Consider the following 55,524-nt stretch of genomic DNA (forward strand, 5'->3'; position numbering starts at 1 on the left):
CGGGGCATATCCCGCTCCGCGGGATATGCCCCGGCAAGCCGGGGCATAGAGCGCGAATTGCGCAAGCGCAATTCGGATTCCGGCGCAAGCGCCGGAATGGAATTCCGCAAGCGGAATTCAAACAGGCGGGGCAATTCGCGCTTGCGCGAATTGTGGGCACCCGCGCTTGCGCGGGTGCCTGGGCTGGCAGCAAGGGAAGATGCATTGTGCGCGGGCCTGTGTAGGGCCTGGGGTTACCGCCCACTACCCCCGCAACGAAAGTGACGGGCCATCGGCCTGACGGGGTGCCGGCCCCCACCGAAGTGACGGGCTCCGCTGCGCTCCACCCTGACCCCTCCCCCACCCTTGAAACCGGCCTTTTACGTTCACCAATACCCCGCCAGCGTACACGTCGACCCGTTGCCGTGCAGCGGATTGCGTCACGCATCACCCGAGAGTGGGAACATTCAGCCCATGTGATGCATCACCAGGGCTTGCTGTGTAGTGTTTGGGCTCCGGGCGCGCCACCGCCTACCCCGGCCATAAACTCGCCTGCTGAATTCAATTCCTGCGGGCGTAAATACCTCAGCCACGGAACGGAAGCCCGATATGAGAATGCCGGAATTCGGCGTGCGGAGGTACATAAGCCGTCCGGCCGCCAGGCCGTACGACGGAGCCCACCACCAACACCAGCCACGTCTCCAGGCTTTCGAGCGTCATGGTCGGCACCGCCCGAGACTCAGAGCCGCTGCTGCTGTCCCGAGCCCGCACCGAGCCACGGTGCCGCACGCGAAGCGAGCTCAGCCACGGAGGCCGGCCCCCTCGAACCTGTGGTTGTCGCCAGCGACACGCCCGTGGCCGCCTGCTGCTTGTGCCGCGGGGGTCGCGGCGTGGCTGTGGGGGTTCAGGTGGCAGCCGGGGTCTAGTGACACATAAGAGCGTTCCGCGCTGAAACCTGCTCTGAACTGCGGCGATGCGGAACCGTTTGTTCTAGATCTCCAGAACAAACGGCTCCCGGGTGTTCTGGAGATCTAGAACAAAGTCATCTCGAACCTGACGGATCATCAGGTGACTGTGCGCCACAATTTGTTCTGCCCCTCCAGAACAAGCCGGTTTACCTAGTGCTACCGTGCAGGCCGAAACGTTGATCATCTCTGGAGGACTGTGCTGATGGACCAGCTGCCGATCGTCCGCCCCGGCGAGCGCGTGGTTGCGCGGTCGGACGGCAAGGGCGGCTTGATCCTGGGCGTGGAGAAGATCAAGGGCCGCGAGTTCGCCGCGAGCGCGGAGTGCAGCGGCTACGTGCTGGACGCCCGGCTGCTGATGGACGTCCTCGGCAGCCTGAAGATGCCCGGCTCCTGGTTCCAGGTCTGGTGCAAGCTCGTGGCGCTGCAGAACGCCAACCGCGCCGACGACCAGACCCGCGCCGCCGCCCGCGGCTTCGTAAAGACCAACCAGCGTGACCTCCAGGCCCGGTGCAACCTGTCGGCGGCCTCGGTGAACGAGGCGTCGCAGTTCTTCGCGCACGTCGGCTGGATGCGGACCGCCAAGCGCGGTGTCCTCCAGCTGAACCCGTGGCTCACGGTGGCCGGCACCTCCGGCGAGCAGGAGAAGTGGCAGGCGCTCTGGAACAGCGCGGAGGGCCCGGCCTGTCTCATCCCGCACGCCGACTACCCCACCGAGTGGCGCCAGGCGCGGGAGGCGGAGAAGAAGGCCGCGGAGTCCGCGCGCCGTAAGGAGAAGGTCGTCACGCTCCGGCAGCGGCGTCCGGTGCGCAAGGCGAGCGCATGACCTCGTGCGTCATATCCTCGTTGTACGTCGACCTGATCGGAAGTGGTGAGGCTCCGTGAGCAGCTCTTACGTCCCCAGCCCTCCCACAGAGGCTCCCGTCACGATCCCCCGTGACGTCCTGCGCCTCCTGGCCCTGGTCGACGTCTCCACCGCCGGCCGTCGCGTCCTGGACGAACTGCTGTACCTCAGCGACCCCGAGGACGGCACCGCCGCGATCAGCCAGAACGAGATGGCGCGCGAGCTGGGCGCCAGCAAGCCGACCGTGAACCGCGGCTTCAAGGAGCTCCGGGAGTGCGGACTGGCCTGGAGCCTCGAGGACGGCCTCTACCAGCTCCACCCGCTCCTCACCGGCGGCAAGGTCGCCTACCCCATGCCGATCCCGGAGATCCGGGCCGCCGAGCCCGAGCGCTTCACCGAGCAGCGACGCGCTCGCTTCGCCGCCCAGATGGCCAACCTCGCTGCGACCGGCTGACACCGAAGGCCCTCACAAGCCCTCCAGTGGCCCTTCCGGCCCCCTCGGAGACCCAAGGCGCTGCACCCCCCGGGTGCGGCGCCTTCGTACCCGCTCGCGATCAAGCCGGTAGCACTACGTAAACCGCCTTGTTCTGGGAGAGCAGAACAACCGCAGTCGCTCCGCCGCCCTCACACGCCGCGCGGACCGGGCGGCCGGTAGCACCAGGTGAACCGGCTTGTTCTGGAGCAGCAGAACAACCGGCGTCCCTCGGAGCGCTGGCGGCTGTATGCAGCAGTCGTGCATAGATCTCCTGCTGGAGATAGCAGATCTGCGATGTTATGCAGCGGTCGGGACGGCCCTCCGGCTCTGCTGCCTGCCCTGGAGTGGGGAGCACGGGCCGTCGCAGCAGCTGGCCGTGCTGCGCCCGTCGGAGACGGCCTGCTGCCCGTGCAGCAGCCTTGTCCCGCCCGGCCCATGCAAATGCTGCGCTGCACCCCGAACACGGCCCTGCTGCATCCGACGTCCACCACCAAGAGTACGAGCAGCAGTCGAGCAACGGCACCTACAGCACGGTGCCGTGCAGGGCGCGGCGGTCGCCGGACATCGCGTAGCGGCGGGCAGCGAGTCCGTGTTCGAGGGGCTCGCCGATCTGCTCGCACAGCAGCGCCAGGACGTCGGCGGCCTCGATGTGGGTTGGGTGCTCAGTTTCCGTCGTCGTTCATCAGCATGTAGAGGACAGTGACGACCAGGCCACCCACTGTTACGGGCTGTCCTGCTGCAGGATGGCGGTACGTGACGTAAGCCGCCATCGCCCCGGCGAGAAGCAGCACCATCATCCGGATATCACGAGGCCCACTCATGCCGTCGCCTCCGAACTGCTGGAGAAGGCGATAACCGTGTCCGATGAAGCGCTCAAGAAACAACGCAGCAGCAACTTGCTCATATCCGACCCTGGAGGGAGCAGTGCCACCGTGCGGGCCCGATGGCTGCCCCCTGGAGTTGGGTGAGCTTCTATCAGGTCAGATACGTCACGTGGCGGGTCGAAACGCAAGCACCAGGCCCGCCCGCGGGCAACCAGTGCAGGGTGTTCGTCGGTGGGCGCTCAACCTCTGGAATGGCGGACCCGTCCGGGAGCTGCCGAGCGACGACGACCCTATGTCGGACCACAGTCTGCCGGAGACCCGTACGGTCCGCAGGCAGTTTCACTAAACACCGTTGCCAGAACGCCGCACTCATCTACCGGTGGAAATGGGCCGCAACTCTGATAATTTCTGCATCTTCGGAGACCTCCAGGCGCTGCTTGCGCGGTACGGACAGCAGCGGGCGCGGGCCGCCGGGCATCAGTCCGCGGCGCCGGAGGGCCTTGTCCCGGCCGCGAACTTCCGATGCCGATGGACGGCTTTGGGCAGCGGCTGGGTGCACACGGGCGCAATGGGTGGATCGGCGGTGGCTACGATGCGCAGCGGCCCGGCCCCGGCCCCGGCAGCTGCAATGCCGGGGCCGGGCCGCTGCCAGGGGTGGCTACCCGAGCCAGACGATGTTCAGGACGGTCAGGCTGTGCAGGGGCCGGTTGATCCAGTACGTGACGGAGAGCTGGCCGACGGCCGCGTAGCGGACGTCCTCGCCCTCTTCGTCGTCGGTGTCGAACTGGCGGAAGCCGAACGGATCGGCGGCGGCCGCGGCGAGGATGTCCCACACGGTGTCCACCGCGTGCTCGGGCAGCGCGTCAAGGACCTTGGCGGCCTGGGCGGAGACGCGGACCGCGTACGGCGACGGGCTCACCCGCGACGTCGGCGGAGCTCCGCCAGATCGACGGCGTCGCTGTCGTCGTAGCCAGAGGCGACGAACGCGTCGACGGCCGGAGCGTGCGCGATGCGGCCCTGCCAGTCCTGAACGACCTCGTAGAGCCCAGCCAGGGAGAACGTGCGGCGGGATTCCTCGAGGGCGGCCGACCAGTCGCGCTCGAAGGCCGGCACCCAGCGGTCCGCGCGCTTGTCGGCGCGCAGCTGGGCGAGGAGTTCGGCCGGCGCCCCGGGCGCGGGGGCGTAGGCGGTGACGGGTGCGTGGTCGGGCTGCGCGCTCATCTGGTCCTCCCGGCGGGTCCTCCCCTCACCGTACGCGCGCCGGGTGGCCGTGGATGCGGTCATGGGCGGATCCCTCCTACCGGGTGCGCAGGGTGCGGGCGACGGCCTGGGCGTGCTCGCGCAGCGGATGGTCCTGCTTGTCCCAGGTGGCGGCCACGTAGTTGAGGAGTTCGGCCGTGGCGCGCTCCGAGTCGCTCGGGTCGCTGATCAGCAGCCGGTCGGCGGCGTAGGCGACGTCGGCGGCCGGGGTGGCGTGCTCTTGGTCGTCGACGGGGCGGTAGCCGGCGGTCAGGGTGAGGGTGTACTCGTTGCCGGTGCGGGTGAGCGCGGTGATGGTGTTGAGGTTGAGCGGCCCGAAGGACGGCTGTTCGAGGGCGGCACGGATGAAGTGCCGGTGGTTGCCGATCGCGGCGGCCACGGCGTCCCAGGCGTAGGCCACCCGCTCAGCGTCGGGGTCCGGCTCCACGGCGGCAAGGGACAGCTCGAAGCCGGTTCCGTCAGCGTCGCGGAACCAGACCGTCTCGTCACCGGGCGCGGCCGGGGCGACGAAGGTGATGTGCGGGCTGGAGCGCAGCGCGTCGGCGATGCGGACAGCGTCGTGGTCGGCATCGAGCAAAGGGCTCTTGTCGCGGTCGATGGGCGGGAATTCAGTGGTCACGCTTTTCGCTCCTAGCTAGTAATCCAGATCGAGGTAATCGATGTCGTTGATTTCTACGTCCGACAGTCCCATAGCGCGACCGCCGCCGTCCTGGAAATAGACCTCCTTAAACCCTTCGGCGATGATTCCGCGCATCTGCTGGTCGCTGGCCCCCGTGTCGCGGGCGTCGAACAGCTGCTGCGCGTACGCCGCGGGGAGGTGCACGGTGAGGCGGCGGAACCGTCCGTCGTCGGTCGATCCGGCGGACGACGTGTAGCCGAACCGGGCGCGGGTCTCCACGGTGATCCCGCCCGAGGCGGCGGCCTGCTTCTGCCGGCGCTTGCGCACCAGCGGCTGCCAGCGGGCCTTCACCGCGTCGTCGATCTTCGCGGCGACGTCGGCGCGGGCGTGCTTGCGGGCGCCGCGCCGGTAGCGGTTGACGGAGTCGGCGGTGACCCCGAGCTCCTGGGCGACGGCCTTGGCGCTGCCGAACTGCTTGATCAGGAACCCGACCTGCCCCTTGAGGGTCTTGGGCGGGTCCTTGGTGAACGCCTCGCGGTCGGCCCGCTCGATCGCGTCGTCGATGTCTCCCACCGGTTACTCCCCTTCGTCCAGGACGGCGTCGCCGCCCTTGATGTGGCGGGCCGGGTTCAGGCCCTTCTCCATCAGGTCGACCGCCCACAGCATCGACTGGACGCCCTCCAGCTTCGCCAGGCCGGGTGTGGGCCCGAGGCGGAAGGCGCCGGGCTGCGGCTTGCCCGAGGCGGCGTACGGGAGGAAGTCGAGCGGGGAGGTCCCCGGGCTCGGGTAGACGACGCAGTCGGAGAGCACGGCGAGCGGGAACAGCCCGGTCATCTTCGCCATGTTGTTGAGCTTGCGGTGCATGTTGACCCGGGCCTTGCTGATGACGGCGGCCCGGATGTCGGGGCGCCACGTCGGCCGGGCCAGGGCCGGCCACGTCTCGCCCTCCTTGTAGTGCTTGCCCTGCGGGCGCTCGCGGAGCTTGCCGACGCCGCCCTTGACCGTGGCCTTGATCGCGGACAGGACGGCGGCCAGGGCCGGGTCGTTCTGCTTGTGCTGTGCCATCGCGGCGAGGAACGCCGCGTCGTCCAGGTCCTTGGTGACACCCATGTCGGCGAGGGTGTCGACGTAGGCGTTCTTGAGCCGGTCGTGCCACGGGTCGAGGTACGCGCCGGTCTCGCGGCGCAGGTACGCCTCGATCGGGTGCACGTCGTGCCCGAGCTCCTGGGCGTAGGCCAGGGTGTGCGTCTGGTACCAGGCCGGGCCCGTCGGACGGGAACCGTCCGGCGTGAACGGCGAAGGCAGGCGCGGGTCCAGCTCGATGTGGCTGAGGTCGGCCAGCCAGCTCCCGGGGATCTTCGGGTTGAACTTCGGGGCGTGGAAGTGGTCCGGGGCGGAGAGGCCGACGACCAGGCGGGCCGCGGCGGCGAGGAACGCCGTGTTCAGGTCGAGGCCGACCGCGAACGGCAGCGTGCACTCCTCATCGGACAGCGTCTCCACCGACCGCACCCACTGGTACGCCTCCTCATTCAGGAACCCGCCCGTCCAGCCGCTGTTGACGACCACGGGGTGTTCCGGCGTGGCCTCCGGCGGCGCCGGGTCCATCGGCTCCGTGCCCAGGCTGCCCGCGTTGTGGCCGGACACCCAGTTGCCGGTCTCCGGGTCCTGCACGGCCTTGGTGGGCGGGCGCAGCGCCGTCATCAGCTCCAGGCCGGAGACGGCGGTGGAGCCGCGCGGGGTGATGACCCGCTGGGCGTACACGCCGAGGACGCGGGCGATGTCGGCCGGCTCCATCTCGGCAACTCCGGGCCAGGACCGCTCATCGAGGGCGTCCCAGGACAGGATCGCCAGCTGCACGCACTGCCGGTCGCGGCCCTGTGCCTTGCGGTAGATCCGCGCCCACGGGCCGAACCCGCGCTGGGTGAGCTGCCACTTGGCCTTCGCGACCTGCTTGACGACCGAGTGGTCCTCCGGGAGGCGCAGGGAACGGCGCTGCTCGTGGCCCTCCAGGCGCTCGGGCAGCCCGAGCTTCACGGCGGCGGCCGCGGTGAGCACGATCAGCGGGTCGGAGTCCTTGCCGTACCGGTTGAGCTTCGCGGCGCCGAGACCGGACTCGCGCAGCGTCCACTCCACCAGCTCCGGGACGGTGGTCGCCGGGCAGTCCAGCACGACGCCGCCCACGGCGTACGCGGAGCCGTCACCGTCCAGCACGGCGAGCGGGCCGTGCGGGAAGCGCGGGTCGACGGCGGGCGCGGCGGCCTTCTTCGCGGCCGGGCGCCGGGACGACGTCGTCGGGCGCGCTGCCGTACGGGCGGGACGCTCGGGCGCGGACGGGGCGGCCGGGGCCTGAACCGGTGCGGGGGTCTCTGCCTGCTCCGGAGCGGCCGGGCCGGTGAACGTCTCGGGCACCTCCGGCTGCGGCGCGACGGCCGGGGCCGGCGCGGCGGGGGCTCCGTGGGCGGGGTACTTCGCCGCCCATCCCTTGAGGAGCCGCTGGTACGCCTCCAGGCGCGGCGACTTCGGCTCGGAGCGGCCGTTCTCGTAGTTCTTGACCGTCTGCACGGTCGACTTCAGCGCGGTCGCGAGGCGGGCCTGGGTGATGCCGGCGGCCTCACGCAGCCGGGCGCGCTCCGCCGGTGGCGGGAGCTGAGGCTCCTCCTCCAGCAGCGCGTCGATGTTCGCGAACAGCTCCTCTTCGGATGCCATGTCGATCTCCTTTCGTGCCCTCACCCTAGCACTGTTTACCCTAGTCTTTAACCCACTTTTTTAACCCGTTCGGATTGATCGATGGCGCGGAAAATGGACGGCTCGAAGGGTCCGCCGCAGGCCCTGGCTCACACCTGACAGCCTCATCGCGCACCGCCTCCACCTGGGGAAACGCCGTGTGAGGCTCCCAGCCTGGTGTCACGCCGTCTGCTCCAGGCGGCGCGGCACGGCCACCGTGCGACCGGCCTTCTCGTCTCGGGCTCGGCGCAGCGCGGCGGCCTCGGTCGCGGCGGCCTGACGGCGGCGCTGGAGACGGGCCTGCTCGATCGGTGCCGGCGCATCGTCGGGGACGGCGTCGGGCTCGGGGAACGCCCGGCGAGACAGCTCGCGCATCGCCCGGGTCTGCCGCTCCACCGCTTCCGCGATGCCCGGATCCACCCGGGACGGCGGCGCGGCCTGGCGGTGCGCCTCGATCGCGCGCCGGTACCCGTCCGGCGGCGGCCGGCGCTCCACCGGAACGGCAGGCACGGCCGGGGCCGGGGCGGCGGCCGCCGTGGTGGTGGAGCCGGTCTGCACAGGTGCGGGCGCCAGGACATGCAGGGCGCGGACGTGTCCGCCCTGCACCCGCTCGTTGGCCGCCGCGATCAGCTTCGGTGCGCTCCAGCGCAGCTTCGTGCCGACGGCCGGGGCGTCGGGGACGACGTCCAGGCGGCCGGTCTCCGCGTCGAACGCGGTCGCCTGCACGCGCCCGGCGAGCTCGGGCACGGCCGCGGCGAGGATGTCGTCGAAGTCGGCGAGGACGGATCCGCCGGCGGCCGGGGCGACCATGCCGCGCTCGGTCATCATCATGCCGATCGCCGCACCGAGCCCGAGCGGCTCGCGGCCGTCGCGGCGTACGACGGTGGTGGTGCGCCGCTTCGGCTTCCTGATGGCGGCGCCGTTCTTCTTCGCTGCCTCCCGGGCCGCGATGAGGGCCTGGCGGGCGAGGTCGACGCCGCCCAGCTCGCCGGTCATGCGATCACCACCCCGGTGGCGTCGCCGTCCAGCGGGCGCGCGGCGAGGCCGGGCAGCCGCTCCGTCCACGACGCGGGCCTCTCGGGCCGGGTCACGGTCTGCTCGCGCAGCTGCTCCAGCCGCGCCGCCAGCAGGTACTCGGCTACGCGTTCGCGTGCCGTGTCGGCGGCCTTCGTCGCGGCGGCGACGGCGTCCGCACCGGTCGGGTTGTGCCGGAACCAGGGGCGGCCCTGCTCGGACCGGTATGCGCGTCGGGCCTCGGCTTCGGCCTCCGGGGTGCTGCCCAGCGCCGCCAGGGCGTCGTCCTGGTACTCGCCGACGGCCTGCTGCGCGGCCTGGAACGCGGTGAACGCGGACGCGTCCGCAGCCGCCTGCGGATCGGCCTCCAGGGTGGACACGTCGGTGATCTGGAGGAACTCCTGCCACGCGGCGGCGGTGCTGTCCTCGATGGCCGCGCGGGCCCCGGCGACGGCGGCCGCGACGCTGGCCGGGTCGCTCAGGTCGGCGGATCCGGCCGCTGCGAGGAGGCCGGCCTCACCGATCAGGGCCTCGGTCTGGCGGCGGTGGTCGCACGCTTCGCACAGCCCGGCCGCCCGGCCGCGCCCGCAGTCCTCGCACGCCAGCGCCTGGCGGGCCGCGTCGGCGGCGGCCGCGGCCTGCCGCTCGCGTTCCGCCTGCTCAGCAGCCGCCGCATGGGCCGCATCGCGCCGGGCCCGCTCCGCGCGGGCCTGCTCCTGGCGCCAGGCGAGGTCCTCCGCCTCGATGGCGGCCCGCTCGCGCAGCCTCTCCTCGAGGACGCGGCGGCGCTCGCCGCCGGCCAGGCCGGGCAGCTCCCGGTCGATGTCCGCGCCGATCCGGGCACGCCAGGCACGGCGCAGGTGGATGACGTTGCCGCAGTTCTCGCAGTCCTCGCCCGTGTCGAGCCGGACCCCGTCGTCGCACTTGCGGTGCGAGCACGCCTGCCGCTGGGGAAGCCCCCGCCGGATCAGCCACCCGTACGGGCCGGTGACCATCGCCTCGCCGCCGGTCTCCGCCAGGCGGTCAGTGAGCCGGTCGGCCAGCAGCCGCGGCGCACCCTCCGGCGCCACGCCCAGGCCCGCCAGGTGCGCCAGCTCCGCCTTCGCGGCGGCCTCCACCTGGTCCTGCTGCCAACCCGACAGCCGCTCCCACAGCCAGGAGACCGGCCCCAGCGCTACCCGCAGACGAAGATCAGCCGGAAGGGCCACCCGCCTCTGCTGCTGCGCCTTTTCCCACCCCGCGGCCTTCGGCCGGCCACCGGCACCAGCCCCGGCAGCGCGCTGCCCCACCCGCTCATCGACCGGGGACTCCTTCGGCTTTTCCCCGCGCAGCGGGCCGTCCTCGGCCACCGGCGACCCGCTCGCGGCAACGTCGGTCTCGCCGTCGACGGCCTGGCCCTCGCCCGCGCACACGCGCTCCGGCCGACGGCCTTCACCCCCACGGCCTTCGCCGGAAAAACCACAATCAAGCTGCGGAGAAACGACGGCAGTAACCCCAGAAGCGTGGTCTGCGTGGAGCTCTGCACCATCGGGACGCTCCTGATCCACCGCCTCCCCGACGCCCTCAGCACCGTCGATCCCAGGCGTACCAAGGGCACCAGCGGTCCCGGCCGGACCATGATCTCCGCACGCACCATCGGGACGCGCCGAAAACACCGACCCGGCCCCCGAAACAGCCTCCACAGAGGCCAGGCGACGGCCGTACGCGCGGGCGACCGGCAGCAGCATGACCCGGCCCCGGCCGCGCATCCGCGTCGACGTCTCCCGGTGCTGCCGCGCCACGACACCGGCCTCCGTCAGCCGGGCCAGCACCTTCCGCGCCCCCGACGGCGAGCAGCCCAGCAGCCGGGCCAGCGTCGCCGCCCCGCGCCCCTCGCGCTTCTTCACCGAGCCGCCGACCAGCTGCAGCCAGCCCGACGCCCGCGTGTTCAGCACCATCAGCAGCAGCCCGAGCCGGTCGGTCGCCGCGCCCTTGCCCGTCCGGCCGGCCAGCAGCCCCGGCGGCGTCGGCTCCTTGTCCTTCGGCGTCCAGCCGTGCCCGAACAGCGCCTCGCACAGGTGCAGCAGCGTCGCCAGCTCCGCCTTCGTCAGCGCCAGCGGGTGCCCCGCTCCCCCGCCGTGGTGCGCGCGCCACAGCGGCATGACCAGGCAGTCCAGCCCGGTCGGGTGCCCCTTCCCGTCCCTCACGACCTGCGTGTGCACCGCGTCCGAGCCGCGGAGCACGGGCAGCACCTTGTGGTGGACCGTCGACTCCTTCATGCCCATCCACCGGCCGAGCTCCGCGCCCCAGATCGAGGTCTGGAGGTCGTCGTCCTCGCCCTTCGGCGCCCGCGACTTCGCGTACAGCACCACGGCCGCCAGCTTCGGCGCGTCCTTCAACCCGGCGATCGACGGATCCGCCAGCAGCGCCTGGACCGCGTCGCGCAGCCGCAGCCGCATCGCCCGACCGAGGCGCAGCGGGTCCTCCGGGCCCTCACCGTCCGGGACCCCGGAGGCCGGCGCCGACCGCAGCGCGTTCCGCTGCCCGGGAAGCCAGGACCCGTCGACGGAGTTGTCGACGAAGTCCCGCGCAGGGTGGTCCAGCACGGCGGCCGACGCCGCTCCCGCGCTCACAGGGACATCCCCGAGGTCAGGCGGTCAGCCGACCGGGCGTAAACGGTGTGACAGTTGGGGGGTGTGATATACGTCACAATCCCGGTGGAGGGGACACCACAACCTGCGGTAATCACCCCAGAGGGGGTACTGACCTGGTCGTGGTCGACCTGACAAGTCGACCGGAGCTCGTGCACTATGGCGTTAACCGCCTTCCATATAGATCAACAAGGACCGACCTCCGTTGGAGATCGGACGGGTGGGGCGCCCCCTCCGTGAGGAGCGGGCACCGGACGAAGAACCAGAGGCGGGTCTCCCTTCCTTGACGTGATTCGAACGGGTGTTCCAAAGGCCCTTGCCGGGGCTGGCGGAACGGAGAAGCCACTTCGGTGGCGAAGCCGCTTCGGCGGTGCTGTGCAGAAGCCCCCTTGCCGGGGGGCCGCTGCGGTGGTGCGTGGTCCTTACGGACCGGGTACTGCGACTGATTGCTCAACCCAGCTCGATGAGCTGGAGCCCAGGACCGGCTGGAACCGGGGACTGGGCGGCCGACCTCTGGTCGGCGTGAAGGGCCGCGCGAGGCCAAAGTGGATTGCCGTCCACTCGTCTGGCGCGCGCGGCCGGTGGCGCTACGTCACCCCGACCCCCTTGATTCCGAGGCCGGTGTCGGCGTACGCGAAGGCGCACTCGATGGCGTGATCGCGGTGGAGGAACGGCGTAGCTGCGCGTGGAGTTCCGCACACGCGGGTAGTCTTCATCTCGCGATCACCTCCTTTCCAGGTGTCGCCCAACGAGGCATTGCCCCGTACGAGGCCCCGAGGACCATGCCCGGTCCCGGGGTTCTCGTCGTTATGGATCACTTCTGGGCACAGCCTAACCGCACGACCCGACAGAACTACGGGACGAATTCGGGAAGCGTCCGAGGTGCCCGGAATGCCGCGCCCGCCGGACGGGAAGCGCGAAGTGAATTGCCCGCCAGATGGGATGAGCACCGGTCACTCCTTCCTGGGTTGCAGTCAGGTCCTCTTTGGCTCCGCGGGATCAGCCTGCGAATTTTGAGGAGCCGGGATCGTTCAGCAGAGCGTTCGGGTGACGTACGACTGAGGCCGACCGCTGGCCCATCCATCCGGACAGGCGATGGGCTGGGGCTTCAGTACGGACGTGCTCGAACCCCTCGCGCAGGTAGAACCGTTGCAGCTCCAGGTTGTCGCGCCAGCAGTCCAGGCGAACCCAGGTCTTGTTCTGCGCGCGTGCCTGGCTGCCAGCCCAATCGAGGAGACGACCGCCAAGATTGCTGCCCTTTGCGGCCCGCGCGGTGATGAGTTTCGCTACGTAGATGGCGCGTTCGGGAGAGTCGCTCGGTCGCCAGAAATCCATGTCGGCCGGGGCGAGTGTCACTGTGGCGAGCACGCTGCCGTCGTCGACGACCCAGGTTCGGCCGGCCTCGATATCGGCCATCCATTTCGCCAAGGCTGGACCGCGGGTCCGAGGGTTCCTCCACTGATCAATCCCGGCGGCAGCGAGCCAGCCTTCCGCCTCGATGCGCAGCGCCATCAGGGCGTCAACATCTGCCGTAGTGGCGAGGCGCAGTGTCACCGGTTGATCTCCAGTTCGTAGATGATCCGGTTGCGGTCGCCCGGGGCAATCGTGACCATCACACGGACCGGAACGCCGTCGGCTCCGTAGCCAATTCGGACGTGCTGGCATACAGGAGTGCCCGGCAGGTTCTGCAGATCGAGACGCTCGATCTCGGTACTCGTGGGCATCCTGATGTCGAGCTCGTCGCGGATGCGGTGTTGCGGGTTGCCCGTGGCGGCGAGGATGCCGCCCCTCATGGTCACGTCGCGCTCCTCCATGAGGGGAGTGCCTTCGGCGATCGAGACGGGGAACCATGAATCGGCGAGTTGGCACGGCTCGCCGTCGACGAGACGAAGCCGTCGGCGGGCAACGACGGGTGTGCCCGGCTCCAAGTTGAGCCAGTTCGCGATGTCCTTCGGCGCCGGTTCGGTCGAAACCTGCGGAGTGCCTTGCTCGGGCTCCCTGCCCTGGGCTCGGACCTGGGCTTTCCAGTCGTCGGTGTTGGTCACCGGGTCGTCGCTTCTCTCCCCGCGTTCGTACTCGCCGGGATTCCAGAGCAGCGGGTTGTAGACCCGTACGAACGCGCCCGCGCCCTGACGGGCAACGACGTGGCCCGATTCCTTGAGCTGAGTGATGGCCCGGTACACAACGAGTTCGCTGGCGCCGAACTCCGCCGCGATCTGCTTCGTGCTGGGCAGCTTGTCACCCGGCTGCAGCGCGCCGGAGCCGATCCGGACGCGGAAGCTCTCCGCGATCGATCTGGCCGTAGCCGGCTTCTTATTCATGGCGGGAACCTTAGCGCAACTTCCGATAGGAAGTAATGGGTGGGGCCGATCAATCGGTCAGCGACCCATCGAACGGCCCCGAGCGGCGAGGTCGATCAGCTGGTCGGCACGCTGTAGCGCAGCACCCAGGCGTCCGGAGCCAGCGTGTGCACGGTCACCTCGACAGCGCGGCCTGCGCTGGTGCGACCGATGTGAATGATGCGGATCAGGAGAGTCCCGGCCTCGATGCCGAGCACGGACGCCTCAGCCTCGGTCGCCGGGTGCTGCTGGATCTCCTCGGTGACCTCGGTCTGCTCGAAGCCGGCCTCCGCCATACGCGAGATGATCCCGCCCTTGCCCGGATCGGGCTGCTCGATTCCGGCGGCTTCAGCGACATCGAGGGGGATGTACGAGTCGGCCAGCTGCACCAGGCGGTCGTCGCTGAACATCCGACGCTTGCGAGTCGCAGCCTCGGTGCCGGCCTCCACGCCGAGGACCGCAGCGACGGCCTCCGGGGTCACGTCGCGCTCCACGGTCGTCTCGACACGCGGGACGCCGCCCAGCTTCCTGATCTCGGTGTCGAAAGCTCCGCGCGAGGCTCCCTCCTCCCGGCGGGCACGCAGGTAGCGGGTCGAGGAGTCACGCACGATCTTGTCGCTCACGGTGATGAGTCCGTTCTTCGTCTGGTGGTGATAGGCAGTCACGCCGGATCGCCAGGTGCGTCCGGCGGGTCGATCGGCCAGGTGTAGCTCAGCGTCCATAGCGTCGTCGACACCACGTGCACGCAAGCCTCGACGACTCGCCCTTCCCCGCTGCGGGCCACATGCGTGATCTCGTACACCTGGCGTTCTACGGGGATAGCCAGGGCGTTGGCCTCCGCCGGACTGGGCGAGCGAACGTCGATGGTCTCAGTGATCGTCCGCTGGCCGTGACCCAGCTCTTCCAGGCGGGACTTCGAACCTCCTGCTCCAGTGTCCTGCTGTTCCAGCTGCGTTCCGAACGCGATGCTGCCCGGGAAGTAGCTGGTGGCCAACTGGACAACGATCTCGCCGGCGGACATGACCCGCGCCCGGATCAGCACCGTGTCTGGAGCTGAAGGATCGACATCGAGCAGCTCGGCAATGCGCGCCGGCGGGCTGCCGCGACTGATGTCGGTTTTGCTGACCGGCGCCATTCCCAAGCGCTCGATCTCGGCCGCGAAGGCACCGCGGGCCCCGTTCTGCTCCCGGGCGACACGCATGTACCGGCCGGTGCCGTCGCGGTGAATCTTCCCCAGGATGGGCGACACGATCGTGCCCAACTTCTGGACACCGATGGTCAACCCACGCTCGGTCAGGTCGCTGTAGGCCCGCTGGACCGTGGTCCGTGAGCCGCGACCGGCAGCGACAAGCTCGGTGATCTTCGGCAGCTTCGTGCCGGGTGGGTACGCACCCTCCGCGATCTCGTTCGCAAGCTCGTCCGCGAGCTGCTTCCACCGTGGCGTTGCCATGGCGCCTCCCTTCCTACGGTCTGACGACCCATCCAACCTTAATTCCGGTATTAACGCACGGGACTGCTTGACCCGCAGGAAAAAACCGGGATTATTCAACAGGTCGAATGTGGTGGCCCGCGCACGCAGGGTCACCGCGAAGCTCGACAAACTTCCTATCGGAAGCTGTTGACGGCGAGGCCCCTGCGGGTCTACCGTCTGGATCAGCTTCCGATAGGAAGTTGCAACAGCCGGGAGAACAAGCCCGGTTACTGCGGGGCTCTCGGGCCCCGCTCTCGCACCACGCATGACCAGTCGCCACTTCGGTGGCCTCGGGGAGTCTGAGGCAACTAACTCCTCCCCGTGTCCGTGACTGCTGTTTGAACTGTCGCAGCGCGTATGCGTTGTCGGTCCGTCAGGACGCCCGGATCTTCCGGTGGGTGCTGGCGTGGCCGAGAGGGCACCCGCGACGCCTTACCCGACCCGCCTGCTTCGTGAGGAGTTTCCCCATGACCGCATCCGTCCGTGAGCGTGAGGTCCAGACCGTCAGCCAGGAGCGCAAGCGCCGGACGCGGTCCCGCACGATCAGCCACCTTGACCCGATCGTCGTCTCCAAGCTCCCGGCGCACGAGTACGACCTCGATCCCGCCTGCATCTCCCTGGTGTGCCCGTCCTGCCGCACGTGGGTTCCGATCCGCGTCGCCGACACGGAGCGGGCCACGGCCAAGCTGGTCCCCCACCACACCGAGCAGGCCGGCACCGAAGACCCGGTCCGCTGCCCCGGCAGCCACCGCCTGGTCACGATCAACGTCACCGTCGCCACGTGGTCCCGCCGCCTGGAGGAGGGCATCTCGGAGACCAACGGCCGCCGCGCCGACCGCGTCATCCGCAAGCCCCAGCCGATGCCCACCCCGGCTGTCATGCAGATCGTCGGTGGCCTCGTCGACGACAAGACGGCCCGCAAGCTGCACGAGGCCCACGTCAAGAGCTGCACGACCTGCTCCGCCACCACCCCCCGGTGCACGGACGGCCGCCGGCTCGCCCACCTCGCCGCCCACACCCGGCGGACCGCACCCCTCCGCCGCCAGAGGCAGACGCGGCAGGAGGAGCAGGCCGACAAGCGCGCCTGGGCACTGCGTCTCCTGCACGACCAGCAGTGGGAGAAGGTGGCCGGCCCGGTCCACAAGACCGACCAGCAGCGCGTCCGCGACGTCCTGACCGCGCTGCGCAAAATGCTCAACGTCCCGACCAAGCCCGGCGCCCGGCCGCTCACCACGTGGGAGCGGGCCGACCTCCAGACCACGATCGCGGTCCTGGAACGGCAAGAGAAGGACCTCACCCACCGCTGGTAGGCGCTGGACGAACGACCACGGCCGGTCACCCCCCGACGAAACGGGGTGACCGGCCGTGGCTGCTCGTACAAGCAGTCACTCCCCAAATGGGGAGCGATCTCGACAGCCCATGGGATTGCAGCCCTCGGACTGTCCAGGACCTGACTGGAGGACCTGATGCCCAGCATGACACGCACCATCCCCGCCCCGTCGAACGGCCTCTACGACGACATGGAGGACGAGGACAACCGCCGCGGCCCGGAGCCGGATGAGGCCGACGCTTTCCACCGCCTGGTCCGCCACCTGGTTGCCGACGGCGACTCCCGCGCTGCGAAGGCCGGCCGCCGTGCCCGCCGCACCCTCGCGCAGATGGGGGCGGTCCGGTGAACGCCGTCACCAGCCTGACCGACGCGGAGCGCGATGAGCTCTCGCGTAAGAACAGCGAGCAGAACAAGCGGTCGGAGAGCAACCGCCGCTGACCGATCCCCCGGCATTGCCCGTCGTCCCCGCCCCTCACCAGGGCGGGGCCGGCGGAGAGCGTCGGGAGCTCACCCACGCTCCGGCCGTCAGGCCGCACACACGCGAACAGCCCCGGGGATGCACCCCCCGGGGCTGTCTCTTGCACGGACCTTCTGGGAGGCCCTGATGAACCACTCCATCGTAAACGCGGTCTACGCGCCCTCCGCCGACCTGCCGGTCAACACCAACTGGCGGGCCGCCTCCGCCTGCCGGAACGAGGACCCCGAGCTGTTCTTCCCGATCGGCAACACCGGCCCGGCACTGCTCCAGATCGAGGAAGCCAAGGCCGTCTGCCGCCGCTGCCCGGTCATGGAGCGCTGCCTGCAGTGGGCGCTGGAGAGCGGCCAGGAGCACGGCGTGTGGGGCGGCACCGACGAGGACGAGCGCCGCCGGATTCGGCGCCGCGCGGCCCGCAAGCGCACCGCCTGACGGGAGCGCCGGACAACTTCCGGCCCGCCCCGCAGCACCGCAGCACCACGGCTGTCCGCACGGCGGGCAGCCGGCCTTTTCGCATGTCTCCAGCCCGGGACAATCCCGGGATCGCCTTCCTCCCCGCAGGAGAGCCCCAATGGAAAGCAGCCACCAGCTCGACACCGCGACGACTCCCACCGGCGCCTCCCGGATGCCGGACGCGGAGTGCATGCACACCCCGAAGTGCCCGACGGCTGACAGCCCGGATCGCGAGGCCGCACAGGTCGTGTCCGCTCACCCGGAGCAGGGCTGGAGCCTGTTGTGCAACGCCCTGGTGCTCTTCGAGGACACCGGGGAGCTGCTGCCCGACGGCCAGATCATCGCCCCGCACCGGCCCCTCGCCACGGTCTGACGGCTGCCTGATCCGCCCGCACCGACCGCCGAACTCCGGCGGCCGGGTCGGGCGGTGACGGGGAGCCGGACAGCCCGGATCCGCCGGCCCCGCGCCGGTACACGCGATGCGAGGAGACCCCATGGCACAGCAGACGCAGCCCGCCGTACGACCGCAGACCCGCTACCTCAAGGGCGACCTGGTCCTGTTCCGGGACGTCGAGCGGTTCTGGCTCGGGCTGCCCGGCCACACGTTCATCGGCCGGGTCGAGCGGTCCTGGACGAACGTCCACAACGGCAAGCTCCTCTACGACCTGATGGAGCTCAACGCGAGCGGCAACCGCGCCCGCGGCGGGATCGACCCCGACTACATGCGACCGCTCCCGGCGACGGACGCGATGCGCGACATCGACACCGCGCCGCTGAGCGAGACGGACACCGGGGCGATGACCCCGGCCGCCGTCGCCTGGCTGCGCCAGCACCTCACGCAGCACGGCAGCGCGTTGCCCGTCCGGCGCTGACCGCCCCAGCACAACGGCCCTCCGGGACCCCGGCATTAGAGCTGCCGGGGTCCCGGAGGGCCTGGTGCGACCTTACCCACCGCCGCAGATCCACGGTGCCCCTTCTCGGAGGCGCCCGGAAGAGAGAGGACACCCCGTGGCCCCCAAGACCGCTACCCGCCGCAGGCGCCAGCCCGCGGCGAACACGAAGCCCCGAGGCACCGGGCGCGCCAAGGGACCGGCGACGCCGGCCGCCATTCCCGCCCAGGCCGCCGCCCCCGAGGAGACGGTGCCGCTGGTCTTCCCGGAGGCCGACCCGGTCCTGGCCGACGCCGCCGACCGTGCCGCCGACCTCCGGGACCTGGCCGTCGACGACGTGGCCCGCATCCTCGCTGACGGCCAGGTGCGTACCGACGAGCTGATGGAGGGCGCCCGCACCGAGGCCGCCTCGATCACCGAGGCCGCCACCGCGGAGCAGGCGCAGATCCTCGCCGACGCGATGAAGGAAGCCGACCGGGTCCGCACGGAGGCCGCCACCACGGCGGCCGCCGACGCCGACCAGGTCCGCGCCGCTGCCGAGACGGCGGCGGAGCAGCTGCTCGCCGACGCGCGCCGCCAGGCCGACACCGTCGCCGTGACGGCGGCCGGTGAGGCGGAGAAGGTCCTCGTCGACGCCAAGGCGACGGTGGAGCAGCTGCTCGCCGACGCGCGCCGTCAGGCGCAGGAGGTCGCCACTACGGCGGCTGCGCAGGCGGAGCAGACCCGCACCGAGGCCGCGCAGGCCGCCGCGAAGGTCCTCGCCGACGCGGAGACGCAGCGCACCGAGCTGCTGGCCGGTGCGGAGCGCACTGCGGCACAGACCCGCACCCGGGCCACCACCGACGCCGAACAGGTGCTGGAGCGGGCACGGGGCGAGGCCGACCGGATGCGCGAGAGCGCGGACGGCCAGGCGGCGCAGGTACGGGCCGGAGCCGAGAAGGTCGCCGCCGGCCTTCGTGCCGACGCCGACCGCGCCCTGGCCGACGCCCGCACCTCCGCTGAGGAGCTGCGGACGGCGGCCGACAAGGACGCCGCCCGGCTGCGCGAGCAGGCTGAAGCCGACGCGCAGTCGGCCCGGGAGGCAGTGGCGCAGGCCACGGCCGACCAGGCCGCCGCCGTCCAGGCCCGAGCCGAAGCGGACCGGATCCTCGAGGCGGCGACGCAGCGCACCGTGCAGCGGGCGCGGCGCCGGGAGATCCGGACCGAGTCGCGCGCTGCACGGCGCAAGGCCCGCGACGAGGCCCGGCCCGCCGGCGGGGTGCCGCCGCTGTCCGGCCAGGAGCTGGTGCTGGTCGTCGGGATCGTCCTGGCGGCCGCAGTCGTCTCCACGCTCGGGCTGCTCTCCTCCTACACCGCGCTGGAGACCAAGGCGGCGACGTGGGGCTGGGACTGGCCGTGGCTGCTGCCCGTCGGCATCGACGTCGCGATCCCGGCGTTCACCGGCGCCAACCTCATCCTGATCCGGATGGGCATGGAGCTCCGCTGGATCCGCTGGGTGCCCCGGGTGCTGACGGCGGTGACGGTCTACCTGAACTGGCAGGCGTCCTACACCCCCGGAGGCCGTATCGGGCACGCCGCCCTGACACTGCTCTGGGTCATCTTCTCCGAGATCGCCTCGCACGTGTACGGCACCCGGATCGGCGCGGTCACCGGCAAGAAGCGGATGGAGACGGTGCGCCGTAGCCGCTGGATCCTCGCTCCGATCCCGACCGCCCGGCTCCGCCGCCGGATGATCCTGTGGGAGATCACCTCCTACCAGCAGGCGCTCACCCGCCTCCAGGAGGAGACCTACATGCGAGCGCAGCTCAAGGAAGAGCACGGTCTGCTGTGGCGCTGGAAGGCCCCGTTGGACAAGCGGATGGCGCTCAAGCTCGGAGAGGCACCCGCCGCGCTCGCCGACACGCTCACCCCCGAGGACACGCTCACCGTCGAACGAGTGGAGGAGAGCGAGCACGCTCGCCCGGACATGAGCGCGCTCACCGACGAGGAGACGCGCGGTGAGCGCGAGCGCCCGGCGCTCACCTCCGGCGCTCACGAAGGTGAGCGCGACACGGACGATGACGACGCTCACCGAGCGGACGGCGCGCTCACGCGCAGCGCGAGTGACGCGCTCACCGAGCGCCGCCACGCTCGCATCCGTCTCCTCTACACCGAGCTCGGGCGCCGCCCCGAGTGGAAGGAGATCCGGGACGCGCTCACCGACGCGAAACTGTCCGACAGTCCGGTCTCCCGCCCGACCGCCCAGCGCCTGCGCGCTCAGGTCGAAGAGGCCACCCCGGGCGCGTAGGTGAGCGCCCGGTGAGCGCGAGGCGCTCACCGTCTGACGCCCGCGCTCGCATCCCGAGCGCGGGCCGGTGTGTGAGCGCGAGCGTCAGGCCGCTCGCCCACCCCTCCCCGAACTTCGACTGAGTTGAGAGGAACTCGACATGAGCAATCTTCAGTACGCGATCGGCATGATCCTCGTCCTGATCACCCTCGTCATGATCCTGGCCACGCCGTTCCTGCTGGTCCACTCCCGCAGCCCGTACGACCACGGCCCCACCTGCTGGTGGTGCCACCCCCGCCTGCTGCCGCGCAAGCGGCGCTGACCTGCTGGCCATGGTCACCACCGGCCCCGCTCACACCCGAGCGCGGACCGGTGACGGCCACGGCCGGCAGGCCGCTCGCCCGCACCGCGCCCCGAGCGCGGACACAGCGGGCCAGGCACCACCCGCCCCGCGCCAGACCGCATCCGTCTCCCCCGCACCGAGCTCGGGCGCCGCCCCGAGCAGCCGGAGACCCGCGACGCGGTTCAGGCGCACGAAGGCCCCCGCTGAAGCGTGATCAGCGGGGGGCCTCGGTCTTCTGCTCACGCAAGAAAGGAGCACAGCATGGCACCCACGACGACCGGGCCAGCCCCGAAGTCCGGGCGCTTCACCCGTACGACGACCCCGCCGGCGCCCGCGCTGGCACCCCCCACGGTGATCCCGCCGGCCCTGGAGATCTGGGCGCCCGACCCCCCGACCTGGAGCCAGCGCATGATCCCCAAGGGGATCCGGTCCGCGATGGCTGACCTGGGGCTTTGGCAGGAGCCGCGCCCCCTGAAGCCCTCGGTCCACCTGGTCCAGGTGATCGAAGTCCTCACCCGCTACGGCTGGTGCCAGAGCTTCGATTTCTCCCCCACCGGACGTATGTGCATCAGAGGTGCCCAGACCTTTCTGGAATCCACCGGGCACGTCACCACGATCGACCGGGGCAAGGCCGTGAATTACCTCCAGTCCCAGCTGGACCGCCAGGGCGTGAACATGCGGTTCTGGGAATGGAACGACCTTTCCAGCAACACCTTCCGGGGTGTGGAGGCCACCATCTCGGCGGCCTCCGACATGGCACGTAGGAACGGAGACTGAAATGACACCGGAAGAAGAGAGGGCATTCGAAGGAATTCAGGCCGGGATGACGGCCGGAATGACCTTCGGAAACAGCGCTCCGGACACTTCCCCGTACGCCGACGAAGGACCGTACGGAACCCCGGTCGGGCACAAGAAGGCTGGTCTGACCCGCCGGGGAAAGGTCGCCATCGCGGTGGCCGGGGTGGCGATCGTCGGCGGCGGGACCATCTGGTTCCAGGTCCATTCGGCGGCCGTCGCGAAGGACGAGAAGGAGGCCGCCGCCCTCCAGATCCAGATGAAGAAGCTGGAACTGGAGGAAATGAGGATCCGGAACGAGCAGGCCAGCACCGACAAGAAGGCCGCCACCGCCTCCGCCGAAAAGATCCAGGCAGCCGTCGACAAGTGCGTGAAGGACTCCTCCAGCCAGATCGGCAAGGGGTACGGATCGCCCACCAGGGGCGACGTCGTGGCGGACTGCAAGCAGCAGTACGAGACCACCGACGGGTCCGGCATGGAAGCGGCCGGCAACGCCCGGGACGCCAGCAACACGGGGGGCGACGGGATCAACTCCCCCGCCCTGCTGGGTCTGGTCGCCGGTGGCGCCCTGGCCATCGCGCTGTTCGCACGCAAGGGCAAGAAGGCCGACGCGTAGTCACGCACGGTGATTAATTACTCCTTCCCTCCTGGCGGAGAGCGCCGCAATCGGACTCACATGGTCCGGCTGATCGGCTGCTCTCCGCTGGGAGGTAAGGAGTAAGGAACCATCTCGACCACGGAGAGTGAGGAAAGCATGGCGACCGATACGGCGCCCCCGGTCCCCGCGGGACCCCCCGATCCGCCCGCTGCGCCGGCCGCCAGCACCGCGTCGGCACCCACCGGAGACACCGGCATCATGGCCGCCCTGATGGCCGCGGTGGAGCCGGCCCGGCCGGTCACCGCGACCGCCGGGGCCAGGCCGGAGGGTGACGACCCGGCCGCGAAGGCGGACGCCGACGGAGTGGTGGACCGCTCCTCCCCGGGCGTTACCAGCGAGCAGGTCAGGGCCCCGGAGGATTTGACCGGGGCCGGATCAGACGCGGCCGGTGCCCGGCACAAGGAGGGTGTTTTCAAAACGCTGATCCGGGCGGGAGCGACCCGCTGGGCTAAAGGCGGTGGGACCGCGAACAAGAGGTTGGACCTGGATAAAGCCAGGGCCGGTGCACACCAGGTGAAAGAGGCCCGGACCACCACGGTCATGAAATCCCCTGGACTTCCCACCCGAAACGGCTCCGGCGGGGCCGGTGGAGGGGGCAGCAATTCCGGCGGAAGCAGCGGCAGAAATTCGGGCCGCAATTCCACCGGGAACGGCTCCACGGGTACCGGACGCGGCGGAAGCAGTGGCACCACCGGAGGCGGCGGGCGCGGCTCGTCCGGCTCGAATGGGAGCGGCGGATCCGGCGGCGGGCGCGGCACCAGCGGAAACGGTGGCGGAAGTTCGTCGAAGGACACCAGCCCCAAGGAGCCGAAGAACTCCGGCGGTAAAGGGAAGGACGGCTCTTCGGGGAACGCGGGATCCGGCGGAAAGGCTGGCAAGGACGGAAAGCCCGGTGCCTCCGGAAACGGCGGCGGATCGACATCGGGCGGCTCGTCCGGCGGCAATTCCGGCACCTCGAAGGACAAGGCCGACAAGGGCAAGGACACGAAAGCCGACCTGACGAAGGGCGGCGGCAGCAGCCAGGGCTCGGGCGGCTCCTCCGGGAGCAGCGGCGGATCCGGTTCGAGCGGCGGCGCCGGGAAGAACGGTGCCGCCGGCAGGGACGGAGCCACCGCCGGCCACGGCTCGAACGGGACCGACGGGACCGACAGCCGGACCCCGCTCCAGCGGTCGCGGGAGACGGGACACGAAGACGGTTCCGCGGCCCGCAACGTCGTCGACCACGTGAAGGCGTACGCGAAGGGCACCAAGGACGGCTACCAGGACAAGAAGGAGGAGAACGGCCGGGAGCACGCCCGGCTGGACAAGGCGCACGCCGACCACAAGGCGAAGCAGCAGGACCCGAAGCAGAACGACCCCAAGCAGGACGACCCGAAGCAGCAGGGGACGACGGCCACTGGGCCCAACGGCCAGACGCTCGTCATCGCCCCGCCGGACGAAGGAGACGACGGAGTGAGCACGGACGTGAAGCCCCTCCTGGTTAAGGAGATCGACGCGAACACGCTGACCCTGGGCACGGACGGTGCCCGGGGGTCGATGAGCCGCAAGGAGCTCCGCAACTTCAAGCAGTACGAACGCAAGCTGGAGGCCAAGGAGAACCACCTGATCAAGGTGGCCGACGCGTGCAAGTCCCTCGAGGCCGCGGCGGAGGACGAGGCGAAGGACTGCCAGGAACTCGCCGACCAAGCCAAGGCCGTCGAAGGCGGCGAGAAGCTGGCCGCGAAGCTGACGAAGCTCGCCGACGCCGCGAAGGCCCAGGCGACGGAAGCCGCCGAACTGGCCAAGCGCGCGAAGCGGGCGGCGGAGATGTGCAAGGTCGTCATGACCAACATCGGCACCCGGTACGCGCCGCTCTACAAGGCCGTCGTCGACAGCGACGAGACGAAGCCGGCCGAACTGCGCTTCTACAACGACAAGGGCTCCTACGCGCCCGCCGCGTAGCACCAGGAGGGACAGAAGATCATGGCGGAACTGACGTACAAGGTCCTCGTCCGTAAGACGCAGGACAAGGAGAAGGCCCTGGCCCGCAACGCGGAGGGCGTCAAGAAGGCCGCGGACAACATCAAGGAACTGGCCGACGACACGGCCTCGGACGCGGACGCGCTGGGCGCCAAGAGCGTGGACCGCGACTCCCTGGCGGAGTGTCAGGAGCTGTCGAAAATCATCCGCGGGGTGTCGGACGGCGCGATCACCTACGCGTCGAAGACGGCCGACACCGCGAAGGCCGCGAAGGCCGCAGGCGACCAGGCCCGCACCACCCACGCCGGGTTCCAGGAGGCTTTCGACCGCTCCGACGTGACGGACCTGGAGAAGGTCAGCCGCGACTGGTTCGAGCAGGAATAGCAGCACCCAGCACCACCCACCATCGGCGCGGCCGGCCCCGGGGACCGAATCCCTGCGGGCCGGCCGCGCCTTTGCGGACCCCTCAGCACCCAGACAGGAGTAGCCCCCGATGTCCACCATCACCAAGACCGTGCCGAACGCGGAGCCTGCGGAGCGCGCCGCCGCGGCGCTCCAGATCGCCCTCCCCGTCGGGGTGGGCATCCTGGCCCCCTACCTGGACCCGAACGCCGCGGCCTACGCCGGGGCCGGTTTCCTGGCCGGTGCGACGTTCGCCGGCGCCAACTACATGAACCGCCTTGGCCGCTGGTCGGACCGGCTCCCCGGGATCGACATCGCGCGGGCCCACCGCGACACCATGGGGATCTCCACGATCACCACCGGCATGGGCCTGGCCCTGGGCCAGCTGGGCGGAGCTGAGGCGTCCGAAGCGCTGATGGCCGGCGCCTTCGAGCCGACCACCATCCCCGGGATCCTGTCGCTGGGCTGGTGGGCCGCAGTCGTCTTCACCGGCTGGCGTCTGCGCCGCGTCTTCGGCAGGCAGAAGATCGAGGTGGAGCAGGCACAGCCGACCGGGCAGGCCGCCCCCGCCAACGGCACCCCCGGCCCGGTGTCCCTGGCCGACAAGATGATCGCGGCCTGGGGGCGCGTGATCAGCGACCCGAAGAACGGCCGCCACCGCAACCAGGTCCTCTCCGACGTCGTGATCTACGCCGACCGCTGGGAGGGCCGGATCACCGCCGCCCTGGGCGACGCCGTGAACGTCTCCAAGGAGGCCGTGAGCAGCCTCTTCGGCCGCTCCGTCGACGACATCACCATGAAGTACGGCGCGCACTCCGGAGAGGCGTTCATCACCGTCTGGTACACCCAGCGCCCGGAGCTGGACCCCTCCACCCTCCAGGGCGCCTGGAAGCGCGTCCAGGCGCGGGTCCTGCCCAAGACCCACCTGGAGGAGGTCGGCGAGGACGTGAACACCGGCGGCCAGGTGGCGCGCGTCGTGGCCGACGACGACCTGGACGCACTCCCCCGCGTCGTCAACCTCGGGGAGCTGGCAGGCGCGCTGCGCCGCTCCATCGACCTCGTCTCCTACGAGCCGGGACGGCGCGACCCCAGGCGCGCGATCATCCGCATCATGGACCACAACCCGCTGGAGGCCGGGCACGAGTTCCAGGGCCTGGACTCCCTGGTAGCCACCCCGGGCGGCTGGGTCAACATCGGGAAGATCGTGAGCGGCTTCCCCGCGAAACTCCAGCTGTTCGACCCGAAGCTGGGCGCCCTGCACGTCGTGATCGCCGGTACCACCGGCTCAGGCAAGGGAGGCACGGGCCAGATGATCAGCCTGGCCTACCACGCCAACAAGATGGCCCAGATCTACGGCGACCCCAAGGGCGCCAGCAACCCCGCGATCCCGAAGATGGCCGCCTACAGCGGCCTGACCAAGTACGGCGCCCTGGGTGCCATGCGGCTGTCCTGGTGGGTCCTCCAGCACCGGATCGACGAGGCCGCCCGCCTGGACCTGAAGAACTTCGAGCCGTCCGCGATGCGCCCGTACTGCGCGACGATCCTGGACGAGGCCGCGCAGATGCTGGCCCCGGGAGCGGAGAACCGCAAGGAGGCCATCAAGATCGTCAAGGATGGTGCCTCGCTGACCCGCTCCATGGGCATGCCCTGGGTCCTGATCAACCAGACGGTCAACCTGGACCAGCTGGGCGGCGAGCAGGCCATCCGCGCCAACCTCATCGCCGGCGGAACCTGGATCATCCTGCGCACCGACAGCGACCAGGTGAACCTGGGCGACCTTCCCCCCGGCTTCGACGGGCTAGACCCCTCGTTGATCCCGCCCGTCTGGGTGGAAGAGGACGACGCGCTGGTCTACGACCCGACCATGGCGGAGTCCGACCCGCGCAGAACCTTCGGCCTGGGTTACGTCGCGGCGCCGGGCGGGCGCGCGGGCATGATGCGCATCGACACCCTGGAAGACGCCACCGAGCACATCCGGCCGGAGAACATCATGGCCCCGGTCGACGTGCCCTGGTGGGGCGACCAGGCGCGCATGGAGGAGCTGGCCATGACGCCCATCCCCGGCTTCGAGGAGAAGGACGGCGAAGGCGGCACCGGCGAGGCCGGCATGTCGTTCCCCGGTGTCGACCTCCCGAAAGCCAAGGAGCTCACCTCGGAGGAGAAGGTCCTGGCCGCCCTCCGTGACGAGTCCGACCCCATGTACGTCGACATGCTCGACCAGGGCGACGAGATCAACCCCGACGACATCGACTACGTGGAACGGGGCCAGCTGCAGGCCGCCTGCGGGGTCGCGGAATCGACCTTCGCGAACGTCCTGAACAAGCTGGAAAAGGCAGGAAAGATCCACCGGATCAAGGAAGGCAAGACCTCGAAGGTAGCCCTGGGCCCCCGGCCGGAAGAGACCGGCGAAGAGGCCGCCTGACCGCTGCCCCACAACGGCGCGCCCCCACACCGGGGGGCGCGCCGTTCCCGTCCGCGCTGCCACACACCACACCCTGCGGCACGACCACCCGCCGCTGACCTGACGCTCTGCCTGGCCCTCGCCCACCCCGCCTTCGGGGCCGGCGAGGACCGGACAGGCCGCCCGGCCGCACGCCTCACCCCTTCCGCCCCGTCGACGGCCCTCCCGCCGGCGGGGCGCAGCACTGCCCGCCATCAACCCTGTTGGAGGACATCTCGTGCTCATCCCCCGCCCGCGCCGCCGCATCGGCCGGCCCCGCCCGCAGCGCCCCGGCCCCCGCTACCCGCAGCGCCCCGCCCGGCTCCCCGGTACCTGGAGCCGGTGATGCCGCACCCTCGGAAGAAGCGGCGCCGCGAGCTCAAGAAGGTGCCGCGCAGCACCGCGACGCTGGAGGAGTTCGACCGGCGCTCCTGTCCCGAGGGCCTGGTCACCAGACGCCAGCTGCGCGAGCGGGGCCTGTGCCCCGGCGGGCAGGGCCCGGTCGCGGTCCTGCGCTGCAAATACTGCGCGTACCGGCCCGACCAGTCGTGCAACCACCCCACCCGGGCCTGGCTGTACCGGCTGGACCTCGCCCGGCCGAAACGCGTGCCGACGATGGCGCAGGAATGGGCGCTGGACCGGGCGATGGCCGCGAGGTCCACCTGCCCGGAATGCAAGCGCCGGTACTACTTCTGCCTCCCGCTGCGCACCCAGGGCTCCTGCGACCCCTGCGCCCGGGGCTACGAGCCCAGCCCCGACACCTACTTCGCCTCCACGGCCCCGGTCATCCACCGGCTGGCCGCCTGACCAACGAACCCCTCGAAGGAGAAAGACCGTGGCTCGTCCACCCCTTCGCCCGGCCCTGACCATGCGCGCCCGAACCGCCGTGCTGGTCGCGGCCGCCGTGCTCGTCACGGTCGCCGCGGCCGCCGTCCTCGAGGCCGGCCCCTGGCGGCTGTACGCCGACCGGCACCGCATCGAGCTCAAGCCCCGGCCCCGCCGCTCCTGCCCCGACTGCCGGGGCGCGGGCGGCTGGTGGACCGGCGGCCCGTTCCCGGAAATGTCGGCGTGCGGCTGCTGGGCACACCGGCGCGAGCTCCGCGTCCGGCTCCTGTCCGTCCCGGCCTGGCCGGACGAACCGCCGTTCTGATCTCTCCGGGCGGGCCACGAACGACCCGCCCGGCTACGACAAGGAGAAGCACCGCCCATGACCACCACGGTCCCCTCCCCTGGCATCGACAAAAACATGGACGCCGCCTGCGCCTCGGTCACCAACGAGATCAACCGCACGGACAGCAAGTCGTCCTTACTGCTGGCTTTCAACGGCGCCGTCCTTGCGGGCCTGGCGTCCGTGGCAGACAAGGACCTGCCCCTGCCGACCAAGGTGTTCGGCACGGCGGCCGTCCTCGCCCTGGGCGCAGCCGCCGTGCTGCTGCTCCTGGTCGTCCGGCCCCGGCTCCGTGCCGACGACCGGGCCTCCTTCCCGTACTGGGCGCAGATCGATGAGGACGCGATCCGCGGCTGCATGCAGGGCGACCCCCGCGCCGCCCGTATCCGGGTCCTGTCTGGCCTCGCGGTCCGCAAGTTCCTCCACCTGCGCCGCGCCGTCGACCTCAGCCTCGCCGCCCTGGCGCTGCTCGCGCTGGCCGCCGCCAGCCTCGCCCTGTGACGGCGGCCGCGGTGCCCACGACCCGCACGCGTATCGACCGCGTCCGCGCCTCCGTCGGGATCGTCCAGCTCGCCCTCCAGCAGATCGAGGACGACCTGAGCGCCGACGACGTCGACGGCCTGGAGCTCGCCGCGATCCTGCGCGAGCTCCAGGAGGACGTCGACGTCCCCGGTGGCCTCATCCCGATGCTCGCGCAGCTGGTCACCGCCGCCGCGCGCCGGGCGGAGCAGATCGAGCCCGACCGCGATGGCGACGCCTCCTGCCCCCTGCACGAGGCCGCCGCCCTGCTCACCGACAACGCCGGGCAGCGCCTGAACTGGGCTGCCAGTTCCCTTCACCCGCAAGGAGATCCCGCATGACCGAGCTGCCCTGCTACCCGCCGATGCCCGAGCACAGCCTCGTGGTCCTCATCGGTGCGTCCGGCGCCGGGAAGTCCACGCTCGCGCGCACCTGGCCCGCCTCCCAGGTCCTGTCCCTGGACGCGCTGCGGGAGGCCGTCAGCGACGACGCGGGCGACCAGGACGCGACCGGCGACGCCGTCGCCGCCCTGCACCTGCTCCTGGAGGCGAGGATGCGCCGCCAGCTGTTCACGGTCGTCGACGCCACCAACGTCACGGCCGCCGCCAGGAAGCCGCTCATCGCCGCCGCCAAGCGCCACGACATGCTCTCCATCGCGGTTGTGTTCACCACGCCCGGCAGCATCTGCATCGAGCGGCAGGGCCCGCGGCCGGCCAACCGCACGGTGCCGGAAGAGGTGGTCGCCCAGCAGCACGACGACATGTTCGCCTCCCGCCGCACCCTGAAGTCCGAAGGTTTCCCCGAGATCGTCTACTCCGACAGCCTCCACCGGCTCGTGCCGTACCTGGAGCGCCTGAGCGGCACGCGGCAGGCCGACCTCGGACTGGACGGCAGCGACGGCCTCGGTGAGTTGAACCTCGTGAGCCGCACGTTCGGCGAGGAGATCCTGCCGCTGTGGCAGTGGAAGCCCGGCTCGGACGCCGCCGGCGGTGACCGCGTCGCGGAGATCCGCCTCGGTCAGCAGTCCCTCACCCTCGCCCTGCGCACCGACGTCGACGGCGAGGGCGACGTGGGGTTCGACGTGAGGGTGCCGTGCCCGCACGACGACGCGTGCACCGGCTACGCCTGGGTGCCCGCCTACAGCGTCACCTGCCTGTTCCGCGCGCTCAACGGCGACCTGGACGACGACGAGGACATCGTCTGCACCGTCCACGGCCCGAACACCGACGAGGACCAGGAGGACGACCCCGAGGGCCGCGCCGACCTGGAGGAGCAGTTCGCGGCCGCGGTCCGCGAGTGAGCCGTTCCGCCGACGCTTCACCGCACAGCCACAACCCGCCCGGCCACGCTGGGCGCCCGCTGCTTCCCTGGGAAGGACACCCCGCCATGGGCATCACGATCACGAACACGTACGGCACCGCGCACCAAGTCAGCGAGACCAACCCGGCCCACGTCACCAGCTGCGACCGGTACCGGTTGCCGCTGGTCGGCGCCATCGTCCCCGGCAACCCCGGTTACGAGGACATGGTCGAGATCCTCAAGGACAACGGCCACGACACCCGCCCCGAGGGCTACGGGCTGATCTTCCTGGAGTCCGAGGAGTTCTCCGCGACCTACTTCGGGTCGATCGCGCAGATTGAGCAGTACAAGCGCGACAACGCCGATGGCACCGCGACCTTCGACGCCTCCCAGGGCGTCATGTACGCCCAGTGGCCCCACGGCAAGGGCTGGGACGACTTCCTCCCCCGCACCTTCTGGAACGTGGCTGCGCGCGGCGGGATCGCGGACGGCGTCGGCCTGGTCACCGGCTTCGCGCACACCGAGATCCCAGGTGCGGAGGTCATCGTCTTCGAGTTCGAAGGCAAGTGGCTCCCGGACAGCGAGCCGCAGCAGCTGGTCACCTACCACTGCACCGGCTGCCACCTGGACACCTTCCACGACTGCGGGCACGTGCACGAGAACACCGGCCCCGACAGCCGACGCTGGGCCGCCCGCCAGGCCCGCCAGCACCTCATCAGCGCCCACCGGCACGGCGTCGGCGACACGAACAGCGCCTGCCGCCCCAACAACGGCGAGATGCTGCGCGCCGTGAACGCGGCCGCCCGCGAGATGTGGGGCACCACGGGCAACGCCCTCCCGGACACCGACGACGCGTACTGCGCGACCAAGGGCCCCTGCTCGATCATCCGCGAACTGCGGGCCGGAGTTCGCCCGCCCGTCTACCGCGCCTGACGGACGCTCCGTGCCGCCCCGGCCTCTCCGCACGACGGAGGCCGGGGCGGTCGCGGTGGTCCCTCAAGCACGGAAGGAGTTGGACGTCATGCGCCGGTACGAGGTTGACGTCCCGATACACCACGCCACGGACCAGGAACGGCGAGGGCTTCACGTCTTCATCGGCTGCGCCGCTGGAGAGAGCGAGGCCCTGGCCGCCGCGCACAACGCCTACGACCGGGCCATGCAGCACGTGTCCGCCGGCCGCCCGGCCCCCGACGACTCCAGCGACGGAGCTGCTGCACACCAGCCAGACCATCGACCGGCCCGCCCTGCGCCTCCCGCTGATCGGCCGCACGATCCGCGACCGCGAACTGGTCACCGGCGCGGTCGTCGGCGTCGCCCGCATCAACGACTGCCACCAGGACCTCGAGGGAGCGCCGCTCTGCTCCGAGTGGGCGCACCCCGGGGCCTGGCACCTCGTGCTCCAGGACGTCCAGGAGCTCCCCCTGCCCGTCCCCGCACGCGGTCAGGTCGTCCCGTGGAAGCCGTCGCCGGACCTGCTGGAGCGCGTGTTCCAGCAGCTGCCCGACTTCCGGCCGTGACCAGCGCCCGAACCAAGAAGAAGCAGCCGTTTGAGCCGGGCCTGGTCCCGGCTCCCGGCGCGCTCCTCGAATGGCGCGACAGCCAGCACTACGACCGCTGGCAGGACCGCCCCTGCGTGCTGTGCGAGAAGCCCACGCCGATGCGCTCCCACGCCGGGGAGCCCGTCCACAAGGCGTGCGCTGAGGACTGGATCGCCGCGAACCCCGTTGAAGCCCGCCGCGAGGGCCGGTTCGCCTCCGACACCCAGCCCAAGAGCACCAAGCGCGCCAACCACGCCTGAACCCCTCCCCCTCGGAGGTCCCCATGAGCAGCACCGACCGCGACGTCGACCACGCTCTCGCCTACCCCGAGCCGCCGGCCTCCCCGCTCTGGCACCGCCACGGCGGCGCGAAGGCCCGGCCCCTCACGCCTGCGGAGCAGAAGCGCAACGCCGAGCTCCTGGTGCTCGCGCAGCGCACGACCCGACCCCGCACCCCGCGCCCCACCAGGACCCTGGCGGAGGCCAGCTGATGGACACCAAGAACTGCACCGTCGAAGGCTGGGTCGACGCGATCCCCGCCCCCGGCCCCCACGGCACCGCCGACTTCGACCTGACCGTCCGGCCCGCCGACGCGGACACCCTCCCCGACGACGCTCCCGACACGGTCGTCTCCTGCACCAGCGCGGCCGCCGGGATCGTCCACGAGCTGCTGCACGGCATACAGCCCGGCGACCTGCTGCGCGTCACCGGCACGATGCTCCAGCCGCCGACGCCCGGCGAGCCCGCCCGGCTCACCGTGGACGTCCTGGAGGTCCTCGACACCGCGCTCATCCCGGTCCTGGGGGAGATGGTGCTCGTCAGGTACGCCGACTACGTCGTCATCTTCGACGCCGACACCGACAAGGTGCCCGTCTTCACCGCCGACGGGCAGTGGGTCGGCCTGGCCGACAACCCCGACGCCATCACCCACCTGATCGACGTCCACGAGCGCGTGCACGGCGGTGACGCGTGATGACCACCGCCGCGCCCGCCCGCACCGTCCTGGAGCGCTTCCCCGCCGGAGGCCCCCGCGGCTCCTGGCCGGCCGAAGAGTACGCCGCTGCCCAGCGCGCTCAGGGCACGCAGGCGCACGTCGTGATGGACCTGCGCACCGACCAGTTCCTCGTGGTCACCGACACCACCACCCGCTGAACCACCCGACCGAGAGGTGCACATGACCGAGACCGAGACCACCCGCTACACCGCCGACGTGGTCGCCCTGACTCCCGACGGCAACGTCCTGCTGATCGAGCGCGACTGGGAGCCGTTCGAGGGCGCCTGGGCTTTGCCGGGTGGCCACCAGGACGAGGGCGAGACCAGCCGCATGGCGGCCGCCCGGGAACTCCTGGAGGAGACCGGGGTCCGCGTCGGACCCCGACCAGCTGCGCGAGATCGGCACCTGGAATCAGCCGGGCCGCGACCCGCGCGGCAGGTACAGCACCGACGCCTACCTCGCCGTCGTCCCCGCCGGCACCCAGATCGTCGCCGGGGACGACGCCCGCACCGCCCGCTGGTGGCCGCTAGACGCCCTGCCCCAACGACTCGCGTTCGACCACGCCGACATCCTCCGCACGGCCCTGAGCCAGGCCCCGCCGACGGCCACCCGCACCCCCGAACAGGAGCCCACCCGATGAAGCGCCCCACCTTCCGCCGCTGCGGAACTGCCCCCGGTGCCATCTCCCCCGAGGACCAGGCCGTCGTCGACCAGGTCCGCGCGATGCTCACCGCCGTCCGCAACCCGCAGCCCTGGACGCCCGGCAGCGCCCAGGACATCGCCGTGCGCGTCGGCCCGTTCATCGAGCGCGCGCACACCCGGCCCGGCGACGACCACGGCCCCGACCTGATCGCCGTCGCCCTGGTCCACCCCGACACCCCGCACGCCGCGGGCTACCTCCACGGCCGCCGACTCGGCTACACCGAACGCGGCTGGCTCCGCTGCGAGACCAGCGCGATCCTCGGCTTCTGGCAGCCCGGCTACGCGATCCTCACCCACGCCGCCGCGAACCTCCCCCTGCCCGACGACGTCGGCATGGAGCTCGCGCACTACGCCCTCTGCATCGAGGCCCGCAAGCGCGACGACAGCCTCGACGGCTACACCCTGCTGCGCCTGGGTCCGTACACCCAGACCCGGCACGCCCAGCGCGACTACGACCGGATCACCGCCGCACTGGACGGACGCGAGACCACCCTCGTGCCCGAGTTCCGCGTCTCCGCGAGGTTCGGGCCGTTCGACGTCAGCGACCACCAGCTGTTCGCCGACCCCTACGAGGCCGACGCCGTCGCGCTCCTGGAGGCCGCCGTTGCGGGGGCGAGCGCGTGACCGCCCCGGCCCTGTACGAGATCGAGACCAGCGAGGGCGACGACGGGACCATGCACCCCGTCGAACACCTCTGGACACCGGATCACGGAGACCCGAACCGACTCGGGTTCATCACCCACAACGGCATCACCATCACCGGCTACGGAGCAGAGGACGAACCGCCTGTCGGATTCATCGCGCTCGGGCACCACCACTGGGGTCATGTCATCGACGCCGCGGCCGCCTACATGGCCAAGATCTACAACTGGCGGGAGTTCCACACCTACCCGCACGCCGACCACGGCGACGTCATCCCACGGATCCCCCGCGCCGTTCACACGCACGCCGCGGTCCTGCACCACCCGCACCCTGCCCACCCCTGTGGTTGCGCATGGGACGACCAGTGGCGTCTGGTCTGGGTACCGCCCACCGAGCCCGGCGCCGTCCCGGTCACCGCCCTACGACACCCGGCGGCCGCGGTGACCGCCGCCGAGATCCCCAACCCCGACGAAGACGGTGTGCCCGCAATCTGGGCGGCCTGACGCCCGGCACCACGAAGGCCCGTACCCCCTGCGACGTTCGTAGGGGGTACGGGCCTTTTTGCGTTTCCGGGCCTAGCCGGTCGGTACTTTCACGCGTGAAAGTAGCTTTCAGCGTTGGGGAAAGCCCAGCGCCGTGGCGACCTTCGCGTAGTCCTGAGACGGCCGGGAGTTCGGCGACAGGATCGGAACAGCGCACTCGTTGCGGTAGATCTTGGTGGCGACGCCGGACCAGTGCACTGGCGGCAGCAGTATGTCGCCGTACTCCTCCTTGAGCTCGTTGAACGTCTCCCAGTGCTCCTCGGTCCCGAACGAGGCCGTGGGAGCGGCACAGGCCATCACGTACTTCATCTGCGGCCGGATCCCCCGCCGCTGGTACATGCGGCGCTCGCTGATCTCCTTGAGCTTCTTCTCCAGCCGGACCAGCGCGTCGGCCTCCTTGTAGGTGCACAGCACCGGCGGGATCACCGCGCCCTCGGTCTCTTCGTCCAAGAGCACCAGGGCCGTAACCGTCAGACGCCCGTACGTGGCCGGCGGGTCGATGAGGACGACGTCGACGTCGAACTCCTCCGCCAGGTCGTCCAAGCCGTCCTTGAGCCAGAAGACGTTGCCGTCCTCAGCGTTGAGGATCCGCTCTGCGTCGTCGATGTCCGGGTGATCGAGGTCGCCGGGAGCGATCCAGACGTTCGGGATCTCGGTGAACGAGTCGTCGCCGTCGCCGTCCGGGTCGGTGCGGTACCGGGCCTGGACGATGATGTCCTTGAGCTGCGCCTTGTCCGCCATCACGTCGGTGAGGCTCTTCTGCCCCGGCTTGAACACACGACGTCCCAGCACCCGGGTGGCGTTGCACTGCGGGTCCAGGTCGATGACGAGGACGCGGTAGCCGCGCAAGCCCAGCTGTACGGCGAGGGCCGTGGTGGTGGACGTCTTGGCCGTGCCGCCGGCCTTGAGGGCGAAGATGAACACCTTGTAGGCGCGCCTGACGTTCTGCGCCCTGATCTTCGCGAGTGTGCTGGTCATCTGGTCTCCGTGGAGGCTGAGCCGTCCTGTCGGGGGCGGGCGGTCACTGTTTCCCGCGTGAAAGTAGCTCCACCTGCTGCTGCTCCCACTCGCTGAGCTGGTACGAGGCGCGGCTGGTGGCGAGGAACTGGACGTGTGCGACGTCGCGAGCGTCCCACTCCCGGTCCGGCTGAGCGGCCCGCACTTCGTCGGCGGCCAGGCCGATGGCGAAGGCAGCGCGCTGCATCAGGCCGGAGTCCTCGGACGCGGCGACGGCCGCGAAGTAGTCGGTGGGCCGCTTCTTGCTGGACGGCCCCTTCTTGAGCTCTATGAGCCACCCGTGAGCCTTGGCCGCAGCCTGCTTCCACTCGTTCGGGTTGAGCACCACGGTGACGAGTCGGGTGTTCGACTCCGCTCCCTTGGCGTACCGCTCCTCAGCGAGCAGCAGTCGGCACGCGAGATCCCTCTGGTCCGCCGCAGCCTTGCGGAGCGCCTCGGGATCGACGGCCGGGGCCGGGGGAGCGGCGGGCGCGGAGTCGTCGGTCGTCTCGATGACCGCGACGGCGGCCGGTGCGGCAGCGGTCTCGCCCGGCGCCGCCTCACCGCCTTCGCTGGGGGCCGTCACCTGCTTCGGCGTCTCACCAGAAGGGGCCTGGTCCTCCCCGGCCTGGGTGGTGCTTTCCTCTCGCGGCTCCGGCACGGCCACCGGGGCGGCGGGCGACTTTCCCGCGTGAAACTGCTGCTGCCCCTCCAAGGCCATCCGGTTCTTGGCCGCCTCCACAGACAGCTTCTCGTCTCGCATCAGCTGCCAGCCGCGCAGCTGGAGAGCGTGTGCCTCCGGGGACTCCTTCTTTCCGTCGGCGTCTTTGAGGAGCGAGAGCGAGTAGCCGGCGCGCATCGACAGGTCCCCGACGTGAATCGCCTGCTGGACTTCTTCGGGGAGCTTGAGGAGCGCGAGGTACTTCGACACAGTCCCTGCGGTGTATCCGGCCCGTTCGACGACCTCGTCGAAGCTGAGGGCCCGGTCCTCGTCCTCGTGGACGCGCTGGCGTAGCAGGTCGATCGCCAGGGCCTGCTCGATCGGCGAAAGACCGGCGCGGCTGTTGTTCTCGGAGACCAGCTCTTCCTCGACGCGACGGTCCCGGGCGAGGTCATCGCGGAGGACCGCAGGCATGACGCGGTCTGTCGCGAGCGCAGCGGCGTGCCGCCGGTGACCTGGCCCGAGGATGAAGGTTCGGTCGGGGTGCTTCACGCTGGAAGCCCACTGCGGGTAGCACTCCATGAAGACCTTGGTGTGCATCACGATGCCCGGCGTGTGGACACCGCGCTCGCCTACGTCCGCGATCATCGAGTCCATGTCGCGCAGCTCGAGGCGCATGTTCATCGGGTTGGGCGAGATGGTCTCAGGATCGAGCTCCAGGAGCTCGCCGTCCTCGGGAGGCAGGGCATGAATGTCCTGGCTGCCCGTGAGGCCGGCCTTTTCGCGGTCGGCTCGCAGAGTGCCGCTACCGCCGCCCTCGCCCTTCTTCTTACGCTTCGGCCGAGGCAGCGGCGTCGTCATCTTGTCCTCCGGGGTGGTGCAACCTGTCGGACCGAACCCTAGCGGCCAGACGTCCCCGGCCTCAGCCGGACCGTCGCGGTTTCACGCGTGAAAGTAGCCGCGAGACCCGGGTCAGGGACCGGTGAGGATGTCGTGGGTGCCGATGCGCCTCCAGATGACGTGCGGTGTGCCGGGACGGCATGAGGTCCCGTACTGCCACGTGGCGCGCCCTGCCGGTCCAGTGCCTGCGGACCAGGTGAGTTCGTAGATTCCGGGGAACCCGCTGACCTGCTTCACGCGGAGGCCGGCGCGGAAGCGCCCGTCGGCGTCGCGCAGGTCGTGGACGAAGGCACTGACGGCCCGGCGGAATCGGCGGCGCTGTTCAGGGGTGAGGCGGCGCAGGTCGTTGTCGAAGCGGGTCATGGTCTCGTAGGTGGGCACGTCGGTCCTCCGGGCAGCAAGAAGCCCCCGGCGCTGCCGGGGGCGGAGAGTCGGTGACGTGGTGCAGGGAGCGGCGTCTTTGGCCGCTGGGCGGGGGAGCGGTACGTAGATGTGCGCTGGTTGACGGTGGAGTCGTCTACTGGCGGTTTTCGGTGTTGGTGAGGCGCGTGTGACTGGCTGACGCGCAGCATTTACATGGCCTTGGTGGTGTCCGCCGGGCGGGCACGGTGGCGCCGCAGATGCCCGCCCGGCGGGATCGGCCGTGAAGTTCCGGTGAACCTTCCCGCCCCACGGGATCGCGCTTTTTCGCAGGTCAGAGCCGGTGTGTGCTGTGGCGATGCTGAGTGTCGCGAAGATCCAGAGGCGTAACGCGTGGCGGTACTACATACGCGGAGTCGCGTTCGGCGACGGCCGCCGCCCCGTCGGGCAGTCGTTGAAGGACGCCCAGGAGCTGGCCGGGCTCCCACCGGGACGGTGGCTCGGGCGCGGCCTGCGTGCGCTGGGACTCACCGAGGGCGCGGAGGTGTCCGAGCGTCAGCTTGAGCTGCTGTTCGGCGAGGGCCGGCACCCGGACGCCGACCGCATCGAGCGCGGCCTCCTGGACGACGGCGTCGACGCGGCCACGGCCCGCCGACTGACAGTGCTGGGGCAGCCGATCGAGGAGATCGAGGCCCGCAAGCAGACTCCGCTGCTCGGCATGGACTTCACCTTCCGGCCGCAGGCGTCACTGGTCGTGCTGTGGGCGCTGGGCGACGCCACCACGCGCCGGGTCATCGAGCGGGCCCACGAGCGGGCCGTCGACGCCGCGCTGCGCTGGCTGGAGGATGAAGTTGCCGAGACCCGGTGGGCGTCAGGCCGCGGCCGCGCGAAGACACCCGCGCTCGTGGTCGCCGCCTTCCGGCACATCGACAACCGCGACGGGCTCCCGCTCCTGCACGAGCACTGCCTGATCCTCAACCGCGTCCAGCGCCTGGGCGCCGACGGCGAACCGGTCTGGGGCGCTCTGGACACCTACCGCCTCTACCAGAACGTGGTGGCCGCCGGGACGCTCTACACCCTGGCGATGACGACCGAGGTGTGCGAGACCCTGGGGCTGGCGACCGTGCCGCGCGAGGTCACGCCGGGCCTGCGCCCGGTCATGGAGATCGCCGGAGTGCCCGAGGACCTCATCAACTGGTCGGCGTCCCGCCGCCAGCGCATCGAGGACGCCCTGGAAGTGCTCACCGACCAGTACGTGAAGGACCACGGGCACCTGCCCGGCGAGCGCGGCCGTCACGGACTGGGCTGGTGGGCGGCGCAGGAGACCCGGCCCCCGAAGAAGCAGCCGAAGCCGCTCGCGCAGCTGCTCGCGTGGTGGCGCGCCTCCGCGATCCTCCGCTTCGGCCAGCAGCTCATCGACGGCCTCCTGGACAGGTGCCGGGCAGCCGGAGCGGCGATCCGGGCGCGGGTGGCGCCCACCGTGGACGTGGCGCTCGCCGCCGTCGATGTCGCCGCGGTCGTCTTCACCGTGCGAGAGAAGTTCTCCCGGCGCCACATCCTGGCCGAAGCGCGCCGGCACCTGCTGGAGACGCTGCGCGGCCGCGAGTTCACCCGCGGCCTGGACGACTACATCGCCCACCGGGCCCTGCTGCGGTACTCCCGCCGCCACACGGTCACCAAGCCCGGCCGGGAAGCGCCGGCGGCGGACCGGATGACCTACACCGCCGACTTCCCGGTGCCGCACCGGTGGTGGATCGCCCCCGCCGAAGGCACACCGCCACGGGAGTCCAGCCGCTACGAGCGCGCCCGGGTCGCCAGCCTCGCCGTGCAGAACGCGATCCGTGACGCCCGCATCCGAGCCGACACCGCCACCGCCAACGAGGCGACGACGACTTCTGCCGTCTCTGCACCCGCCGATCACGGCGACCTCGAGGGCGAGACGGCGTCCGCTCCCCACGCCGTCGACCACCCGGGCCGGGACGCCGCCCTGACCCCGGCGCAGCGGGCCGCCGCTGTCCAGGCCCACCAGCAGGCCGCGATGCCCGAGGAGTACCTGGAGGGCCGCACGACCGACCCGGCGACGTGGCTGCGCACACCGAAGAACCTGGACCGGCTCGCCGCCTACACCCGCGCCGCCGAAACCCGCCGCCGCGTCATGGAGGATCGGAAGGCGGCGGCCGCCGACCCGGCCAGTCCGGTCGACGGCCGCCGCCAGGAGCACGAGCAGCAGCACCAGCAGCCCGACCCCGGCCAAGGAGGCCAGGGCCTCCGGCCGTGACGCCCCGTGCGGCCCGCACGACGGGACGGACGACGAAGTCACCGCGCCAGGCGCCGGGACGGATTGGCCGCCCGCCCCCGGAGTCACCCGGGAGCGGGGAGGGTGCCGGGGACCGCCCCCTCAAGCACGGAGGCCCCATGGTTGCCCCGACCCCGCCGCGCCTTTCGCCGGAGCAGCGCGAGCGCCTGGAGCAGCTCGCCGACGCGGCCCGGCTGCGTATGGCGCTGTACCCGTCACCGACGACGCCGCCACCCACCCGGGGACGCTCCCGCTCCCGGCAGTACCCCGGTGGCCGGCCGAACCCGTGGCGCACCGCGCGGGGCCGTCGCCGGGGATGAGTGGACACGGTGGACTCCACCGCGCGCCCGTGCACGGAGGGGAGTGGAGACCACGGTGGCGCGGTCCACTCGGTGCGTTCCACCCGGTGGGGGAGTGCGGAGCATCCCGGCATCCGGTGCGGTGGTGCGGTGCATCGGGCGCACCGGCGCGCCCGCCGACGATGCCGTGCACTCCCACCCACCGCACCACCGCACCGGTGCGCCGCACCCACCGCATCGCGCACCGCACCGCACGCTCCACCGGCGCGCGTCGGAGTGGCCGCCACTCCCGCCCGCTCCACCCGATGCGTGCACAGAGGGTGACGGTGCATCGGGTGCGGTGCACTCGATGCACCCCCCTTGACCGGGTGTGCCGCACGGATTCCACCCAGCCCATCCGGTGGAAAGCAACCCTTGTCCAGCTACGAGTTTCCGCGTGATCTTCGACGTTTCCCCTTGACACATTCCGCTACCGCCACGGAGCCGCCCCACACCGTGTCCTTGATGCCCGGTGCGCGAGGGGAGACTTCTCCCTCCCGGCGCACCGCGCACCGTCACCGTCCGTAGGGGCAGTGCGTGGCGCGGAGGATGCCGTGCATCGCCGCATCGCGGTGCGGTCCACCGAGTGGAAGCGCACGCCATCCTCCGCACCGAGTGGAGAGTGGAGAGTGGAGGCCACCGCGAAGCGCACCAGGTGCGGATGGAATCCACTCGGTGCGCTCCACCGGATGGGGAAGTGCGTTCCATCGCGCGCAACTCAACGCACCATGCGCGCCGGTCCGCACCCGCGCGCCGCCGGCCCGGACATCCGGTGCGCTACACGCGCGGGCGGCACAGGTTCTCCTTGGCCGACAGCAGACCGAGGACGGCGTGCTCCTGGTGGTGGGCGTGCCAGCGTTCCGCCAGGGCCCGATCGGTGAACAGGGCCAGCCCCCGCGCCGTCTCTGCGATCAGGTCGACGGCACCGAAGCCGCCGACGGCCTGGACGAACTCCATCGCGATGTCGTGGAACCGCGAGCCCTGGAAGTAGGAGACGTGGACGTCGGCGGGGGCCAGAGGCTGGCCGCTCTCGTCGGACACGAGCGTATTCGACGCCTTGCGGGACTCGTAGTAGGCGTTGACCTGCGGCTGGATCTCGGTGCGCATCGCGGCCAGCACGCGCTGCCGGTGGGTGGGCGCGTCCAGGCACTTCTGGTACGAGAAGGCGACCTTGCTGCCATCGACCAGGACCGCTTCCGGGCCTTTGTGGTGACCACGCGGGGTGGGGATGATCCGGAAGCGGTCCACCCCCGGGCCGACCTTCTCCGCCGCGTCGGGGTGCATGTCCAGCAGGTCCCGCAACAGCAGGTCGTCGTCCTCCTGGTCGACGTCCTGCCCGAGGCCGTAGCGGCCCAGGACCGCCTGCACCGCTTCCTGTCGGGCCTTCTTCGTCGCGTAGCGGCGCGGGCCGATCCAGACCTCGGGCACGTTGAGCTCCTCTGCCAAGCGGGTGACGGGAGCGCTCACGCTAGAGCACGTCCCCCGGCCCGGACGGAGCTTCGCTCTCGCTGTCAGCCTGCCAGGGGAGAGGGAGCTGATCGTGATGCCGCTCACGGACAAAACGGGAGGACATGGGGGTGGTCAAGGAGGAATCGGACACCCATCGCTGTTGATCGTCAGACGACGGTCAAGGGGTGGCTTCACACGGTGGCTCCGGCCCGTGCGCACATCCGCGTGCCGGACGCTCACCGACCGGCCCCAGGCCGGAGAAACCGAGGACACCGTGCCCGCCGACCTCATCCCAGACCCTGCCTCCGAGCCGCGCGAGCTGGCCGACCGCAGCTCCGCTGACGGCGTCGACCAGGTCCCGCCGGCCCCCTCCATGGCCCCCTCCATCGCCCCCTCCACGGCCTCTTCGGCCGCCGGACGCGTCGGTGCAGTTCAGCCCCGGAAACCGGGGGCCTCCGGCACGTTCGACAACCCTTCTAAGTCTTTGAAGCAGACATGGAAGCCGACCCACACCAGGAAGAAGGAAGTGCTGAAGGCTCTTGGGATCTTCCAGAGGGCTACCGCTGACCACCTGTGGCGGATGCTGCGCCCTGGAGACCGGCACGACCGGTGCACGCGGGACACCCTCAACGCCCTCAAGGGCGAGGGGAAGGTCCGGGTGGAGACACGACTGGAGTCGGGACACCAACTGTGGGTGCTGACCGAGCGAGGACACAAGGAAGCCAAGCAGCTGTTCCCGAAGAGCGCGCGGATGTCCGTGCTGCGCAAGCTCCAGTACGACGACGACGGAGAGCCGGTCGACGGCGACGGCTACGACGAACACGCCGCCGCCGTCACCTCGACCGCCGCCGTGCTCACCGGAGCCGGGTACGGTACCCCGCTGTCGTGGCAGACCGAGATCGCCCACCGCCTGCCGTACAGGTACACCCAGTACGCCGACCTGACGATGCGCGCCCCGGACGCCGGGGTGCCCGCGATGCTCCTGGAGGTCGACCGCGTCAACGAGCCCGTCGACGACCTGACGGCGAAGCTGCGCCGCTACAACGACTGGTTCGAGCTCCTGGCGCCGAAGGCCGACAAGGACAAGGAGAAGGCCGCCCGGCGGCAGGGTGCGGCCGTGCACGACTTCCGGCTGTGGTCGCGGATCTACCCGGCGACCGGGCGGGAGGGCTACGTGCCGGTGGCGTTCGTGTTCACGGGGAAGACCGCCGCGCAGCGCGCGAGCCGGATGCGGCGCCTGGAGCAGAGCGCCCGCCGCTACTTCGCCGGCACCCGGTACCCGTGGGCCGGGTTCACGGCCGTCGACTACCACCAGGCGCTGCCCGTGGTCGTCACCGAGCTGGAGCGGATCACCGCCGACCCGGCCGGGGCAGCCGGTGCGGTGTGGCGGCGGCTCGGGCGTGAGGAGTGGCAGACGCTGAGCGAGGCCCTGGACAACCCGGACGGCGAGCGGCTGTACCGAGTTCAGGAAGAGGAGTCCCGCAGGCGGCAGGCGGAACGCAAGGCCGCGGAGCGTGAAGCGCAGCGGCCGGTCTGCGCCCGGTGCGGGACGAAGTTCACGGACGAACGCTGGCAGTCGGTCATCCAGACCTCGTGGGGAAGCACCGGAGACAACCTGTGCGGGCCGTGCCGGAAGGAGGACGTAGACCGCGCGGAGGCTGAGCGCGCTGCGCGCCGCGAGGCAGAGGAGGCCGCAGTGCGGGAGGCGGCCGAAGCGGACGCGAAGAAGGGGCGCGGCCTGTTCGGGCGCCGCCGGTAGGAGCAGGACGCGACGCTAACGAACCCGGTGCTCTACGTTCCCGCCCACTCGGTCCCGCGACCGCGTCTCCAACCGGGAGACCAGCGGGGCCGAGCGGAAAGGACCGTCACCATGACCTCCATCGAACCCGGCCTGTACGTCCGCAACGGCTTCGCCGAAGGGCCGCTCGCCGACGCCGCCCTGTCCCGCGCGGCCCGCGCCGGGCAGCTCCTCGACGAACTGCAGGAGCGGGCGTCCACGATGACCGACGGCCAGCTCCGCGACGGCGTGCACCGGGCGCTGCGCCGCTTCACCCAGGAGCAGCCCCCACGTGCCAGGTCGACAGCCTCACCGCGCTGGTCCGCCGTGGGGTGCGCATCGACTGGCCCGCCTGCGACCGTCTGCCCTGCGCCTGACGCCCGTCCTGCGGGAGGGCGCCCCCGTGCCCTCCCGCAGGACGGGAGGGGCCGGACTTCCGGTCGCTGCCGGCCTTCCGCTGTCGGTGGTGGCTGGGAGGCTGGTCGGATGAACGCGGATGACGAGCAGCTGCTGCGCGGTCGGGTGTACGGCTGCGACCACGACGCCCCCAACCCGGGCCCGCTGCCGCACCAGACGTACGCCGCGCTGGTCGGCGGGCCGCTGGACGGGCTGCTGCTCGACATCACGGGCTGGCGGCCGGAAGAGATAGACGACGGTGTCGCCCTGATGACCGAGCTGGGGCGGTGGCCCGGCGGCCGGGCGCTGTACGACCCGCTCCCCGACGACCCGCGTCCGGGGAGCGGCCCGGGTGTGGTGTGCCGCTTCTACTACTCCGGCGACACGCCCTGACCGACGCGCATCAGGCGTCTTGGATGTGGTCGAAGCCGCGCAGCATCGGCGTCAGCTCCTGCGCGCACCCGCACAACGTGCACAGCCGCGTCCCCGGGTTCTCCGCGACGTTCAGCGCCTGCTCCACACCGAGCAGCGGCGCCCCCGCGGGTGCCTCTTCGCAGTCTGGAGCGTGCAGCACACCGCGGGCCGGGCCCCGCCCCTCGCGGACCTTCGCCAGCACCCAGCCGGAAGGCCGGCGCTCCCCGAGGACCTCGTGGACCATCGACGTGGGCGCCGGCGAAAGGTGTTCGGTGGCGACCTGGTCGTAGTCGACGCCGTCGACCGGCCGCACATGGTCGGGTGCCCTCACCCACACCCGGTACTCCGCCGCCGCCACGCCGCCGTCCTCGAGGTCCCGGTACGACGGCAGCCCCACGAGGTACAGCCAGCCAGCCTCGGTCTGCCGCCGCCTCCACAGCCGCGCGACGACCTCTTGCTCCGGGTGTCCGAGAACCGGGTCGGCGGGCAGCACGACGCGCACCGGCACCGGCTCGGGTGCGTCGTCGGGAGGGGGAGGCACGGTCCCTACCGTAAGCAGCCGTCGTGCCGCACCCTTCTAGGCTCTCGGTGTCAGGCAGACACGATCCAGAGGAGGGGGTAGGGCGTGGCGACGTACAGCGCTGACTACTTGAAGCGGTTGCTGGCCGCCGTGGAGCGGTTCGAGGAAGTCTTCGGGCGTTGGATGGAGACCCAGGAGGAGTCGGACCACAGCCAAACGCGCGGGCTGTACCGCACGGCTTGGCCCAAGGAGGGGCAGGACCTGGCGGCGGTCCGCACGCTCGAGCTCGATGTTGCGGAGGCTGCGGGGGCCGCTGCGCGGGCGGTCGCCGTCACGGGTGCGAGCATCCACGTCGCCGGGATAGGTGTCCTTGATCCGATCGAGAACTGGTCGCAGGTGTCTTTTCCGAGGGCGCTCTTCACCCCACAGGAGGTCCGGGCCACGGCAGCCAGGGTCCGCGGCCGTCTGAACACGATGATCAGCGAGGCGGAGGAGGCGGCGAAGTCAGCGACGCCGGGATTCGCACCCTCCGAACTTCATGAGGTCATCTGGACGGCGGCGGCCGCCCACTGGACGACCCACCAGTACCGGGTCGCGGTGCGCGAGGCGTCGGAGGCGCTGACCGTGCACTGGAAGGAACGTCTGGGTCGCAACGACGTGGACGACACCGTGTTCTGGCAGCAGTCTCTCTCGCCAGGCGAGCCCGCGCTCGGCAGGCCCAAACTCGCATGGCCGGGCGACCCCACGGACAAGACGAACAGAAGCATGCGAGGCGGGATGGAGCCTCTGGCCAAGGCGCTCAACAGCCTTGCGACCGGACTGAATCTCACGGTCAGGAACGTCGCGACGCACACCCGGGATGAGCTGACCGAGCAGGAGGGCATGGAGCGGCTGGCCGCCTACAGCTACTTCGCTCGTCTTCTCGATCAGTGCGAGATCCGGCATGCAGAGGAGACCGAGGGCACGTGAGTCGATTTCGCCGGCTGGCCCGTCCCCCGAGCAGGGTAAGTAAGTGGGCCCGCAACCGGCCCCGCGCCGGCACCGGCACCACCGACCTCGGCTGAACGGCCCTGGCCGCTCCAGCTGCCGAGACAACCCGGCACATCTGGACTCGGGAGTCGCGGCATCGGCAGGACGGCGGGCCGCATCGGTGATGTAGGTCACTCCGGATCTTTGCTCTCTTTGCGCAAATTTACGCCCGGGTGAGGGGTGAGGGAAGGTCTGCTGGTGGTGGGGCTGGCGTGCGGGTGGCGCGAGGTGGTTTTCGCTGGTGGATGAGCAGTTGGGAACACCTGTATGTCACCAGGGCTTCGCTCTGGGTGACATTCTTTGGGTTGCCACTGCACACTCGCGCGTTACGCGTCGTCGTTGTGGTGAAGGCGCACTACGGCGCACTCCCGGGCAGACCCTCCAGCCGCAGCCCGGACCTTCACAGGAGAGGGGCCCACGTCTGTGACGACCCAACTCGTAAGTGACCTGACGATTCTTGCCCTGATGGCACGCGTCTTCGGCGCGGACATCATCGCCCTGCTCCGGCGCCTGGCCGCCGCGGGAGTACGGGCCGGCGTCAGCGAGATGAACCGCCACGAGCGTGAGGGCGGCCGGTGACCGGGAACCGAAGCCGCGACACCGCCGGCGCCCCTCCCATGACTTCTGCCGCCCGCCCGGACCTGTCCTTCACCGCGTTCCACCGGATGAACCGGGCCGGCTACGTCCGCTACGCGGAGACCTACCTCCGCCACCGCCAGGACGCCGAAGAAGCCATCGACAGCACCTTTGAGCATCTGCTGCGCACCTGGGACCAGGTACTGCTCACGGAGAACCCCGCCGCCTTCGCCTGGACCATCATGCGCAACAAGGTCATCGACCACGTCCGCGCCCGCACCCGCCGCCCCCCGCTGATCGACGAAGCGGCCTTCGACACCGTTGCGCTGCGCGACGCCGTCGACCCGATCGGCCAGATCACCGAATCCCTCGCCCTGTTCCGCGCCCTGCGCCAGCTCACCGACCGGCAGCAGGACGTCATGGTGATGACCTACCTCCAGGGCATGAGCGCCCCCGAGGCCGCCGACGTACTGGGTATGAGCAGCGCCACCGTCCGCTCCACGGTCCGTCACTCCCTGCGCCGGCTCCGCGAGATCCTGGGACCCGACCGCACTATGGAAGGACAGCGATGACCCCTCACATCGACGAATTCCTCTCCCGAGCCCGCCTCGTCTCCGCCCCCTACACCCAGACCGACATCGACGCCGCCGAAGCCCGCATCCTCGCCCGCCTCCACACCCCCGCCCCGAGCACCGCCACCGCCCCGGCCACCACGACCACCACCGCCATCGACGAGCCGACTGCCCAGGAGGCCGCCCACAACCTCCAGACCCTCTGCGAAACCGTCGTCACCCACACCACCGCCCTGCGCACCCTGAAAACATTCCTCACCCCCCAGCTCCCCGATCCCCCCGGCGCCCGCATCCTGGGCTGCATCCTCCAACTCGCCGAATCCGAGGACAACGCCCGCTTCTGGTGGCAGTACGCCGCCGGAGCCGGCGACCCCGCCTCCTCCTACTGCCTCTACCTCCACCACCGCGCCCTCGGCGAACACGCCCCCGCCCGCTGGTGGCACGAACAGACCGAACTCCTCCAGAACACCCCCTCCACCGACAACCCCCTCACCCCCGGCGAAACCTCCGGCACCGAACCCGACACCATCCCCCACGCCGTCACCGCCGCACTCAACGAGGTCTCCACCACAGACACGAACCTCCTGCCCACCGCCCTGCGCATCCTCGCCGCCCTCAGAACCGGCCCCGCCCCCGTGCCGGCCGCCGTCGGAGCCGTCATCGACTACGCCCCCGCCGCCATCGGCTACGTCGACGACTTCGACCTCCCACTGACCGACCCCGACTTCACCGACCACATCCGCACCCTCATCGCCACCGACACCACCCCCACCCGCGTCCGAAACCGACTCCAACCACGCCCCAAGACCTCGCCGCCCTCGATCGCGACCGCCCGTCGGCACCGCACGTGGGCGTGGGGATGAACGAGCACAGCCACGATGACGGGTCTTCGGATCAGGAACGTTCACGTACAGAGCCCCACCCGGACAGGCGCCGCGATCGGCGCCCTTGACGCCGACACTCCGGCGCGGGACGGTCGTTGCGCAACTGCGCGCAACCGACTTACAGGGGAGTACGTGATGACGTTACGGTTCGTCGGGATCGACCCCAACACCGGCGGCGAGGGATCACCGACGGTGTGGGTGGAAGAGGAGAGCGCGGACCTGGTCCTCCAGGGTGAGGAAGCCGACGCCCTGCTGAAGTCCCTGGTCGGCTCCACCGAGTGGGTGGCCGGCCACACGACGGGGATTCCCGCGCACGAGCGGGTGATCCGGGTTCCGTTCCGCATGGTGCAGATTTTGAGGGAGGCGTGCGATGCCGCTGAACGCGCAGCAGCTGAACACCGCGACGTTCGCTGAGCTGCTTGCCGACGCCCAGCACACGGCGGTCCACCTAGAGATGCGCGACGTCTACGCCGTGGGTGACGAGAGCGACGACTACGCCACCTTCCTGCGCACCGGCGTTCCGAACCTCGACCCGGCCCGCTCGTTCTGGCCCCAGTGGATGCCGCTCGTGAAGGACGCGGTCGCCCGCGGCGTGGTGATGCGTCGCGCGCGGATCGTCTCCGAGCCGGTCACCGACTACATCCGCTACGAGCACGCCATCACCCCGCTCAACCTTCAGGCCGGAGAGGAGGTGCGCTGGCTGCCCCGCCGCCACGCGAGCGACATTCCGTTGCCCGGCAACGACTTCTGGCTCCTGGACGACCGGCTCGTGCAGTTCCATCACTTCACCGGCACCGGCGACTGGGCGAGTGACGGTAGGGAGCGCACCACCGACCCGGCCGCCGTCGCGCTGTGCCACGCCGCCTTCGAGACCGTGTGGGAGCGCGGCATCCCGCACGAGAAGTACACCGTCCAGGTCCACTGAGTAGAGCACCGTGAGCGCATCCCCATCGTCCAGTGCACAGGCCGCCCGTGAGGCGCTGGCCGTGCGGTTGCAGCACCTGCGTAAGGACGCCGGCCTCACCGGGAAGGAACTCTCCGCCCGGTGCGGCTGGCACCCCGCGAAGACCACCCGCATCCAGAAGGGCGACGCCCCGCCCTCCGACGCGGACATCCGTGCCTGGTGTTCGGCGTGCGGTGCGGACGACCAGGTCGACGACCTCATCGCCACCGCCCGTGCCGTCGACTCGATGTACCTGGAGTGGCGCCGCCTCCACAAGGACGGGATGCGCAAGGTCCAGCAGGACTGGAACACCCTGCACGAACAGACCCGCGTCTGCCGGGTCTACGTCTCCAACGTGCCGCCCGGGTTCTTCCAGACCCCCGGCTTCGCCACCGCCCTCATGGAGCAGATCACCCGCTTCCAGGGCACCCCCAACGACGTCGCCGAAGCGGTCGCCGCCCGCATCGCCCGCTCCCGCTTCCTCTACGAGGGCGGGCACCGCTACGTCGTCCTTATGGAGGAATCCGTCCTGCGCTACCGCACCGCCGACCTCGACGCGATGCGCGGCCAGCTGCGCCACCTCCTGGCCGTGATGCCGCTCGCCTCCGTCTCGCTCGGGATCATCCCGTTCACCGCGCAGCGCACCGTGTGGCCGCTGGAGGCGTTCTACGTCCACGACGACACCACGGCCGTGGTGGAGACGCTGACGGCGGAGATCAAGGTGAGGCAGCCACGCGAGCTCGCCGACTACGCGCGGGCGTTCGCCGGCCTCGCGGAGATGGCCGTGTACGGCCACGCAGCCCGCGCCCTCATCCAGGCCGCGATCGACGTGCTGGAGTGAAGTTCCGCAATTACCCGCAATTTCGTTGAGGACCGTGCGGCCGCCTCCGTAGCGTCGAACGACACTGACGCACCCAGCACACGGAGGCGGTGCCCATGAGCGCACCCACACCCGCCGGCCCCCAACCGGAAGCCCCTGGCCTCCAGGCGCTCTCCTTCGGCCGGCCCTCCCCGGCGTTGATCGCCCGTGCAGACCGCGGCTACGCCCGCTTCCTCGCCGTCCAGGCCCCGGGCGCCAGCACCGGCGACCACGTCCAGGACGACAACGTGGCGGGCGCCCGATGACCGACACCCACGTAGTGCTCTACGACCCCCTCGGGCTGATCGAAGCAGAACTCCCCCTGGACCGGGAGCTCCACAAGGGTCTGGTCAAAGCCGTCCTGGGATGGACCGGCGACCCCGGCCTGCCACCTGCGGACCTGAAGCAGATCACGCTGCTGCTCACCGGCTCCGCCCGCGCCGTCGCCGCCGACGTCCGTCGCGCCGCGGACCTGCTGCCCCAAGAGCACGCCGCCCGCGTCCTGGCCGACGTCGTCCTCGAGGAAGCCGACCGACGCCTGTCCGTCCCAGCAGAAGGCACCTCCCGCTGCACCCAGCGCCACGCCCGCCTCGTACGCGCCCTGTACGAGCGCTTGGACCGCCTCGTCAGCGCCGCCCCCGAGCCGGCCAAGACCCCCTGAGACCGCCGCCCGCCCGGACGGGACCAACAACCCCGGGTGCGCGGCGCACGGCACCACAAGGCACCACACCCGTTCCAATCCGGGCGGGGCGAGCACCACTCGACACCGAGAGGGGCACCACCATGAGCACCGCAACGACCGAGCTGCGCCGGTTCCTGACCATCACCGGCCGACGCTTCAAGAACGGCCAGGGCGCACCCGAGATGTTCTCCCCGGCCGTGGACAAGGAGTGGCACGAACTGCTCGGCACCCCCGCCTACGCGGCCCTGTGCCAGGAGACCGCCGGCCAGCCCATCCGTCACGTCGCGAACAACGGCCACGGCCCGATCGCCTGGGTCACCGCCTACGAAGAGGCGTACGGACCGCTGCCGGAGATCTGGTTCACCGACGCCCACGGCAACGTCGACCAGGCCGCCATCGCCCGCTATCGGGAGACCGGCACCGTGGTCGCCGAATGGGACTGCGGCCCCGCCGGAGGCGACGGCGACAACGTGCCCGACCAGCCGGAGACCGCCCGCCGGTGACCACCAGCCGTACCAACGCAGCGCCCCGGCCCACCGCCGGGGCGCTGCGCCTCGTTGAGGCCAGCACCACCCGGCCCAGGTCCGTGGACATCAGCGACTACGCACGCCAGATGACCGCCCACTGCCCCTACCTCGCCCCCTCCCTCCAGCAGGACGTGACGACCTGGACTGTCTACCGCGCCGACGGCGACGCCGAAGCCGTCCAGGCGGAGCTCTTCCACGCGGGCGCCCAAGCAGCGGAGTGGCTGAGACCCTTGCTGAACCGGCCCCACGGCCTTCTGCGGTGCGAGAACATCGTCCTGTTGGGCGACGTACCCGGTGCCCGGCACCGTGACTTGATGGCCTGGCCGCACTGGGTGTTGAAGAACCTCTACGGCCCGGTCGGGGTGATGTTCGGCAAGTTCTACGCGGGAGAAGAGGAAGTCACCGGGGCCGGCCACCGGATCCCGGCCGCCCCCGCCTCGTTCCTCCCCGTGCGGGCCGCCGTCCGCCGCCGCGACCCACGCTTCCTGAGTGCGACCCCCGACCTGGCCGCAGCCCTCGCCGCGGCCGACGACGACGGCCGCGACGTGTTCGAGCACATCCCCACCGAGTGGAAGGACATCCGCACATGGGCCAGGAACCTCCTCCCCCCGGCGAAGCCGTCGCCCTCCTCACCGGCCATACCGGCGAACCCACCACGATCCAGCTCCTGAGCGACCGGCGCGGCTCCCGGGCCTGGAAGGTGCAGGGCCCCACGGGGGCGGTCGCGGTGAAGGCCAACACCCCCGACGCGGACAACGCCTACGAGAAGGCCGCAGAGATGGCCCAGGAGGACGACCACCTTCTTCGCCTCACGGCCGCCGGGGTCATCAGCCCCGACTACCGGGTGATCGCCGGGACGTGGGAGGGCGGCCGGTGGCTGGCCGTCAACTGGATCGACGGCGTACCCCTGTGGCGGGCCCTCGCCCTCGCCCGCGGGCCCGAAGGAGATTGTGCCGCGGCCCGGCCCTGGCTCACGGGCATCGCCCGCAGCTGGTCGGAGCACCTTGCCCGGATGCACACGGCAGGCTGGGCTCACGCTGACGTCCAGCCCACCAACACCCTCGTCACGAACGACGGCCAGGCGGCGGTCATCGACTACGCCCTCGCGTGCGGCCCCGGAGGCGGCCGCCCCGTTCCGTACCGGGGGGCCCTCACCCACACCACCGCCCCCGAGATCGCCGCCGCGATCCTCTCCACCCCCGCCGACACCCACATCCAGGCACAGCCGGCCGCCGACATCTGGAGCCTGGGCGCCTCCCTGTTCTGGTGCTGGACCGGCCACCGACCCGTCCCCTATGACAACGACCTCGACCGGCTGGAGAAGCTGGCCGCCATCGCCAAGGGCACCACCACCGCGCTACGCAACGTCCGCCCGTGGCCCTTCCCCGCGTTCGAGGACACCATCACCGCATGCCTGGCCCCCAATCCCGCCGACCGGCCCACCGCGAAGGAACTGACCACCGCATGGTGACCCTGCGCGCCCTGTGCCCCGACGACGCCACCGCCCTCACCCGCGTCTACAGCGGCGCCTCCATCCGGCACACCACCGGCAAGCCCCTCACCCTCGACCAGGCCCACGAGAAGATCCGCACCGCCCTCGCCCGAGCTGCCGAATCCCCACGCGCACAGTGGAGCTGGGGCATCCTCACCGCAGACGAGATGATCGGCCTGATCTCCCTGCGGCGACGCACCCCGTCCATGGGCACCATCAGCTACATCCTCCGCGAGGACACCTGGGGCCACGGCTACGCCACCCAGGCCGCGCGCCAGGTCCTCGCCGTCGCCTTCACCACCGCCGGCCTCAACAGGCTGGAGGCCATGCACCACCCCGACAACCCCGCCTCCGGCCGGGTCCTGGCCAAAGCCGGGTTCACCCGCATCGGCACATCCGACCGGCACACCGACGATGGGACCGCAGTGCCGTACGAGCTGTACGCGTTGGAGCGCGACAGCACCTGAGACAGCCACGGCCAACGCATCAGAATCTGGAAACCGGCCGAATACGCCTGGACAGGCTTGCCGACGACGCGGGCCTCGCGGAGACTGACAGATCACCTACCTGAACCGCCCCGGGTTCGGTAGAGATCTCAGATTGTGGGGGTTCCTTCGTCGCTCGGTTGGTGGTGAAGGGACGGGTGCCGGTCAGTTCGTCATAGACGGACAGCGGTCGGCGGCCGACCTCGACGCTGGCGGCAGCGGCTCGGTTCAGCAGGACTTGCAGCGAGCCGGCCTCGGGCCCGGGCAGCTGGTCGCGCCGGGGCTGGGGCACCACATCGCCGGTGGTGGTCCGGCGTCCGGCCCCGGTGGGCAGGCCATCCCAGTGCCTCTCGTCCACGATCTTCGCGCCGCGGCCGACCGCCCTCGGGTGGGCAGCCAGCAGTGTGTTCCCGTCGGCGGCGGGAACAGTGGAGTACAGGGTGACCTGCGACTTCGTGGCCCTGATCTCGACGAGCTGGCGTGGGCGGACCTTGCGGGCGGGCACCGAGTAGAGGTTCGCGTCGAAGGCGACCAGGCAGTCCTTGCCGACGTGCCGCAGATGCCGCTGGGCCACCACATACGGAGTTGGCGGCAGACCCACCCGTCACCGCATCAACTTTGGTGCACTCTCATCCGTACGAGGTGGTGCATGTTCACTTGTACGCCGACAGCCGGGGTGCCGAAAGAGACGACGGGACTGGATGTGAACAAGAGGACGCCCGGCAGGAAGCGGGGACTCGCCGTGGACGTCATGGGCCTGGTCATCGGCGTGGTGGTCCTCGCCGCGAGCGCGCACGACAACGAGGTCGGCATCGCCCTGCTGGACCAGGTTTCCGAACGGTGCGGCACGCGCCTGGAGAAGGTGCTGGTCGACCAGGGTTTCAAGGACGCCGTAATCGTCCACGGGGCGGTGAAGGACATCATTGTCGAGGTGGTCCGGCGCAACCCCGACGACAAGGGCAAAGGCTTCGTCCCGCAGCCGAAGCGGTGGGTGGTCGAGCAGGTCAACGGCGCCCTCATGCTGCACCGGCGTCTCGCCCGCGACTACGACCACGGGCCCGACAACGCGGCCTCCCGCGTCTACTGGGCCTCCACCGCCGGCATGCTTCGCCGCCTCACCACCTCTACCCCCACCTGGTGCGACGAGGTCGGGCTGGCCGCATGAACGTCAGCGAACTTCTGCGGCTGCTGCAGAGCGAACACGACGAGACCGCCGCACGCGCCGACCACCTGCGCGAGCAGATCGAGCGGCTCAGCACTGCCCTCGCCGAGACCGGAGCCCGCCTGGCCGAACTCACTGCCACCCGCAAGGTCATCGACGGCCTCACCCCGCCCGACCACGAACCGGCCCCCGCGCAGGCCACCACCGCCACCGTTTACCAGCGCATTGTGACCGCGTTCAACGAACACCCCGGCAAGGTGTTCCGCGTCCACGACCTGCACGAGCACCTCGGCCTGCCCACCGATGAGCCCTCGATCAATGTCACCCGTTCCCGCCTGGGACGACTCGCCCGCCAGGGATTCCTCGAGCAACCCGGACGCGGCCGCTACCAGAAACGGACTTAACGCCCACTAAGAGCGCCTGCACCGCCCTCCCGAACGCCGCCGCACCGCCAGCGACACGCTCGGTGCGGCTGGCCGTATCGGCAACCCGATGTGACGGCGCCGCAGGGCATAGAGATGGCCGGACATTCCGCGCCGATGCACCTGATCGGTGGCCGCCGGGGGGGAGGTGCCGGTTGCCCGGGGGCCCATTGTCAGTGGCGGGCTCTAGGCTCAGCACTACTTGAGCCCTGGAAGAAGGTGGGGTGGTGTCCATGGCCGCCGATTTCGTCGCTTTGCATGAACCGCTTGTGGAGTGGGTCTTCGAGCAGACCTCCGGGAACCCGACGGAGGAGTACGTGTCGATCACCGCCTTCGGTGAACTGCACGGACTCACGGAACAGCAGTCCTACCAGCTGTTGCAGACGTGTAAGGCATGGAGCTTGCTGGACGACCGCTACGTTACGTTCGACGAGCCGGCAGCGAATCTGACCCCTCTCGGTCTGCAGTGGGTCCAGGAACGCCTGCGTCGGCGTGCTGACCCCATGAAGCGCGCCGTGGCCGCACGCCAGGGCCTGCTGAAGTGGCTGTGGCACCAGAAGCACGAAGGAATTACCTCTCCTGAGGTCGAGGGGGTGCTCGGCTCGCCGTTCTCGCTCTTCGAGGGAGAACGGCTGACACTCCGCGAGGTCGACCGCGCTGGTGCCACCCTCCGGTCCAAGGGCCTGATCGCCGGGACCATGACGGGCCAGACCGAGGGCCCCGTCCTGGCAGACATCACGGCAGAAGGGCAGGACTGCGTGGAGCAGTACGAGGGTGACATCAGCGCCTACGAACGCCGGAACGCCACCGGAAACACGACGTTCAACATTGAGCAGAACTCTGGCAACATCGCGAGCAACAGCAGCCGCGTCACACAGAACGCCGTGACGCGGAACGGGTTCGATCCGGAGAAGATCCTGGAGGCGGTGAGTCTCCTCCAGCAGCTGGCCCCGTCTCTGACCCCGGACGCCGACGAACAGGAGGAGCTCCGCGCCCAGGCCGGGGATCTTCAGGCAGCTGCCAGCGACCCGGCATCGGACCGTGGGACGCTGCGGCGCCTCTCGGAGGGCCTCGTGACGACCCTTCGCCGCCTTGCCCATTCACCCGGTGTCCAGCGCCTTGCCATCGACGCAGTAGAGCGGGGAGTCCAGAGCCTGTAGGGCAGCACTCGTCAGCAGGTGAGGTAAACGGGGGTCCGCGCCGGAGCAGGCACGAACCCCCGTTCG

62 protein-coding genes and 3 pseudogenes are annotated in these 55,524 nt (G+C 70.7%); 47 read left to right on the forward strand and 18 right to left on the reverse strand.

All coding sequences use genetic code 11. The features are described from left to right. The first annotated feature begins 1,149 nt into the window (after window positions 1–1,149). Window positions 1,150–1,770, forward strand: coding sequence for a hypothetical protein (locus tag E6R18_RS27940; protein ID WP_136319665.1), 621 nt, complete (start codon window positions 1,150–1,152; stop codon window positions 1,768–1,770). Between the two features lie 55 nt (window positions 1,771–1,825). Then, window positions 1,826–2,242, forward strand: coding sequence for a helix-turn-helix domain-containing protein (locus E6R18_RS27945; protein ID WP_136319666.1), 417 nt, complete (start codon window positions 1,826–1,828; stop codon window positions 2,240–2,242). A 683-nt stretch (window positions 2,243–2,925) separates the two neighbouring features. Here the strand turns inward: E6R18_RS27945 and E6R18_RS27950 are convergent. The 12 genes from E6R18_RS27950 to E6R18_RS28005 all read right to left on the reverse strand — a co-directional run bounded on the left by E6R18_RS27950 (window position 2,926) and on the right by E6R18_RS28005 (window position 15,123). After that, window positions 2,926–3,147 carry a hypothetical protein gene (locus E6R18_RS27950; RefSeq protein WP_136319667.1) on the reverse strand — a complete coding sequence of 74 codons (222 nt, stop codon included), beginning with the start codon at window positions 3,145–3,147 and terminating at the stop codon, window positions 2,926–2,928. Window positions 3,148–3,745: 598 nt separating this feature from the next. After that, window positions 3,746–4,006 carry a hypothetical protein gene (locus tag E6R18_RS27955; RefSeq protein ID WP_136319668.1) on the reverse strand — a complete coding sequence of 87 codons (261 nt, stop codon included), beginning with the start codon at window positions 4,004–4,006 and terminating at the stop codon, window positions 3,746–3,748. Beyond that, entirely contained in the window at window positions 4,003–4,308 is a 306-nt protein-coding gene (locus E6R18_RS27960; protein WP_136319713.1) for a DUF6247 family protein, read from the reverse strand. Before E6R18_RS27960 ends, E6R18_RS27955 begins: the two co-directional genes overlap by 4 nt. A gap of 76 nt (window positions 4,309–4,384) precedes the next feature. After that, a complete protein-coding gene (locus E6R18_RS27965; protein ID WP_136319669.1) occupies window positions 4,385–4,966 on the reverse strand; it encodes a hypothetical protein in 582 nt (193 codons plus the stop codon). Between the two features lie 15 nt (window positions 4,967–4,981). Further along, entirely contained in the window at window positions 4,982–5,539 is a 558-nt protein-coding gene (locus E6R18_RS27970) for an XRE family transcriptional regulator (RefSeq protein WP_136319670.1), read from the reverse strand. A 3-nt stretch (window positions 5,540–5,542) separates the two neighbouring features. Then, the gene (locus E6R18_RS27975; RefSeq protein ID WP_136319671.1) at window positions 5,543–7,672 is read right to left on the reverse strand and encodes a helix-turn-helix transcriptional regulator; all 2,130 of its coding nucleotides are present in this window, start codon (window positions 7,670–7,672) and stop codon (window positions 5,543–5,545) included. A 198-nt stretch (window positions 7,673–7,870) separates the two neighbouring features. Continuing rightward, complete coding sequence (locus E6R18_RS27980) at window positions 7,871–8,686, reverse strand: DciA family protein (RefSeq protein WP_136319672.1); 816 nt, start codon at window positions 8,684–8,686, stop codon at window positions 7,871–7,873. Further along, on the reverse strand, window positions 8,683–11,316 hold the full coding sequence (locus E6R18_RS27985; RefSeq protein WP_240799875.1) for a hypothetical protein: 2,634 nt from the start codon (window positions 11,314–11,316) through the stop codon (window positions 8,683–8,685). The genes E6R18_RS27980 and E6R18_RS27985 overlap by 4 nt, the downstream gene beginning before the upstream one ends. A 1,017-nt stretch (window positions 11,317–12,333) precedes the next feature. Continuing rightward, window positions 12,334–12,888 carry a GNAT family N-acetyltransferase gene (locus E6R18_RS27990; RefSeq protein WP_136319673.1) on the reverse strand — a complete coding sequence of 185 codons (555 nt, stop codon included), beginning with the start codon at window positions 12,886–12,888 and terminating at the stop codon, window positions 12,334–12,336. After that, entirely contained in the window at window positions 12,885–13,655 is a 771-nt protein-coding gene (locus E6R18_RS27995) for a GntR family transcriptional regulator (protein WP_136319674.1), read from the reverse strand. Before E6R18_RS27995 ends, E6R18_RS27990 begins: the two co-directional genes overlap by 4 nt. 95 nt (window positions 13,656–13,750) lie before the next feature. Next, the gene (locus E6R18_RS28000; protein WP_136319675.1) at window positions 13,751–14,338 is read right to left on the reverse strand and encodes a UTRA domain-containing protein; all 588 of its coding nucleotides are present in this window, start codon (window positions 14,336–14,338) and stop codon (window positions 13,751–13,753) included. Then, window positions 14,335–15,123 (reverse strand): GntR family transcriptional regulator, encoded by a 789-nt coding sequence (locus tag E6R18_RS28005; protein ID WP_136319676.1) that lies wholly within the window; start codon window positions 15,121–15,123, stop codon window positions 14,335–14,337. The genes E6R18_RS28000 and E6R18_RS28005 overlap by 4 nt, the downstream gene beginning before the upstream one ends. Before the next feature lie 488 nt (window positions 15,124–15,611). Here E6R18_RS28005 and E6R18_RS28010 point away from each other — a divergent pair, with 488 nt between their 5' ends. The 26 genes and pseudogenes from E6R18_RS28010 to E6R18_RS28130 all read left to right on the forward strand — a co-directional run bounded on the left by E6R18_RS28010 (window position 15,612) and on the right by E6R18_RS28130 (window position 34,519). Then, a complete protein-coding gene (locus E6R18_RS28010; protein ID WP_136319677.1) occupies window positions 15,612–16,454 on the forward strand; it encodes a hypothetical protein in 843 nt (280 codons plus the stop codon). Window positions 16,455–16,610: 156 nt separating this feature from the next. Then, a complete protein-coding gene (locus tag E6R18_RS28015) occupies window positions 16,611–16,820 on the forward strand; it encodes a hypothetical protein (RefSeq protein WP_136319678.1) in 210 nt (69 codons plus the stop codon). Window positions 16,821–17,078: 258 nt separating this feature from the next. Continuing rightward, entirely contained in the window at window positions 17,079–17,381 is a 303-nt protein-coding gene (locus tag E6R18_RS28020; RefSeq protein WP_136319679.1) for a WhiB family transcriptional regulator, read from the forward strand. 211 nt (window positions 17,382–17,592) lie between these two features. Next, on the forward strand, window positions 17,593–17,775 hold the full coding sequence (locus E6R18_RS28025) for a DUF5999 family protein (protein WP_136319715.1): 183 nt from the start codon (window positions 17,593–17,595) through the stop codon (window positions 17,773–17,775). Between the two features lie 121 nt (window positions 17,776–17,896). Continuing rightward, window positions 17,897–18,274, forward strand: coding sequence for a hypothetical protein (locus E6R18_RS28030; protein ID WP_136319680.1), 378 nt, complete (start codon window positions 17,897–17,899; stop codon window positions 18,272–18,274). Between the two features lie 136 nt (window positions 18,275–18,410). Further along, window positions 18,411–20,579 carry a DUF2637 domain-containing protein gene (locus E6R18_RS28035; RefSeq protein WP_136319681.1) on the forward strand — a complete coding sequence of 723 codons (2,169 nt, stop codon included), beginning with the start codon at window positions 18,411–18,413 and terminating at the stop codon, window positions 20,577–20,579. Window positions 20,580–20,718: 139 nt separating this feature from the next. Then, window positions 20,719–20,880 (forward strand): hypothetical protein, encoded by a 162-nt coding sequence (locus tag E6R18_RS34210; protein WP_168712458.1) that lies wholly within the window; start codon window positions 20,719–20,721, stop codon window positions 20,878–20,880. Window positions 20,881–21,162: 282 nt separating this feature from the next. After that, window positions 21,163–21,678, forward strand: coding sequence for a hypothetical protein (locus tag E6R18_RS28040; protein WP_206308446.1), 516 nt, complete (start codon window positions 21,163–21,165; stop codon window positions 21,676–21,678). Window positions 21,679–21,724: 46 nt separating this feature from the next. Continuing rightward, the gene (locus tag E6R18_RS28045; protein WP_136319682.1) at window positions 21,725–22,312 is read left to right on the forward strand and encodes an LPXTG cell wall anchor domain-containing protein; all 588 of its coding nucleotides are present in this window, start codon (window positions 21,725–21,727) and stop codon (window positions 22,310–22,312) included. Window positions 22,313–22,552: 240 nt separating this feature from the next. Then, entirely contained in the window at window positions 22,553–24,295 is a 1,743-nt protein-coding gene (locus tag E6R18_RS35080; protein ID WP_240799877.1) for a hypothetical protein, read from the forward strand. Between the two features lie 21 nt (window positions 24,296–24,316). Further along, window positions 24,317–24,697, forward strand: coding sequence for a hypothetical protein (locus E6R18_RS28060; protein ID WP_136319684.1), 381 nt, complete (start codon window positions 24,317–24,319; stop codon window positions 24,695–24,697). Window positions 24,698–24,806: 109 nt separating this feature from the next. Then, window positions 24,807–27,137 (forward strand): hypothetical protein, encoded by a 2,331-nt coding sequence (locus E6R18_RS28065; RefSeq protein WP_136319685.1) that lies wholly within the window; start codon window positions 24,807–24,809, stop codon window positions 27,135–27,137. Window positions 27,138–27,500: 363 nt separating this feature from the next. Further along, window positions 27,501–27,962 carry an RRQRL motif-containing zinc-binding protein gene (locus E6R18_RS28070; protein ID WP_136319686.1) on the forward strand — a complete coding sequence of 154 codons (462 nt, stop codon included), beginning with the start codon at window positions 27,501–27,503 and terminating at the stop codon, window positions 27,960–27,962. Window positions 27,963–28,023: 61 nt separating this feature from the next. Beyond that, window positions 28,024–28,305: a hypothetical protein gene (locus E6R18_RS28075; protein ID WP_136319717.1), complete on the forward strand. Its 282-nt coding sequence runs from the start codon at window positions 28,024–28,026 to the stop codon at window positions 28,303–28,305. A 57-nt stretch (window positions 28,306–28,362) separates the two neighbouring features. Continuing rightward, window positions 28,363–28,824 carry a Pycsar system effector family protein gene (locus E6R18_RS28080; protein ID WP_136319687.1) on the forward strand — a complete coding sequence of 154 codons (462 nt, stop codon included), beginning with the start codon at window positions 28,363–28,365 and terminating at the stop codon, window positions 28,822–28,824. Then, window positions 28,821–29,183, forward strand: a complete 363-nt coding sequence (locus E6R18_RS34215; protein WP_168712456.1) for a hypothetical protein — start codon at window positions 28,821–28,823, stop codon at window positions 29,181–29,183. Before E6R18_RS28080 ends, E6R18_RS34215 begins: the two co-directional genes overlap by 4 nt. Further along, window positions 29,180–30,142 carry an ATP-binding protein gene (locus E6R18_RS28085; protein ID WP_168712459.1) on the forward strand — a complete coding sequence of 321 codons (963 nt, stop codon included), beginning with the start codon at window positions 29,180–29,182 and terminating at the stop codon, window positions 30,140–30,142. Before E6R18_RS34215 ends, E6R18_RS28085 begins: the two co-directional genes overlap by 4 nt. 86 nt (window positions 30,143–30,228) lie before the next feature. Further along, on the forward strand, window positions 30,229–31,074 hold the full coding sequence (locus tag E6R18_RS28090; protein ID WP_136319688.1) for a hypothetical protein: 846 nt from the start codon (window positions 30,229–30,231) through the stop codon (window positions 31,072–31,074). Window positions 31,075–31,178: 104 nt separating this feature from the next. Further along, window positions 31,179–31,658 carry a hypothetical protein gene (locus E6R18_RS35085; RefSeq protein WP_240799878.1) on the forward strand — a complete coding sequence of 160 codons (480 nt, stop codon included), beginning with the start codon at window positions 31,179–31,181 and terminating at the stop codon, window positions 31,656–31,658. Next, the gene (locus tag E6R18_RS28100; protein ID WP_136319689.1) at window positions 31,655–31,939 is read left to right on the forward strand and encodes a hypothetical protein; all 285 of its coding nucleotides are present in this window, start codon (window positions 31,655–31,657) and stop codon (window positions 31,937–31,939) included. Before E6R18_RS35085 ends, E6R18_RS28100 begins: the two co-directional genes overlap by 4 nt. A 23-nt stretch (window positions 31,940–31,962) precedes the next feature. Continuing rightward, entirely contained in the window at window positions 31,963–32,169 is a 207-nt protein-coding gene (locus E6R18_RS28105) for a hypothetical protein (RefSeq protein WP_136319690.1), read from the forward strand. Beyond that, window positions 32,169–32,651, forward strand: a complete 483-nt coding sequence (locus E6R18_RS28110; protein WP_136319691.1) for a hypothetical protein — start codon at window positions 32,169–32,171, stop codon at window positions 32,649–32,651. Before E6R18_RS28105 ends, E6R18_RS28110 begins: the two co-directional genes overlap by 1 nt. Next, window positions 32,651–32,830: a hypothetical protein gene (locus tag E6R18_RS28115; protein ID WP_136319692.1), complete on the forward strand. Its 180-nt coding sequence runs from the start codon at window positions 32,651–32,653 to the stop codon at window positions 32,828–32,830. Before E6R18_RS28110 ends, E6R18_RS28115 begins: the two co-directional genes overlap by 1 nt. 22 nt (window positions 32,831–32,852) lie before the next feature. Further along, window positions 32,853–33,312, forward strand: a pseudogene (locus tag E6R18_RS28120) (NUDIX hydrolase). After that, a complete protein-coding gene (locus E6R18_RS28125; protein WP_136319693.1) occupies window positions 33,309–33,998 on the forward strand; it encodes a hypothetical protein in 690 nt (229 codons plus the stop codon). Before E6R18_RS28120 ends, E6R18_RS28125 begins: the two are co-directional and overlap by 4 nt. Beyond that, window positions 33,995–34,519, forward strand: coding sequence for a hypothetical protein (locus E6R18_RS28130; RefSeq protein ID WP_206308447.1), 525 nt, complete (start codon window positions 33,995–33,997; stop codon window positions 34,517–34,519). Before E6R18_RS28125 ends, E6R18_RS28130 begins: the two co-directional genes overlap by 4 nt. Before the next feature lie 108 nt (window positions 34,520–34,627). Here E6R18_RS28130 and E6R18_RS28135 read toward each other — a convergent pair whose 3' ends face one another. The 3 genes from E6R18_RS28135 to E6R18_RS28145 all read right to left on the reverse strand — a co-directional run bounded on the left by E6R18_RS28135 (window position 34,628) and on the right by E6R18_RS28145 (window position 37,496). Further along, window positions 34,628–35,536 carry a ParA family protein gene (locus E6R18_RS28135; protein WP_136319694.1) on the reverse strand — a complete coding sequence of 303 codons (909 nt, stop codon included), beginning with the start codon at window positions 35,534–35,536 and terminating at the stop codon, window positions 34,628–34,630. A 43-nt stretch (window positions 35,537–35,579) separates the two neighbouring features. Continuing rightward, on the reverse strand, window positions 35,580–37,076 hold the full coding sequence (locus E6R18_RS28140) for a hypothetical protein (RefSeq protein ID WP_136319695.1): 1,497 nt from the start codon (window positions 37,074–37,076) through the stop codon (window positions 35,580–35,582). Window positions 37,077–37,187: 111 nt separating this feature from the next. Continuing rightward, the gene (locus E6R18_RS28145) at window positions 37,188–37,496 is read right to left on the reverse strand and encodes a hypothetical protein (RefSeq protein ID WP_136319696.1); all 309 of its coding nucleotides are present in this window, start codon (window positions 37,494–37,496) and stop codon (window positions 37,188–37,190) included. Window positions 37,497–37,833: 337 nt separating this feature from the next. Between E6R18_RS28145 and mobF the strand changes: the two genes are divergently transcribed. Both mobF and E6R18_RS28155 read left to right on the forward strand, forming a co-directional pair. Continuing rightward, window positions 37,834–39,753, forward strand: a complete 1,920-nt coding sequence (gene mobF, locus E6R18_RS28150; RefSeq protein WP_136319697.1) for a MobF family relaxase — start codon at window positions 37,834–37,836, stop codon at window positions 39,751–39,753. A 137-nt stretch (window positions 39,754–39,890) separates the two neighbouring features. Beyond that, window positions 39,891–40,091 (forward strand): hypothetical protein, encoded by a 201-nt coding sequence (locus E6R18_RS28155; protein ID WP_136319698.1) that lies wholly within the window; start codon window positions 39,891–39,893, stop codon window positions 40,089–40,091. A 795-nt stretch (window positions 40,092–40,886) separates the two neighbouring features. Here the strand turns inward: E6R18_RS28155 and E6R18_RS28160 are convergent. Continuing rightward, window positions 40,887–41,555, reverse strand: coding sequence for a DUF3223 domain-containing protein (locus tag E6R18_RS28160; protein ID WP_240799879.1), 669 nt, complete (start codon window positions 41,553–41,555; stop codon window positions 40,887–40,889). A gap of 214 nt (window positions 41,556–41,769) precedes the next feature. Here E6R18_RS28160 and E6R18_RS28165 point away from each other — a divergent pair, with 214 nt between their 5' ends. Together E6R18_RS28165 and E6R18_RS28170 are read left to right on the forward strand one after the other, a co-directional pair. Beyond that, complete coding sequence (locus E6R18_RS28165) at window positions 41,770–43,317, forward strand: replication-relaxation family protein (RefSeq protein ID WP_240799880.1); 1,548 nt, start codon at window positions 41,770–41,772, stop codon at window positions 43,315–43,317. A gap of 504 nt (window positions 43,318–43,821) precedes the next feature. Further along, on the forward strand, window positions 43,822–44,124 hold the full coding sequence (locus tag E6R18_RS28170) for a hypothetical protein (RefSeq protein ID WP_136319722.1): 303 nt from the start codon (window positions 43,822–43,824) through the stop codon (window positions 44,122–44,124). A gap of 10 nt (window positions 44,125–44,134) precedes the next feature. Here E6R18_RS28170 and E6R18_RS28175 read toward each other — a convergent pair whose 3' ends face one another. Next, window positions 44,135–44,653: a DUF6233 domain-containing protein gene (locus E6R18_RS28175; protein ID WP_206308451.1), complete on the reverse strand. Its 519-nt coding sequence runs from the start codon at window positions 44,651–44,653 to the stop codon at window positions 44,135–44,137. Window positions 44,654–44,770: 117 nt separating this feature from the next. Here E6R18_RS28175 and E6R18_RS28180 point away from each other — a divergent pair, with 117 nt between their 5' ends. The 12 genes from E6R18_RS28180 (at window position 44,771) to E6R18_RS28235 (ending at window position 52,696) form a co-directional block, all read left to right on the forward strand. Beyond that, window positions 44,771–45,634, forward strand: a complete 864-nt coding sequence (locus E6R18_RS28180) for a TIGR02391 family protein (protein ID WP_136319699.1) — start codon at window positions 44,771–44,773, stop codon at window positions 45,632–45,634. A gap of 677 nt (window positions 45,635–46,311) precedes the next feature. Next, entirely contained in the window at window positions 46,312–46,842 is a 531-nt protein-coding gene (locus tag E6R18_RS28185; RefSeq protein WP_240799881.1) for a sigma-70 family RNA polymerase sigma factor, read from the forward strand. Further along, window positions 46,839–47,705, forward strand: a complete 867-nt coding sequence (locus E6R18_RS28190) for a hypothetical protein (protein WP_136319701.1) — start codon at window positions 46,839–46,841, stop codon at window positions 47,703–47,705. Before E6R18_RS28185 ends, E6R18_RS28190 begins: the two co-directional genes overlap by 4 nt. A gap of 156 nt (window positions 47,706–47,861) precedes the next feature. Beyond that, window positions 47,862–48,140, forward strand: coding sequence for a hypothetical protein (locus E6R18_RS28195; protein WP_136319702.1), 279 nt, complete (start codon window positions 47,862–47,864; stop codon window positions 48,138–48,140). Further along, window positions 48,097–48,651: a DUF6879 family protein gene (locus E6R18_RS34220; protein ID WP_206308448.1), complete on the forward strand. Its 555-nt coding sequence runs from the start codon at window positions 48,097–48,099 to the stop codon at window positions 48,649–48,651. The genes E6R18_RS28195 and E6R18_RS34220 overlap by 44 nt, the downstream gene beginning before the upstream one ends. A 10-nt stretch (window positions 48,652–48,661) precedes the next feature. After that, window positions 48,662–49,510, forward strand: a complete 849-nt coding sequence (locus tag E6R18_RS28205) for a helix-turn-helix transcriptional regulator (protein WP_136319703.1) — start codon at window positions 48,662–48,664, stop codon at window positions 49,508–49,510. A gap of 95 nt (window positions 49,511–49,605) precedes the next feature. Then, window positions 49,606–49,794 (forward strand): hypothetical protein, encoded by a 189-nt coding sequence (locus E6R18_RS28210; protein ID WP_136319704.1) that lies wholly within the window; start codon window positions 49,606–49,608, stop codon window positions 49,792–49,794. After that, window positions 49,791–50,189, forward strand: coding sequence for a restriction endonuclease (locus E6R18_RS28215; RefSeq protein ID WP_136319705.1), 399 nt, complete (start codon window positions 49,791–49,793; stop codon window positions 50,187–50,189). The genes E6R18_RS28210 and E6R18_RS28215 overlap by 4 nt, the downstream gene beginning before the upstream one ends. Before the next feature lie 122 nt (window positions 50,190–50,311). Then, window positions 50,312–50,713, forward strand: coding sequence for a hypothetical protein (locus E6R18_RS28220; protein ID WP_136319706.1), 402 nt, complete (start codon window positions 50,312–50,314; stop codon window positions 50,711–50,713). After that, window positions 50,710–51,408 (forward strand): DUF6875 domain-containing protein, encoded by a 699-nt coding sequence (locus E6R18_RS28225; RefSeq protein WP_136319707.1) that lies wholly within the window; start codon window positions 50,710–50,712, stop codon window positions 51,406–51,408. The genes E6R18_RS28220 and E6R18_RS28225 overlap by 4 nt, the downstream gene beginning before the upstream one ends. Next, window positions 51,324–52,208, forward strand: a complete 885-nt coding sequence (locus tag E6R18_RS28230; protein ID WP_136319708.1) for a protein kinase — start codon at window positions 51,324–51,326, stop codon at window positions 52,206–52,208. Before E6R18_RS28225 ends, E6R18_RS28230 begins: the two co-directional genes overlap by 85 nt. Then, entirely contained in the window at window positions 52,202–52,696 is a 495-nt protein-coding gene (locus tag E6R18_RS28235; protein WP_136319709.1) for a GNAT family N-acetyltransferase, read from the forward strand. The genes E6R18_RS28230 and E6R18_RS28235 overlap by 7 nt, the downstream gene beginning before the upstream one ends. Window positions 52,697–52,838: 142 nt before the next feature. Here the strand turns inward: E6R18_RS28235 and E6R18_RS28240 are convergent. Next, window positions 52,839–53,309, reverse strand: a pseudogene (locus tag E6R18_RS28240) (IS21 family transposase); the annotation flags it as partial. A 75-nt stretch (window positions 53,310–53,384) separates the two neighbouring features. Between E6R18_RS28240 and E6R18_RS28245 the strand changes: the two are divergent. From E6R18_RS28245 to E6R18_RS28255, 3 genes and pseudogenes are all read left to right on the forward strand, one after another. Further along, a pseudogene (locus E6R18_RS28245) lies at window positions 53,385–53,879 on the forward strand (transposase); the annotation flags it as partial. Next, a complete protein-coding gene (locus E6R18_RS28250; protein ID WP_206308449.1) occupies window positions 53,876–54,280 on the forward strand; it encodes a hypothetical protein in 405 nt (134 codons plus the stop codon). The pseudogene E6R18_RS28245 and the gene E6R18_RS28250, both read left to right, overlap by 4 nt. A 251-nt stretch (window positions 54,281–54,531) precedes the next feature. Further along, window positions 54,532–55,458 (forward strand): hypothetical protein, encoded by a 927-nt coding sequence (locus E6R18_RS28255; protein WP_136319710.1) that lies wholly within the window; start codon window positions 54,532–54,534, stop codon window positions 55,456–55,458. Window positions 55,459–55,524: the final 66 nt, after the last annotated feature.

The sequence above is a fragment of the Streptomyces sp. A1277 genome, assembly GCF_004795015.1.
In the GTDB taxonomy this organism is placed as follows: Bacteria; Actinomycetota; Actinomycetes; order Streptomycetales; family Streptomycetaceae; genus Streptomyces.

Coding starts and splice junctions, on each gene's coding strand:
- E6R18_RS27940 (WP_136319665.1), top strand. CDS start 1,150: ATGGACCAGCTGCCGATCGTCCGCCCCGGCGAGCGCGTGGTTGCGCGG.
- E6R18_RS27960 (WP_136319713.1), bottom strand. CDS start 4,308: ATGAGCGCGCAGCCCGACCACGCACCCGTCACCGCCTACGCCCCCGCG.
- E6R18_RS27975 (WP_136319671.1), bottom strand. CDS start 7,672: ATGGCATCCGAAGAGGAGCTGTTCGCGAACATCGACGCGCTGCTGGAG.
- E6R18_RS27980 (WP_136319672.1), bottom strand. CDS start 8,686: ATGACCGGCGAGCTGGGCGGCGTCGACCTCGCCCGCCAGGCCCTCATC.
- E6R18_RS27995 (WP_136319674.1), bottom strand. CDS start 13,655: ATGAATAAGAAGCCGGCTACGGCCAGATCGATCGCGGAGAGCTTCCGC.
- E6R18_RS28005 (WP_136319676.1), bottom strand. CDS start 15,123: ATGGCAACGCCACGGTGGAAGCAGCTCGCGGACGAGCTTGCGAACGAG.
- E6R18_RS28010 (WP_136319677.1), top strand. CDS start 15,612: ATGACCGCATCCGTCCGTGAGCGTGAGGTCCAGACCGTCAGCCAGGAG.
- E6R18_RS28015 (WP_136319678.1), top strand. CDS start 16,611: ATGCCCAGCATGACACGCACCATCCCCGCCCCGTCGAACGGCCTCTAC.
- E6R18_RS28020 (WP_136319679.1), top strand. CDS start 17,079: ATGAACCACTCCATCGTAAACGCGGTCTACGCGCCCTCCGCCGACCTG.
- E6R18_RS28025 (WP_136319715.1), top strand. CDS start 17,593: ATGCACACCCCGAAGTGCCCGACGGCTGACAGCCCGGATCGCGAGGCC.
- E6R18_RS28030 (WP_136319680.1), top strand. CDS start 17,897: ATGGCACAGCAGACGCAGCCCGCCGTACGACCGCAGACCCGCTACCTC.
- E6R18_RS34210 (WP_168712458.1), top strand. CDS start 20,719: ATGAGCAATCTTCAGTACGCGATCGGCATGATCCTCGTCCTGATCACC.
- E6R18_RS28040 (WP_206308446.1), top strand. CDS start 21,163: ATGGCACCCACGACGACCGGGCCAGCCCCGAAGTCCGGGCGCTTCACC.
- E6R18_RS28045 (WP_136319682.1), top strand. CDS start 21,725: ATGACGGCCGGAATGACCTTCGGAAACAGCGCTCCGGACACTTCCCCG.
- E6R18_RS35080 (WP_240799877.1), top strand. CDS start 22,553: ATGGCCGCCCTGATGGCCGCGGTGGAGCCGGCCCGGCCGGTCACCGCG.
- E6R18_RS28060 (WP_136319684.1), top strand. CDS start 24,317: ATGGCGGAACTGACGTACAAGGTCCTCGTCCGTAAGACGCAGGACAAG.
- E6R18_RS28065 (WP_136319685.1), top strand. CDS start 24,807: ATGTCCACCATCACCAAGACCGTGCCGAACGCGGAGCCTGCGGAGCGC.
- E6R18_RS28070 (WP_136319686.1), top strand. CDS start 27,501: ATGCCGCACCCTCGGAAGAAGCGGCGCCGCGAGCTCAAGAAGGTGCCG.
- E6R18_RS28075 (WP_136319717.1), top strand. CDS start 28,024: ATGCGCGCCCGAACCGCCGTGCTGGTCGCGGCCGCCGTGCTCGTCACG.
- E6R18_RS28080 (WP_136319687.1), top strand. CDS start 28,363: ATGACCACCACGGTCCCCTCCCCTGGCATCGACAAAAACATGGACGCC.
- E6R18_RS28085 (WP_168712459.1), top strand. CDS start 29,180: ATGACCGAGCTGCCCTGCTACCCGCCGATGCCCGAGCACAGCCTCGTG.
- E6R18_RS28090 (WP_136319688.1), top strand. CDS start 30,229: ATGGGCATCACGATCACGAACACGTACGGCACCGCGCACCAAGTCAGC.
- E6R18_RS28105 (WP_136319690.1), top strand. CDS start 31,963: ATGAGCAGCACCGACCGCGACGTCGACCACGCTCTCGCCTACCCCGAG.
- E6R18_RS28110 (WP_136319691.1), top strand. CDS start 32,169: ATGGACACCAAGAACTGCACCGTCGAAGGCTGGGTCGACGCGATCCCC.
- E6R18_RS28115 (WP_136319692.1), top strand. CDS start 32,651: ATGACCACCGCCGCGCCCGCCCGCACCGTCCTGGAGCGCTTCCCCGCC.
- E6R18_RS28125 (WP_136319693.1), top strand. CDS start 33,309: ATGAAGCGCCCCACCTTCCGCCGCTGCGGAACTGCCCCCGGTGCCATC.
- E6R18_RS28135 (WP_136319694.1), bottom strand. CDS start 35,536: ATGACCAGCACACTCGCGAAGATCAGGGCGCAGAACGTCAGGCGCGCC.
- E6R18_RS28140 (WP_136319695.1), bottom strand. CDS start 37,076: ATGACGACGCCGCTGCCTCGGCCGAAGCGTAAGAAGAAGGGCGAGGGC.
- mobF (WP_136319697.1), top strand. CDS start 37,834: ATGCTGAGTGTCGCGAAGATCCAGAGGCGTAACGCGTGGCGGTACTAC.
- E6R18_RS28155 (WP_136319698.1), top strand. CDS start 39,891: ATGGTTGCCCCGACCCCGCCGCGCCTTTCGCCGGAGCAGCGCGAGCGC.
- E6R18_RS28170 (WP_136319722.1), top strand. CDS start 43,822: ATGAACGCGGATGACGAGCAGCTGCTGCGCGGTCGGGTGTACGGCTGC.
- E6R18_RS28185 (WP_240799881.1), top strand. CDS start 46,312: ATGACTTCTGCCGCCCGCCCGGACCTGTCCTTCACCGCGTTCCACCGG.
- E6R18_RS28190 (WP_136319701.1), top strand. CDS start 46,839: ATGACCCCTCACATCGACGAATTCCTCTCCCGAGCCCGCCTCGTCTCC.
- E6R18_RS28195 (WP_136319702.1), top strand. CDS start 47,862: ATGACGTTACGGTTCGTCGGGATCGACCCCAACACCGGCGGCGAGGGA.
- E6R18_RS34220 (WP_206308448.1), top strand. CDS start 48,097: ATGCCGCTGAACGCGCAGCAGCTGAACACCGCGACGTTCGCTGAGCTG.
- E6R18_RS28210 (WP_136319704.1), top strand. CDS start 49,606: ATGAGCGCACCCACACCCGCCGGCCCCCAACCGGAAGCCCCTGGCCTC.
- E6R18_RS28215 (WP_136319705.1), top strand. CDS start 49,791: ATGACCGACACCCACGTAGTGCTCTACGACCCCCTCGGGCTGATCGAA.
- E6R18_RS28220 (WP_136319706.1), top strand. CDS start 50,312: ATGAGCACCGCAACGACCGAGCTGCGCCGGTTCCTGACCATCACCGGC.
- E6R18_RS28230 (WP_136319708.1), top strand. CDS start 51,324: ATGGGCCAGGAACCTCCTCCCCCCGGCGAAGCCGTCGCCCTCCTCACC.
- E6R18_RS28235 (WP_136319709.1), top strand. CDS start 52,202: ATGGTGACCCTGCGCGCCCTGTGCCCCGACGACGCCACCGCCCTCACC.
- E6R18_RS28250 (WP_206308449.1), top strand. CDS start 53,876: ATGAACGTCAGCGAACTTCTGCGGCTGCTGCAGAGCGAACACGACGAG.
- E6R18_RS28255 (WP_136319710.1), top strand. CDS start 54,532: ATGGCCGCCGATTTCGTCGCTTTGCATGAACCGCTTGTGGAGTGGGTC.